Source organism: Allokutzneria multivorans (assembly GCF_039537405.1).
In the GTDB taxonomy this organism is placed as follows: Bacteria; Actinomycetota; Actinomycetes; order Mycobacteriales; family Pseudonocardiaceae; genus Allokutzneria; species Allokutzneria multivorans.
In genome coordinates, this window is the sequence record NZ_BAABAL010000003.1 from 115344 (window position 1) to 173014 (window position 57671).

The 57671-nt window shown below is 69.6% G+C and carries 48 protein-coding genes (2 of these 48 cut by a window edge); 26 read left to right on the top strand and 22 right to left on the bottom strand.

The window, feature by feature from the left end:
- The 3 genes in view from ABD798_RS00780 to ABD798_RS00790 are tightly spaced (at most 8 nt apart) and all read right to left on the bottom strand, a layout consistent with a single transcriptional unit that may run on beyond the window.
- A protein-coding gene (locus ABD798_RS00780; RefSeq protein WP_344870455.1) for a prephenate dehydrogenase/arogenate dehydrogenase family protein crosses the window boundary here: on the bottom strand, positions 1–174 show its beginning. 648 nt of this gene lie to the left of the window's left edge; 174 of the gene's 822 nt are visible here — the first part of the coding sequence; it begins with the start codon at positions 172–174; the stop codon falls past the left edge of the window.
- An 8-nt stretch (positions 175–182) separates the two neighbouring features.
- Positions 183–2168, bottom strand: a complete 1986-nt coding sequence (gene pabB, locus ABD798_RS00785) for an aminodeoxychorismate synthase component I (protein ID WP_344870456.1) — start codon at positions 2166–2168, stop codon at positions 183–185.
- Entirely contained in the window at positions 2153–2482 is a 330-nt protein-coding gene (locus tag ABD798_RS00790) for a chorismate mutase family protein (protein ID WP_344870457.1), read from the bottom strand. Before ABD798_RS00790 ends, pabB begins: the two co-directional genes overlap by 16 nt.
- Positions 2483–2821: 339 nt before the next feature.
- On the opposite strand from ABD798_RS00790, the gene ABD798_RS00795 reads away from it, so the two are divergent.
- From ABD798_RS00795 to ABD798_RS00830, 8 genes are read left to right on the top strand one after another with little or no spacing between them, the layout of a single operon-like run.
- Positions 2822–11101 (top strand): type I polyketide synthase, encoded by an 8280-nt coding sequence (locus ABD798_RS00795; protein WP_344870458.1) that lies wholly within the window; start codon positions 2822–2824, stop codon positions 11099–11101.
- Positions 11098–13839: a type I polyketide synthase gene (locus ABD798_RS00800; RefSeq protein ID WP_344870459.1), complete on the top strand. Its 2742-nt coding sequence runs from the start codon at positions 11098–11100 to the stop codon at positions 13837–13839. The genes ABD798_RS00795 and ABD798_RS00800 overlap by 4 nt, the downstream gene beginning before the upstream one ends.
- On the top strand, positions 13836–14675 hold the full coding sequence (locus ABD798_RS00805) for a 3-hydroxyacyl-CoA dehydrogenase family protein (RefSeq protein ID WP_344870460.1): 840 nt from the start codon (positions 13836–13838) through the stop codon (positions 14673–14675). The genes ABD798_RS00800 and ABD798_RS00805 overlap by 4 nt, the downstream gene beginning before the upstream one ends.
- An 18-nt stretch (positions 14676–14693) precedes the next feature.
- On the top strand, positions 14694–14975 hold the full coding sequence (locus tag ABD798_RS00810; RefSeq protein ID WP_344870461.1) for an acyl carrier protein: 282 nt from the start codon (positions 14694–14696) through the stop codon (positions 14973–14975).
- Positions 14976–14980: 5 nt separating this feature from the next.
- Complete coding sequence (locus tag ABD798_RS00815; protein WP_344870462.1) at positions 14981–16099, top strand: acyl-CoA dehydrogenase family protein; 1119 nt, start codon at positions 14981–14983, stop codon at positions 16097–16099.
- On the top strand, positions 16096–17133 hold the full coding sequence (locus tag ABD798_RS00820) for an HAD-IIIC family phosphatase (protein WP_344870463.1): 1038 nt from the start codon (positions 16096–16098) through the stop codon (positions 17131–17133). Before ABD798_RS00815 ends, ABD798_RS00820 begins: the two co-directional genes overlap by 4 nt.
- A gap of 14 nt (positions 17134–17147) precedes the next feature.
- Positions 17148–17897 carry a thioesterase II family protein gene (locus ABD798_RS00825; RefSeq protein ID WP_344870464.1) on the top strand — a complete coding sequence of 250 codons (750 nt, stop codon included), beginning with the start codon at positions 17148–17150 and terminating at the stop codon, positions 17895–17897.
- 24 nt (positions 17898–17921) lie between these two features.
- Positions 17922–18488 (top strand): 4'-phosphopantetheinyl transferase family protein, encoded by a 567-nt coding sequence (locus ABD798_RS00830; RefSeq protein ID WP_344870465.1) that lies wholly within the window; start codon positions 17922–17924, stop codon positions 18486–18488.
- Here the strand turns inward: ABD798_RS00830 and ABD798_RS00835 are convergent.
- The 6 genes from ABD798_RS00835 to ABD798_RS00860 form a co-directional block, all read right to left on the bottom strand.
- Positions 18430–18708 (bottom strand): DUF6355 family natural product biosynthesis protein, encoded by a 279-nt coding sequence (locus tag ABD798_RS00835; RefSeq protein WP_344870466.1) that lies wholly within the window; start codon positions 18706–18708, stop codon positions 18430–18432. The genes ABD798_RS00830 and ABD798_RS00835 overlap by 59 nt on opposite strands.
- A gap of 193 nt (positions 18709–18901) precedes the next feature.
- Positions 18902–19186, bottom strand: a complete 285-nt coding sequence (locus ABD798_RS00840; protein WP_344870467.1) for a DUF6355 family natural product biosynthesis protein — start codon at positions 19184–19186, stop codon at positions 18902–18904.
- Positions 19187–19300: 114 nt separating this feature from the next.
- The gene (locus ABD798_RS00845) at positions 19301–22012 is read right to left on the bottom strand and encodes an ATP-binding protein (protein ID WP_344870468.1); all 2712 of its coding nucleotides are present in this window, start codon (positions 22010–22012) and stop codon (positions 19301–19303) included.
- 205 nt (positions 22013–22217) lie between these two features.
- Positions 22218–22634 carry a nitroreductase family deazaflavin-dependent oxidoreductase gene (locus tag ABD798_RS00850; RefSeq protein ID WP_344870469.1) on the bottom strand — a complete coding sequence of 139 codons (417 nt, stop codon included), beginning with the start codon at positions 22632–22634 and terminating at the stop codon, positions 22218–22220.
- Between the two features lie 6 nt (positions 22635–22640).
- Positions 22641–23834 (bottom strand): HNH endonuclease signature motif containing protein, encoded by a 1194-nt coding sequence (locus tag ABD798_RS00855; protein WP_344870470.1) that lies wholly within the window; start codon positions 23832–23834, stop codon positions 22641–22643.
- A 431-nt stretch (positions 23835–24265) separates the two neighbouring features.
- Complete coding sequence (locus tag ABD798_RS00860) at positions 24266–24682, bottom strand: SDR family NAD(P)-dependent oxidoreductase (RefSeq protein WP_344870471.1); 417 nt, start codon at positions 24680–24682, stop codon at positions 24266–24268.
- On the opposite strand from ABD798_RS00860, the gene ABD798_RS00865 reads away from it, so the two are divergent.
- A complete protein-coding gene (locus ABD798_RS00865) occupies positions 24674–24982 on the top strand; it encodes a response regulator transcription factor (RefSeq protein WP_344870472.1) in 309 nt (102 codons plus the stop codon). The two genes, ABD798_RS00860 and ABD798_RS00865, sit on opposite strands and share 9 nt — an antisense overlap.
- Before the next feature lie 9 nt (positions 24983–24991).
- Positions 24992–25747, top strand: a complete 756-nt coding sequence (locus ABD798_RS00870; RefSeq protein WP_344870473.1) for a response regulator transcription factor — start codon at positions 24992–24994, stop codon at positions 25745–25747.
- 86 nt (positions 25748–25833) lie between these two features.
- Here ABD798_RS00870 and ABD798_RS00875 read toward each other — a convergent pair whose 3' ends face one another.
- Together ABD798_RS00875 and ABD798_RS00880 are read right to left on the bottom strand one after the other, a co-directional pair.
- Positions 25834–27048 carry a beta-ketoacyl-[acyl-carrier-protein] synthase family protein gene (locus tag ABD798_RS00875; protein WP_344870474.1) on the bottom strand — a complete coding sequence of 405 codons (1215 nt, stop codon included), beginning with the start codon at positions 27046–27048 and terminating at the stop codon, positions 25834–25836.
- Positions 27049–27122: 74 nt separating this feature from the next.
- Positions 27123–27473, bottom strand: coding sequence for a winged helix-turn-helix transcriptional regulator (locus ABD798_RS00880; RefSeq protein ID WP_344870475.1), 351 nt, complete (start codon positions 27471–27473; stop codon positions 27123–27125).
- Positions 27474–27585: 112 nt separating this feature from the next.
- Here ABD798_RS00880 and ABD798_RS00885 point away from each other — a divergent pair, with 112 nt between their 5' ends.
- Complete coding sequence (locus tag ABD798_RS00885) at positions 27586–28185, top strand: malonic semialdehyde reductase (protein WP_344870476.1); 600 nt, start codon at positions 27586–27588, stop codon at positions 28183–28185.
- Positions 28186–28418: 233 nt separating this feature from the next.
- Positions 28419–28655: a hypothetical protein gene (locus ABD798_RS00890; protein ID WP_344870477.1), complete on the top strand. Its 237-nt coding sequence runs from the start codon at positions 28419–28421 to the stop codon at positions 28653–28655.
- Between the two features lie 125 nt (positions 28656–28780).
- Here the strand turns inward: ABD798_RS00890 and ABD798_RS00895 are convergent, their stop codons facing one another.
- Entirely contained in the window at positions 28781–32242 is a 3462-nt protein-coding gene (locus ABD798_RS00895; RefSeq protein WP_344870478.1) for a TM0106 family RecB-like putative nuclease, read from the bottom strand.
- Positions 32243–32645: 403 nt separating this feature from the next.
- Between ABD798_RS00895 and ABD798_RS00900 the strand changes: the two genes are divergently transcribed.
- The 4 genes from ABD798_RS00900 to ABD798_RS00915 all read left to right on the top strand — a co-directional run bounded on the left by ABD798_RS00900 (position 32646) and on the right by ABD798_RS00915 (position 38372).
- Entirely contained in the window at positions 32646–33044 is a 399-nt protein-coding gene (locus ABD798_RS00900; protein WP_344870479.1) for a hypothetical protein, read from the top strand.
- A complete protein-coding gene (locus ABD798_RS00905; protein WP_344870480.1) occupies positions 33044–33622 on the top strand; it encodes a DUF3558 domain-containing protein in 579 nt (192 codons plus the stop codon). Before ABD798_RS00900 ends, ABD798_RS00905 begins: the two co-directional genes overlap by 1 nt.
- A gap of 218 nt (positions 33623–33840) precedes the next feature.
- Positions 33841–35613: an HSP90 family protein gene (locus ABD798_RS00910; RefSeq protein WP_344870481.1), complete on the top strand. Its 1773-nt coding sequence runs from the start codon at positions 33841–33843 to the stop codon at positions 35611–35613.
- On the top strand, positions 35610–38372 hold the full coding sequence (locus tag ABD798_RS00915) for a tetratricopeptide repeat protein (RefSeq protein WP_344870482.1): 2763 nt from the start codon (positions 35610–35612) through the stop codon (positions 38370–38372). The genes ABD798_RS00910 and ABD798_RS00915 overlap by 4 nt, the downstream gene beginning before the upstream one ends.
- Before the next feature lie 366 nt (positions 38373–38738).
- Here ABD798_RS00915 and ABD798_RS00920 read toward each other — a convergent pair whose 3' ends face one another.
- Together ABD798_RS00920 and ABD798_RS00925 are read right to left on the bottom strand one after the other, a co-directional pair.
- A complete protein-coding gene (locus ABD798_RS00920) occupies positions 38739–41291 on the bottom strand; it encodes a polynucleotide kinase-phosphatase (protein WP_344870483.1) in 2553 nt (850 codons plus the stop codon).
- A complete protein-coding gene (locus tag ABD798_RS00925; RefSeq protein ID WP_344870484.1) occupies positions 41288–42700 on the bottom strand; it encodes a 3' terminal RNA ribose 2'-O-methyltransferase Hen1 in 1413 nt (470 codons plus the stop codon). Before ABD798_RS00925 ends, ABD798_RS00920 begins: the two co-directional genes overlap by 4 nt.
- Positions 42701–42854: 154 nt before the next feature.
- On the opposite strand from ABD798_RS00925, the gene ABD798_RS00930 reads away from it, so the two are divergent.
- Complete coding sequence (locus ABD798_RS00930) at positions 42855–43274, top strand: SsgA family sporulation/cell division regulator (protein ID WP_344870485.1); 420 nt, start codon at positions 42855–42857, stop codon at positions 43272–43274.
- Between the two features lie 206 nt (positions 43275–43480).
- On the opposite strand, the gene ABD798_RS00935 is transcribed toward ABD798_RS00930, so the two are convergent.
- Positions 43481–43927: an ATP-binding protein gene (locus ABD798_RS00935; protein ID WP_344870486.1), complete on the bottom strand. Its 447-nt coding sequence runs from the start codon at positions 43925–43927 to the stop codon at positions 43481–43483.
- Positions 43928–44213: 286 nt separating this feature from the next.
- Between ABD798_RS00935 and ABD798_RS00940 the strand changes: the two genes are divergently transcribed.
- From ABD798_RS00940 to ABD798_RS00950, 3 genes are read left to right on the top strand one after another with little or no spacing between them, the layout of a single operon-like run.
- Complete coding sequence (locus ABD798_RS00940; protein WP_344870487.1) at positions 44214–44891, top strand: YqeB family protein; 678 nt, start codon at positions 44214–44216, stop codon at positions 44889–44891.
- Complete coding sequence (locus ABD798_RS00945) at positions 44891–45490, top strand: TetR/AcrR family transcriptional regulator (RefSeq protein WP_344870488.1); 600 nt, start codon at positions 44891–44893, stop codon at positions 45488–45490. The genes ABD798_RS00940 and ABD798_RS00945 overlap by 1 nt, the downstream gene beginning before the upstream one ends.
- A 15-nt stretch (positions 45491–45505) precedes the next feature.
- Positions 45506–46522, top strand: coding sequence for a CobW family GTP-binding protein (locus tag ABD798_RS00950; protein WP_344870489.1), 1017 nt, complete (start codon positions 45506–45508; stop codon positions 46520–46522).
- Positions 46523–46544: 22 nt separating this feature from the next.
- Here the strand turns inward: ABD798_RS00950 and ABD798_RS00955 are convergent, their stop codons facing one another.
- The 4 genes from ABD798_RS00955 to ABD798_RS00970 form a co-directional block, all read right to left on the bottom strand.
- Positions 46545–46901, bottom strand: a complete 357-nt coding sequence (locus ABD798_RS00955) for a hypothetical protein (protein WP_143261848.1) — start codon at positions 46899–46901, stop codon at positions 46545–46547.
- A 313-nt stretch (positions 46902–47214) separates the two neighbouring features.
- A complete protein-coding gene (locus tag ABD798_RS00960; protein WP_344870490.1) occupies positions 47215–47799 on the bottom strand; it encodes a M23 family metallopeptidase in 585 nt (194 codons plus the stop codon).
- 116 nt (positions 47800–47915) lie between these two features.
- Positions 47916–49058 carry a hypothetical protein gene (locus ABD798_RS00965; RefSeq protein ID WP_344870491.1) on the bottom strand — a complete coding sequence of 381 codons (1143 nt, stop codon included), beginning with the start codon at positions 49056–49058 and terminating at the stop codon, positions 47916–47918.
- Positions 49055–49630, bottom strand: coding sequence for a TetR/AcrR family transcriptional regulator (locus ABD798_RS00970; RefSeq protein WP_344870492.1), 576 nt, complete (start codon positions 49628–49630; stop codon positions 49055–49057). The genes ABD798_RS00965 and ABD798_RS00970 overlap by 4 nt, the downstream gene beginning before the upstream one ends.
- A gap of 51 nt (positions 49631–49681) precedes the next feature.
- Here ABD798_RS00970 and ABD798_RS00975 point away from each other — a divergent pair, with 51 nt between their 5' ends.
- Positions 49682–50794 carry an MFS transporter gene (locus tag ABD798_RS00975; protein ID WP_344870493.1) on the top strand — a complete coding sequence of 371 codons (1113 nt, stop codon included), beginning with the start codon at positions 49682–49684 and terminating at the stop codon, positions 50792–50794.
- Here ABD798_RS00975 and ABD798_RS00980 read toward each other — a convergent pair.
- Positions 50751–51575 (bottom strand): serine hydrolase, encoded by an 825-nt coding sequence (locus tag ABD798_RS00980; RefSeq protein ID WP_344870494.1) that lies wholly within the window; start codon positions 51573–51575, stop codon positions 50751–50753. The genes ABD798_RS00975 and ABD798_RS00980 overlap by 44 nt on opposite strands.
- Before the next feature lie 89 nt (positions 51576–51664).
- Positions 51665–52051 carry a GntR family transcriptional regulator gene (locus ABD798_RS00985; protein ID WP_344870495.1) on the bottom strand — a complete coding sequence of 129 codons (387 nt, stop codon included), beginning with the start codon at positions 52049–52051 and terminating at the stop codon, positions 51665–51667.
- A gap of 79 nt (positions 52052–52130) precedes the next feature.
- Here ABD798_RS00985 and ABD798_RS00990 point away from each other — a divergent pair, with 79 nt between their 5' ends.
- The 3 genes from ABD798_RS00990 (at position 52131) to ABD798_RS01000 (ending at position 55313) form a co-directional block, all read left to right on the top strand.
- On the top strand, positions 52131–52910 hold the full coding sequence (locus ABD798_RS00990; protein ID WP_344870496.1) for a hypothetical protein: 780 nt from the start codon (positions 52131–52133) through the stop codon (positions 52908–52910).
- 425 nt (positions 52911–53335) lie between these two features.
- Entirely contained in the window at positions 53336–54448 is a 1113-nt protein-coding gene (locus ABD798_RS00995) for an HNH endonuclease signature motif containing protein (RefSeq protein WP_344870497.1), read from the top strand.
- Positions 54449–54467: 19 nt separating this feature from the next.
- Positions 54468–55313: a phosphotransferase gene (locus tag ABD798_RS01000; RefSeq protein WP_344870498.1), complete on the top strand. Its 846-nt coding sequence runs from the start codon at positions 54468–54470 to the stop codon at positions 55311–55313.
- Between the two features lie 4 nt (positions 55314–55317).
- Here the strand turns inward: ABD798_RS01000 and ABD798_RS01005 are convergent, their stop codons facing one another.
- Positions 55318–56511: a cytochrome P450 gene (locus ABD798_RS01005; protein WP_344870499.1), complete on the bottom strand. Its 1194-nt coding sequence runs from the start codon at positions 56509–56511 to the stop codon at positions 55318–55320.
- 114 nt (positions 56512–56625) lie between these two features.
- Between ABD798_RS01005 and ABD798_RS01010 the strand changes: the two genes are divergently transcribed.
- A complete protein-coding gene (locus ABD798_RS01010; RefSeq protein WP_344870500.1) occupies positions 56626–57219 on the top strand; it encodes a TetR/AcrR family transcriptional regulator in 594 nt (197 codons plus the stop codon).
- Positions 57219–57671: the 5' portion of a DUF1990 domain-containing protein gene (locus tag ABD798_RS01015; protein ID WP_344870501.1), read on the top strand. 57 nt of this gene lie beyond the right edge of the window; only the first 453 of its 510 coding nucleotides appear in the window; its start codon is at positions 57219–57221; its stop codon lies beyond the right edge, outside the window. The genes ABD798_RS01010 and ABD798_RS01015 overlap by 1 nt, the downstream gene beginning before the upstream one ends.

The window sequence follows — 57671 nt, forward strand, 5'->3', positions numbered from 1 at the left end:
CGCGAGGGCGACCGGCTCCGGCACTGCGAGCACGACCACGTCGGCCGAGCCGACCTCTGCGGGCGGCGCGGTGATGTCCGCGCCGGTGGCGATGTCCAGGACGTGGACCTCGAAGTCGCAGCCGCGCAGCAGCTCGACGAGGAGGCCGCCGACCGCGCCGGCGCCTCCGGCCACCACGCACCTCACGACGTCTCCCGCTGTGCCACGGCGGCGAGCATCGCGCGGGACTTCACCATCGTCTCCTCGAACTCCTCGGCGGGGTCGGACAACGCCACGACCGCGCCGCCCACCCCGAAACTGACGCCACCGCCGGTGATCACCAGCGTGCGGATCACGATGTTCAGATCGGCCGCGCCACCGAGGGAGAACCAGCCGAGCGCGCCGGAGTAGACGCCGCGCGGCCCCTCCTCCAACCGGTCGATGATCTCCATCGTGCGGACCTTCGGCGCGCCCGTCATGGACCCACCGGGGAAGGCGGCCCGCACGCAGTCCACTGTGGACACCCCGGCCCGCAGCTCACCGCGCACGGTCGACACCAGCTGGTGCACCGTGGCGTAGGTCTCGACGTGGAACAGCGCGGGCACGTGGACCGAGCCGGTCTCGCACACCACGTTGAGATCGTTGCGCACCAGGTCGACGATCATCAGGTTCTCGGCGCGGTCCTTCTCATGGGTGAGCAGGTCCTGGCGCAGCGCCTCGTCCTCGGCGGGAGTGGCGCCGCGCGGCCGGGTTCCCTTGATGGGCTTGGACTCCGCGACGCCGGATGCGGTGATCGACAAGAACCGTTCCGGGGACGCGCTCAACACGGCGACCCCGGGGAAGTCCAGCAGCGCGCCGTAGGGAACCGGGCTGACGCCGCGCAACCGGCTGTAGGCGCTCAGCGGCGTGACCTCGGCGGCGACCTCGATCGAGTTCGTCAGGCAGATCTCGTAGGACTCGCCGTCCCGGATCTCCGCGAGGCACGCGTCGACGCGCTTGAGGTAGGCCTCGCGGTCGTGCCGCATCTCGACGGGGACATCGGGCAGGTCGACGAGCACGTCGGCCGGACGGGGCTCGTGGGGCGGCAGTGCGAGCAACCGACGGCTGGTCTCCTCCAACCACGCGGTCGCCTGAGCGAGATCCCCACGACTGAGTGCCAACAGGTACGTGGTCCCCGTGAGGTGGTCGAGAACGACCGCGCGGTCGACGAACAGCATCTCGGCGTCCGGCGTCTCGGCCTGGTGCGCGGCCTGACCGCCGGTGTCGGCCTTCAGCTCGTAGCCCAGGTAGCCGACGTAGCCGAGGTTGAACTCGAAGGGCAGGCCCGGCGGGACGGGCAAGGCGCGCTTGCTCAACTGGTCGTCGAGGTAGTCGAAGAAGCGCTGTCGAACGACCTCCGTCGAGCCGTCGCGGCGGCGCACCTCGACCCAGCCGTCGGCGACGCGGTAGCTGACGTGCTCGGCGAGCGGGCCGTTCCCGTTGCCCAGCACGGAGAAGCGGGACAGCCCGTCGATGACCGCGCTGCTGTCCAGCCAGAAACCGCACTCTCCGCCGGCGAAGAGCTCGCGGTAGGCGGTCTCCGGATCGGGCAGCCCGTCGAGCCGCCGAACGTGCACCCGGAGGCCCAGCACGAGATCGCGGAAGTTGGCGAGCAGCTCGCGGCCGTACTGGCTGCCGATGGACTCCGGGTGGAACTGCACGCCCCAGATCGGTCGGCTGCGGTGCCGCGCCGCCATCAGCACGCCGTCCTCGGTCCACGCGAGGGCTTCGAGCTCCTCGGGCAGCTCGGTGACCGCGAGCGAGTGGTAGCGCACGGCGTCGAACGGGCTCGGCACGCCCTGGAAGAGATCGGTCCCGGTGTGGTGCACCGACGAGACGCGGCCGTGCACCGGCTCCGGGGCGTGCTCCACCCGGCCGCCGAAGAGGTGCGCGATGCCCTGGTGGCCCAGGCACACGCCGAGCACCGGCAGGCCGCAGTCGAGGGCGCGGGCGCTGATCCCGAAGTCCCGTGCACGGTCGGGCCGACCGGGGCCGGGGGAGATCACGACGGCGTCGAAGTCCTCCAGCGCGACCTCGGTCCAGTGCGCGTCGTTGCGCACGACCACCGGTGGCGTGCCCGTGACCTCGCCGATCAGCTGGTGGAGGTTGTAGGTGAAGGAGTCGTAGTTGTCGATCAGGAGGGTGCGCACGGGGGCCGCTCCTGGGCCGGGGTGTTGCCCATGACCAGGTCCTCGACCCGGCAGGTCTCGCCGATGAGCAGGTCGTAGAGCCTGCGCAGGAAGTCCTCGTCGACCCCGTGCGCCCTGCCGTACTCGGCCGCCCGTCGCTGGACGAGGCCGATGCGGTGCGGCTGCATCATCGGGACGTCGTGTTCGAGCTTGTGCCCGGCGATGCGCACGCAGCACTCGATGCGTTCCCGGACCACGTCGAGCAGGCGGCCGTCGATCTCGTCGAGTTCCGCGCGCAGGTCTTCCAGGCGATCGGTACCCGGTGACTCGTCCACAAACATGGCACTCCCATGAATTCATTTCAGAAAATGCGCGTTCGCTGGTGGGGAGTGTGGACGATACCGGTTTTCCGTGATCGATCAAGGCCTGTTCAGCCGTGCTGGAATCGTGGTGGATGGAGTCGGAAAAGGTGGTGCAGAATCTCGTTCTGGCGTATCCCGCGGTCGCGGGAATCCGAAAGAAGCTCTCGGAAAGGAGGCTGAATGGTCCACTGTGGACGGACGAGGTTCTAGGCGATTGTGCACTAACAAGTGCCGTGCCGATGTGGTGGTCTGGAGCAGGGGAACCCATGCGCGTGCGCCCCGGAACCGGGCTTCAAGGGAGTTGCGGCATACATGGCGACAGAAGAGCAGTACCTCGAATACCTGAAGCGGTTGACCACCGACCTCAGGGAGACCCGCCGTCGTCTGCACGACGCGCAGGAACGGGACTTCGAGCCGATCGCGATCGTCGGCATGAGCTGTCGCTTTCCGGGTGAGGTCCGCACTCCGGAGGACCTGTGGCGCCTGGTCGCCGACGGCACGGACGCGGTCTCGGGCTTCCCGGTCGACCGCGACTGGAGCCCGGAGGTGTACAACCCCGATCCCGAGGTGGCGCACACCTCCTACAGCCGCGAGGGCGGTTTCCTGCACGACGCCGCCGAGTTCGATCCGGAGTTCTTCGGGATGTCCCCGCGCGAAGCGCTGGCGGCCGACCCGCAGCAGCGGCTGTTGCTGGAGGTCTCCTGGGAGGCCATCGAGCGCGCGGGCATCGACCCGGCGTCGTTGAAGGGCAGCTCCACCGGAGTCTTCGCCGGTGTGATCTACAACGACTACGCGTCACGGTTGCAGGTGCCGCCGCCGGAGTTCGAGGGCTACCTGGGCACCGGCAGCCTGGGCAGCGTGGCCTCCGGGCGCGTCGCCTACACCTTCGGCCTCGAAGGCCCTGCGGTCTCCATCGACACCGCGTGCTCCTCGTCGCTGGTCGCGGTTCACTTGGCGGCCAACGCACTGCGGGCGGGGGAGTGCTCGCTGGCACTGGCTGGCGGAGTCACGCTGATGGCGACGCCGGGACCGTTCATCGAGTTCTCCCGCCAGCGCGGGCTTTCCCCCAGCGGCCGGTGCAAGGCGTTCTCCGACAGCGCCGACGGCACGGGCTGGGGCGAGGGCGTCGGCATGGTGCTGCTGGAGAAGCTCTCCGACGCGCAGCGCAACGGCCACCAGGTCCTCGCGGTGATCCGGGGCTCCGCCGTCAACCAGGACGGTGCCTCCAGCGGCCTCACCGCACCCAACGGCCCGGCGCAGCAGCGCGTCATCCGCGCGGCGCTGAGCAACGCCCGCCTCGCGCCCGGCGACATCGACGCCGTGGAGGCGCACGGAACCGGCACGCCGCTCGGTGATCCGATCGAGGCGCAGGCTCTCCTTGCCACGTACGGAAAGGGCCGTGCCGAGGACCGTCCACTATGGCTCGGCTCGCTGAAGTCGAACCTCGGCCACACCCAGGCCGCTGCGGGCGTCGCCGGCATCATCAAGATGGTCGAGGCCATCCGCAACGGCGTCCTGCCCAAGACACTCCACGTCACCGAACCTTCGTCCCAAGTGGACTGGAGTGCCGGTGCGGTGTCTCTGCTCACCGACTCACGCCCCTGGCCGGAGGTCGATCGCCCGCGCCGCGCTGCGATCTCGTCCTTCGGGGTATCGGGTACCAACGCGCACCTCATCCTTGAGCAGGCGCCTGCCGTCGAAGAGGTTGCGCCGCAGGTGATCGGCGAGCTGCCGGTGGTGCCGTGGGTGCTCTCCAGCCGCTCCGCCCGCGCGCTCGAGGCGCAGGCCCAGCAGCTGAAGTCCTTTGTAGACAGCAATGACCGACTGTCCGATGTGGACATTGCGTTCTCGTTGGCCACCGGGCGCGCCGCGCTGGAGCACCGGGCCGCCGTGGTGGCCGCCGGGCGGGACGAACTGCTCGCCGCGCTGACCGCGCTGGCCGAAGGCACCGCCACCACCGACGTGGTGCAGGACCAGATCCGAGACGGCAAGGCCGCGTTCCTGTTCGCCGGCCAGGGTTCGCAGCGCGTGGGCATGGGAAGCGGGCTGTACAAGGCTTTCCCGGCCTTCGCGAAGGCCTACGACGAGGTGTGCGCGCACCTCCCGGCGATCTCAGAAGCCGACTTGAACCAGACGGGCAACGCGCAGCCCGCGCTGTTCGCCCTCGAAGTCGCGCTGTACCGGCTCGTCGAGTCCTGGGGCATCAAGCCGGACTTCGTCGCGGGGCACTCCATCGGCGAGATCGCCGCCGCGCACGTCGCGGGTGTGTTCTCCCTCGAAGACGCGGCGCGGCTGGTCTCCGAGCGGGGCCGCCTCATGCAGGCTCTGCCCAGTGGTGGAGCCATGATCGCGATCCAGGCGACCGAGGCCGAGGTCCTTCCGCACCTCACCGACCGCGTGAGCATCGCCGCGATCAACGGCCCGACGTCCGTGGTGATCTCCGGCGACTCGGCCGAGGCCGAGGCCGTCGCGGCGCACTTCACCGACCGCAAGACCAAGAAGCTGACCGTCTCGCACGCGTTCCACTCCGTGCTCATGGACGGCATGCTGGCGGACTTCCGCAAGGTCGCCGAGTCGATCACCTACGCGAAGCCGACGCTCGACATGGTCGCGAGCGGTGACATCACCACCGCCGACTACTGGGTCAACCACGTCCGCGACGCCGTGCGCTTCGCCGACAACATCAAGTCCCTGGCGGCACTCGGTGTCAGCACCTACCTCGAAATCGGCCCCGACGGAGTGCTCTCCGCCATGGGTGAGGGCTGTATCGACGACCGCACAGCATCAAAGCTCGACCCTGCAAGCAGGTCTTCGTTCTTCTCCTTCCTGCGCAAGGACCGCGACGAAGCGCACACAGCGACCCTCGCGGCGGCTCGTGCGCACGCCCGAGGCATCAGTGTCGACTGGTCGGCGTTCTTCGCGGGCTCCGGCGCGCAGCGCGTCGACCTGCCGACGTATGCCTTTCAGCGCAAGCGCTACTGGCTCTCCGGAGAGGACGCAGAAGCCCCGGCGTCGAGCCCCGAAGAGAAGCGGTTCTGGGATGCCGTCGACAAGGGCGACCTCGAAACCCTCGCAGCGGAACTCGCGGTCGCTGACGCCAGCGGCCAAGCCACGCTGAGTGCGGTACTGCCGACCCTTGCGAACTGGCGCCGCGCGAAGCAACAACTGTCCGTTGTGGACACTTGGCGCTATCGCGTCACATGGAAGCCGGTCAGCGGCAGTGGCTCCTCCGTCGCCGGACGGTGGCTGCTCGTCGTGCCCGCCACGCGCCAGGACCACCCTTGGGTCGCCGGTGCCACCGAAGCCCTGACCGCCGCCGGAGCCACCGTCGAAGCCGTCACGGTCGACCAGGTCAGCGGCGAAGCGCGGGGCGTGCTTTCCCTGCTGGGGCTGGACGAATCGACCGCCATCGAGAACACGATCAGCCTGCTCAGGCAGGAGATCGACGCGCCGATCTGGGCCGTCACGCAGGGTGCGGTCGCCGCGAGCGAGAACGGCACCGTCACCGCTCCGGGGCAGTCGCAACTGTGGGGCTTCGGCCGAGTCGCCGCGATCGAGCAGCCGCTGCGCTGGGGCGGCCTCATCGACCTGCCGGCCGAGGTCGGCGAGCGGGCGAAGCAGCTCCTCGCGACGGCGCTGGGCGGAGTGTCCAACGAGGACCAACTCGCGGTGCGGCCCTCTGGCCTGCTGGCGCGGCGGTTCAGCGAAGCCGGTGCGGCGATCCCCAAGCGCGCGTGGCGCCCGGGTGGCACCGTCCTGATCACCGGCGGCACGGGCGGCATCGGCGGCAAGGTCGCGATTCACCTGGCGCGCAACGGCGCCAAGCATCTCGTGCTCACCTCTCGCAGCGGTGACACCGCGCCCGGAGCGTCGGAACTGGTCGCTGAGCTGAACGAGCTGGGCGCCCGCGTGACGGTGCGTGCGTGCGACGTGGCGGACCTGGACGCGCTGACCAAGCTCTTCGCGGAGCTGGACGAGCCGCCGACCTCGATCATCCACGCGGCCGGTGTGCTCAGGATGGAGCAGATCGACGAGGCCACCGCGGCCGGGTTCACCGACGTGCTCCGGTCCAAAGTGGACGGAACGCTGAACCTGCACCGCCTCACCGAGGGCACCGAGCTGGACGCCTTCGTGATGTTCTCCTCGATCGGCGGCGTGCTCGGCAACGGCGGCCAGGCCGCTTACGGGGCCGCGAACACCTTCCTGGACGCCTTCGCCGAGTACCGCAGGGCGCAGGGGCTGACCGCGACCGCGGTGTCCTGGGGTCGTTGGGGCGAGGTCGGCATGAGCGTCGGCGAGGAGATCGACGCCTTCCTCACCGAGCTGGGCGTGCCCGCGATGGCGCCGGACCTGGCCGTCGCCGCGTTGCAGCAGGCCCTGGACACCGACGACACCACCGTCACCGTCACGGACATCGACTGGCGGGCCTTCGCGCTGACCTTCACCGCGATGCGCCCGGCCCCGCTCATCGCGGACCTGCCCGCCGTGCTGGCCATCGCCGAGGAGGAGGCCGCTCGCGCTCGCGAGACAGCCGAAGCCGGAGTCTGGCGCGACCGCTTGGCCGGGCTCTCCGAGGCCGAGCGTGACCGCGTGCTGCTGGAGCTGGTGCGCACCTACTCCGCGCAGGTCCTCGGACACGGTGGGATCGACGACATCCTGCCCGACGAGCCGTTCACCAAGCTCGGCTTCGACTCGCTGACCGCTGTGGAGCTGCGCGGACGGCTCAACGCCGAGACCGGCCTGGTACTGCCGCCCACATTGGTCTTCGACCACCCGACGCCGACGGCGCTCGCCGCGCACCTGCTCGCATCGCTTTCTGGAGTGGAAAGCGACGTGGTCCCGGTCGTCACCGCACAGGTAGCCGGTGACGAGCAGATCGCGATCACCGGCATCGCGTGCCGGTTCGCGGGCGGCAGCAACACCCCCGAGCAGTACTGGGACATGCTGGCCGAGGGCGGGAACGTCATCCGCGAGGTGCCCGCCGACCGGTGGGAGGCCTCGAAGTTCTTCGACCCCGACCGCACCGCGCCGGGCAAGGCCTACACCCAGGCCGGTGGCTTCATCGACGACATCGCCGGGTGGGACGCGCCGTTCTTCGGCCTCTCCCCGCAGGAGGCGCGCCGCCTCGACCCGCAGTTCCGGCTGCTGATGGAGCTGGTCTGGGAGGCGATCGAGGACGCGGGGATCACCGCCGAGGAGCTGCGCGGCAGCCGTACCGGTGTCTTCGCGGGCCTGATCGACTCCCTTCAGTACTCCTTCCGCCAGCTGGAGGTGGACGGCGAGGCCTGCTCCAACGACCCGTACTTCAGCCTCGGGAACTCCCTCAGCGCTGCGGCCGGGCGCATCGCGTACCACCTGGACCTCCACGGGCCGTGCCTCACCGTCGACACCGCGTGCTCTTCGTCGCTGGTGGCCATGCACCTGGCCGTGCAGAGCCTCCAGCGCGGTGAGTGCGACATCGCGATCGTCGGCGCCACGTCCGGGATTCTGACGCCGGAGACCTTTGTGCAGGCGTGCAAGATGAGCATGCTCGCCGAGGACGGCCGCACCAAGACCTTCGACGCCTCCGCCGACGGTTACGTGGTCGGCGAGGGCGGCGGCGCGGTCATCCTGCGCAGGGCTTCGTCGGTGCGCGCCGGTGACCGCCCGCGCGCGCTGATCAAGGCCACCGCGACCAACCAGGACGGGCAGAGCAACGGGCTCACCGCCCCGAACCGCGCCGCTCAGCTCGCGGTGATCAAGGCCGCGCACGCGGCGGCCGGTGTCACTCCGGACGAGATCTCCTTCGTGGAGGCGCACGGTTCCGGCACTCCGCTCGGCGACTCCATCGAGTTCGGCGTGCTCCGCGAGATCTTCGAGCAGCGCGCGGTTGGCCACCCGCTCTACGTCGGCGCGGTGAAGTCCAACGTCGGGCACACGCTCGCGGCGGCGGGCATGGCGGGCTTGATCAAGACCGTGCTGGCGTTGCAGCACAACGAGATGCCCGGCAACCTCAACATGACGCAGCCGAACGACGTCGTCACCGTCGACGGCACTGTGCGCCCCGTCCAGGGCCTCACGCCGTTCGCCGGTGACGGCCCCGTGCTCGCGGGCGTCAGTTCCTTCGGGTGGTCGGGTACCAACGCGCACTTCGTCCTGGAGCAGGTTCCAGCCGATGAGGTCAAGATCGCCTCGACGGAAGCCCCGCAGCTGATCACCGTCTCCGCGAAGAGCCCGAGTGCCTTCACCGAGGCCGTCACCGCGCTCGCCGACCACCTCGAAGCCAATCCGGCACTCGACCTCGCGGACGTCGCCTACACCACGCAGGCCCGCCGCACGAGCCACCCGCTGCGCGGATTCGTCGTGGCGCACGACATCGCCGACGCGGTGGCCAAGCTCCGCGCGGGCGTCACGCCCGTCGACGCCCCCACCACGAGGACGCGAGCAGGCGGCAACGTCAGCCCCGACCTCGCGGAGCGCCTGAGCACGTGGGGCGTCGAGCTGATCGACGACGCGGACGTCACCGTCGACCAGAACGACGACTTCCTCGTGCTGCTGGGCAAGCTGTGGCAGAGCGGGGTGAAGGTGGACTTCACCGCCGGGCACTCGCCGGAGCGCACTCCGGTCGACCTGCCGAGCTACCGCTTCCAGCGGGTTCGCTACTGGCCGGAGTACGACACCAGGCCTGCTTCCGAACCAGAACCCAAGGTCCAGGGCAAGCCGGGGATGTTCTCGCACACGCCGATCTGGCGCAGGCAGGACGCCAAGTCCGCGCTCGCCGGTGCCGCCCCCACCACAGTGATCGTTTTCGCGGACCGCGCGCACATCGGCGACCACCTCGCGGACCTCGCCACAGAGTCCGGGCACGAGGTGCGGATCGTCGAGCCGGGGGAGGACTCGCGTGCGGCTCTCGATGGCATTGCCGACCGCGCTGGCGCCCCGTTGCGGATCATCCACGCCTTCGGGGTCCACAAGGGACTCCCGGAGCCGGAAACCGCCGTGGAGAACGGCTTCTACCACCTCATGGAACTCGTCCAGGCCGTGGGCTCGGCGTTGCCGAACCGCGTCGTGAGCCTGGTCGCGGCGGGCGTGGACACCTTCGACGTGCTCGGCGAGGACGCCGCCAATCCGTTGTCCGCCATGGTGTTCGGCGCGGTTGGTGCGATCGACCACGAGTACCCGCTGATCTACCCGCGCTACGTGGACGTCGAGTCCACCACCGAGCCCGCGACGATCGCCGCACGGCTGCTCCGCGAGTCCGATCTGCTCGCGCCGGAGATCGCCGCACAGGGAACCGAAGCGGGCACCGCGCACGCTCCGGTGGCGTGGCGGCGCGGACGCCGATGGCTGCGGGACTTCGAGGTCACTCCACTGTCCGAAGTGGACGATTCGGTGGCCTGGCGCGAGGGCGGCACCTATCTGATCACCGGTGGCACCGGCGGTCTCGGGTTGATGTTGGCCCGCAGGCTCGCGGGGCTCGGCGCCAAGCTGGCCCTGGTCGGCCGCAGGACCCTGCCGGAGCGCGCGCAGTGGAACTCCTGGATCGAGGCGCACGGCCCGGACGACAAGACCAGCAAGACCCTGCTCGACATGAAGGACCTCATCGCCCTGGGCGCGGAGGTGCTGCCGATCAGCGCCGATGTCTCCGATCCCGCGCAGGTCAAGGCGATGCTTCGTACGGCGCGTGAGCACTTCGGTGAACTCCACGGAGTCGTGCACGCGGCGGGCGTGGCGGGCAAGGGCCTGTTGCAGACCAAGAGCCGCGAGCAGGCCGCAGAGGTGTTGGCGCCCAAGGTGAACGGCACCCTGGCGCTGGCCGAGGAGCTGCGAGCCGATCCGGTCGAGCTGCTGGTGCTCTACTCCTCCGCCGTGACCGTGGTCGGCGCGGTCGGCGAGTACGACTATGCCGCCGCCAACGCGTTCCTGGACGCCTTCGCCGCCGCGGAATCGGTCACCGGTAGCACAGCCAAGCACGTCGTGTCTGTGGCTTGGGGCGCCTGGCTGTACGACAACTGGTCAAACGACGCGCTTTCCGGCTCACCCGAGTTCCAGCAGGCCGTTCGCGACTACCGTGCCAAGTACGGCATCCGCGGCACCGACGGCGTCGACGAGCTGAGCAGGATCGTGGCATCCGGCGCCCCCCAGGTGCTGGTGCTCACCCGGCCCCTGCCGGAGGCGGTCCGCACGTTCGCCGAGGTCAACTCGATGGACGCGGTCGCCGACGGTGTCGGTGTCGTGCCGGTCTCCGAGCGCTACCCGAGGCCGGACCTGCGCGTGGCCTACCTGGCCCCGCGCGACGACGTGGAACGCCGTGTTTCGCTGGTGTGGCAGGAATGTCTCGGCCTTGAGCAGGTCGGCGCGCACGACCCGTTCTTCGAGCTGGGCGGGACCTCGCTGATCGGCCTGGTGGTGATCGCCAGGCTGGCCAAGGAGTTCTCCGTGGAGCTGGCCGCGGCGAGCCTGTTCGAGAAGCCGACGGTCGCCCAGTTCGCGGAGCTGCTCCGCGACGAGGCGGCGCCGAGCGGGGACAGCCCGGCCAAGGTGCTCAAGGGCAGTGCGGCGCGCGGGGAACGCCGTCGCATGGCGCGCGGCAGGAGGAGCGGGAAGCGATGAGCGAAGAGAGCTTTGAAGAGGAGGTTCCTGCGTGCGACGATCTTCCCGCACGCGAGGACCGACTGGGTGCGGGTATCCCGCAGGACACTGGCTTTTCCGGCGACATCGCGGTCGTGGGGCTCGCCGGGCGGTTCCCGGGAGCCGACGACGCGGCGGGCTTCTGGGCGAACCTGGTGGCGGGTCGCTCCGGGATCGTCAAGCACAGCAAGGAAGAGCTGATCGCGGCCGGAGTTCCCGCCGAGCACGCCAACGCCCCGCAGTACGTCCCGGTCTCGGCCGGGGTGTCCGGAGTGGACGCCTTCGACGCGGGCTTCTTCGGGGTCGATCCCGAGGAAGCCGCGCTGATGGACCCGCAGCACCGGGTGTTCCTGGAGACGGTCTGGCACGCGTTGGAGGACGCTGCCATCAATCCGTCCACTGTGGACGGCACGGTCGCGGTCTACGCGGGCTGCGGGCCGTCGACCTACCTCATGCTCAACCTGATGACCCACGAGGACCTGTTCGTCAAGGTCGGCCCCGAGCACCTGATCCTGTTGAACGACAAAGACACCCTCGCCGGTCGCGTCTCGTACTCGCTCGATCTCACCGGCCCGGCCGTCACCGTGCAGGCGCACAGCGCCACCTCGCTCGTCGCGGTGTGCACGGCCTGCACGAGCTTGGCGGCGGGGGAGACCGACGTCGCGGTCGCGGGTGGCGTCTCGCTGCTCGTGCAGCCGCCCGGCTACTGGTACTCCGAGGCAAACCGGCTCAGCTCGGACGGCGTCGTGCGCCCCTTCGACGCCGAGGCCAACGGCAAGATCACCGGCGACGGCGCGGGTGCGGTCGTGTTGCGCCGCTTGGAGGACGCGCTGGAGGACGGCGACCGGATCTACGCGGTCATCCGGGGCTGGGCGGTCAACAACGACGGCTCCGACAAGGCCGGTTTCACCGCGCCGAGCGTGCAGGGCCAGGCCGCCGTGATGGCCGAAGCCCTCGGCGCGGCTGGTGTCGAGGCCGACGAGGTGGACTTCGTCGAGACCAACGCCTCCGGCACGGTCTTCGGTGACGCGGCCGAAGTGGCCGCCATCCAACAGGTTTTCGCCGAGTCCGCGCAGTTGAAGATCGGTTCGGCGAAGTCCGGCATCGGCCACCTCAACCAGGCAGCGGGCATCGCGTCGTTGATCAAGACCGTGCTCGCGCTGCACCACGAGGAGCTGCCGGGCACCCTGAACTTCACCACTCCCAACAAGCAGCTCGCGCGCACCGGCGACCGCGTCCAGGTGCCGAGCTCGACCGAGCCGTGGGAGCGCGGCGAACGGCCTCGCGTCGCGGGCGTGAACTCCTTCGGTTTCGGTGGCACCAACGCACACGTCGTGCTGGAGGAAGCCCCCGAGCCCGAGGCCGAGCCCAACCCCCGTGCGCACTCATTGCTCGTCTGGTCCGGCACTTCCGCCGAGGCCGCCGACGCGCTGACCGAGCGCATCGCCGCGAGCACCGAGCCCGTGGAGGACCTCGCCTACACGCTCCAGATCGGCCGCCGAGCCTTCGGCCACCGGCGCATGGCCGTGGTGGAGTCCATTGAGGACATTGGCGCCGACGGAAGAGTTCTCGCCGACAGCAACGTGATCGAAGGCCGCGAGGTCGGTTTCCTGATCGCGGGGGTCGGCGAGCAGTACAAGGGCATGGTCGGCGATCTCTACCGCGATGAGCCGGTGTTCCGCGAGGCGATCGACGAGTGCTCGGCGATCTTCCGCGACCACCTCGGCACCGAACCGATCGCGGACATGATCGCCGCGCGCGGAGCCGCCAGCAACGACCTCGCGCGCCTCCTCGGCCGAACCGACGACACCGAGACGGCAGCCACCGAGATCGTCCAGCCCGCTGTCTTCGCAGTGGAGTACGCGCTCGGGAAGCTGGTGCTGGACTGGGGAATCACGCCGAGCGTGCTCGCGGGGTACAGCGTCGGCGAATTCGTCGCGGCGGCGCTCTCCGAGTCCCTGACCCTGACCGAGGCCGCGAGCCTGGTCGCCGTGCGCGCGAAGTTGATCGCGAAGCTCCCGCAGGGCGCCATGGCCGCCGTCCCGCTCTCCGTCGCAGACCTCACCGCGAAGGTCGGCCCGCTCGACGACATCGACGTCGCCGCGGTGAACGGGCCCGCGATGATCGTGCTCTCCGGCTCGCCCGAGAAACTCGGGTCCATCACGGACTCGGTTCCTGCCCGCTACCTGCGCACCACGCACGCGTTCCACTCGCGCGCGCTGCGCCCGGTCGCCGCCGAGCTGACCGCGTGGGCGCGGCAGAACCTCGACCCGCAGGCGCCCAAGATCCCGTACCTGTCCAACGTGACGGGCGCGCCGATCACGGAGCGCCAGCTCAAGGACCCCGGCTACTGGGCCGAGCACATGTGCCGCACGGTCCAGTTCGCCGACATGGTCGGCCACCTCGCCGCCGAGCACCCGGACGCCGCGATGGTCGAGCTCGGCGCCGGACAGTCGCTCGGCGCGATGTTCCGGGGGCACCCCGACGTGCCGTCCAGCCGGTGGTCACTGCTGCTTCCGACGCTGCCGGGGGAGTCCGACCCGAGTGGGACTCAGTCCGTACTGACCGGGGCGCTCGGCAAGCTCTGGCTCACCGGGGCCGACATCGACTGGGCCGCCTACCACCGTGGCCGGGGCGCGCGGAAGACGACCGCGCCCGCGCACGCCTTCGAGCGGCAGCGCCACTGGATTGACCCACAGGAACGAGGAGAGAACCGATGAGTCTTGTTGGAGTGGTCGGCGCGGGCGTGATGGGCTCGGGCGTCGCGCAGACCTTCGCCCAGGCCGGGCACGAGATCGTGCTGATCGACAACGATCCCGTCGCCCTGGCCAAGGCCCTCAACGCCATCGAGCTCAACGCGCGGATGAGCCGGATGATGGGTGGCCCCGCCGTCGACCACGAGCAGGTGCTCTCGCTCATCACCACCGGTACCGACCTGGCGCTGCTGGCCGAGGCGCACATCGTGATCGAGAACGTCACGGAGAACTGGGAGATCAAGAAGGCGGTGTGGCAGGAGCTGGAGGCCACCTGCAAGGCGGAGACGATCTTCGTCGCCAACACCTCGGCGATCCCGATCACCAAGCTCGCCTCGCTGACCAAGCGGCCCACCCAGGTCGCTGGCGTGCACTTCATGAACCCGGTACCGATGAAGCCCGCGGCCGAGCTGATCAAGGGGTACCACACGGCACCCGAGACCATCGAGACCGTGCGCGAGCTGCTGAGCTCGGCGGGCAAGCGCGGCATCGACGTCAACGACGCCAGCGGCTTCGTGTCCAACCGCGTGCTCATGCTGACCGTGAACGAGGCCGCGTACCTGGTGTACGAGGGCGTCGCGAGCGCCGAGACCGTCGACGACGTGTTCCGCAGCTGCTTCGGCCACCCCATGGGCCCGCTGGAGACCGCCGACCTGATCGGCGTCGACACGATCCTCTACAGCGTCGAGGTCCTCTACGAGCACTTCGCCGACAGCAAGTACCGCCCGTGCCCGTTGCTCAAGCAGATGACGGACGCGGGGCTGCACGGCCGCAAGTCCGGCAAGGGCTTCTACACCTACTGATCCTCAAGGAGCGTTCCCATGTCCGACAACGCCCGCGCCGAGCTGCGCCAGTTCATCGTCGGCAAGTTCCCGAAGATCGAACTGGCCGACGACCAGGACATCTTCGCGCTCGGCTTCGTCAACTCGCTCTTCGCCATGGAGCTGGTGATGTTCATCGAGAAGGCGTTCTCGGTGCGCATCCCCAACGACGAGCTGAAGCTGGACAACTTCCGCAGCATCGACGCGATGACCGAACTGATCGCGCGCCAGCAGTCCGAAGATCCGCTTGCGGGGTCGAGCATCAGCGCTGTGACGGGCTGATCCTTATGAACGTCACGCCCGAGCTGACGAGGGAGTTCGTCGACGCCGAGGTCGCCCCTTGCGCCGAGGAGTTCGACCGCACCGAGCAGCTGCCCGGATCGCTGCTCAAGCAGGTCGGCTCGCTCGGCCTCTGGGCGCCGTTCCTGCCCTCGGAGGTCGGCGGTTCCGGCACGGACTACGTCACCGTCGGCCGCCTGCACACCGAGATCGGCCGCGGTTGCTCCGGCCTGCGCAGCATGCTCACCGTGCACGGCATGGTGTCCTGGTCGGTCAACCGCTGGGGCACCGACGAGCAGAAAGCGCAGTGGCTGCCGGAGTTGGCTTCCGGCAACACTTTCGGCGTCTTCTGCCTGTCCGAGCCCGACAGCAGCGGCAGCGACTCCAAGGCCGAGGGCACCACCGCCGAGCCGGACGGCGAGGGCTGGGTGCTCAACGGCCGCAAGAAGTGGATCACCGGCGGGCAGGTCGCCGACCTGATGATGGTCTTCGCGAGGACCGGACCCGGGATGAGCACGTTCCTGGTGCCGCGCAACGCTGCTGGCGTCGAGGTCACGCCCCTGCCGAGGATGATGGGCACCGCGGCGAGCATGATCGCGGAGATCACCTTCACCGACGTGAAGCTCGGCGCGGACGCCCTGCTCGGCCCGCGCGGCTGGGCGGCGGGCACGGTGATGACCGGGGCGCTGGACATCGGCCGCTACAGCGTCGCGTGCGGATCGCTCGGCATCGTGCAGGCCGCGTTGGAGGCCAGCGCGCGCTACACCGCCGAGCGCTCGGCCGGCGGGAAGCTGCTGCGCGACCAGCCGCAGCTGCGCGCCAAGATCAGCGACATGGTGACCGCCCGCGACGCGGCGCGGCTGCTGTGCGAGCGGGCGGGCGCGCTCAAGGACGCCGACGACCCCGAGACGATCATGGCCACCTGGATCGCCAAGTACCACGCGTCCACGGCCGCCACCAAGGCCGCCAGCGACGCCGTGCAGATCCACGGCGCCAACGGGTGCAGCCCGGACCACCCCGTCGCGAGGCTGTACCGCGACTCCAAGGTCATGGAAATCATCGAAGGCAGCACGGAACTCCAGCAGCTGACGATCGCCGACGTGGCATATCGAGAGGTAGCGCTGTGAAACCCAAGCTCGGGCGCATCAAGTGCGTGGTGTGGGACCTGGACAACACCGTCTGGGAGGGAATCCTGCTGGAGGACGGCGACGTCAAGCTCCGCGACGAGGTGGCCGAGGAGATCCGCCGCCTCGACGAGCTGGGCATCCTGCACTCGGTGGCCAGCCGTAACGACCACGACGCCGCCATGGCCAAGCTGCACGAGTTCGGGCTCGCGGAGTACTTCCTGTACCCGCAGATCAACTGGAACGCGAAGTCCGGCTCCATCGAACAGATCGCCAAGTCCATCAACATCGGCCTCGACGCGATCGCCTTCGTCGACGACCAGCCCTTCGAGCGCGAGGAGGTCGCCCACGTCCTGCCCGCGGTGCTGACCGTGGACGCGCTCGGCGATCTGCCGACGATCCTGGCGCAGGAGGACTTCCGGCCGAAGTTCGTCACCGACGAGTCCCGCATCCGCCGCGAGATGTACCAGGCTGCGGCGCAGCGCGACGTGATCGAGCAGGAGTACAGCGGCACCAGCGAGGAATTCCTTGCCACGCTGGACATGCGCTTCACCATCACGCGGGCGCAGGAGGCGGATCTCCAGCGCGCCGAGGAGCTGACCGTCCGCACCAACCAGCTCAACTCCACCGGGCGCACCTACTCCTACGAGGAGCTCGACGCGCTGCGCACCTCGCCCGACCACCTGCTGCTCGTCGCGTCGCTGACCGACCGCTACGGCAGCTACGGCAAGATCGGCCTCGCCCTGGTCGAGCGCGGTCAGCCCGCGTGGCACCTGCGGATGATGCTGATGTCCTGCCGGGTCATGTCGCGCGGTGTCGGCACGGTGCTGCTGAACCACATCATGGGCCTGGCCAAGGCCGACGGCGCCAAGCTGCGCGCGGAGTTCGTCGAAACGGGCCGCAACCGAATGATGTACGTCACCTACGCCTTCGCCGGGTTCAGCGAGGTCGAGCGGGACGGTTCACATCTGGTGTTTGAATCAGACCTGGCCCGGATCCAGCCCCCGCCTGCTTATCTTGTGGTGGACACGGACTGATCTAGGGAGCCGGCATGACACGACCGAACGCACTGAGGTGGCTGCCGCTCGGCGGCGGCGAGCCCGGGAAGCACCGCGTGTACTGCTTCCCGCACGCGGGCGCCAGCGCCGCCGTCTACGCCCCGTGGCGAGCCCTCGCGGGCGACCGACTGGCGATCTGCCCCGTGCAGCCGCCGGGCCGGGCGGAGCGCTTCCGCGAGAAGCCGTTCACCTCGGTGGACGCCCTGGTCGACGAGCTGGTCGCGGACATCGGTGACCAGTTCACCGGCACCTACGCGTTCTTCGGGCACTCCATGGGCGCGTTGCTGGCCTTCGAGGTGACCCGCAAGCTGCGCGCGCTCGGTGCTCAGCTGCCGAAGCACCTGTTCGTCTCCGGCCGCGCCGCCCCGCAGCTGCCCGACACCCGCAAGCAGCTGCGCGCCCTGCCGCAACCGCAGCTGATCGCGGAGCTGAAGCAGCTCGGCGGCATGCCGGACGCGGTGCTCAACGAGCCGGAGCTGCTGGAGCTGTTCGTCCCGCTGTTCCGCGCCGACCTCACCGTGAACGAGGCCTACACCCACCGCGCCGAGGACCCGCTGCCGATCCCGCTGACCACGTTCGGCGGCCACGGCGATCCTCGCGCCGACGACGACGAGCTGAAGGCCTGGGGTGAGCTGGCCGCTGACCGGTTCGCGCTGCACACCTACCCCGGCGGCCACTTCTACTTGGAGAAGAAGGCCGGCGAGCTGATCGACATCTTCGCCGCCGAACTCGCTGCCCAGTAGACGTGTGACAGTGGACGTCTGACAGTGGACATCTGGCTGGGGCCCGCCGACGCGGCGAAGGACATGCTGCGCGCCGTGCTCGGGCCTGGTGCGGAGATCGTCCGCGAGGAGTCCGGCCGTCCCCGTGTTGTGGGCGGACCGGACTTCAACCTCTCGCACTCCGGCGACCTCGCGGTCCTCGCCGTGTCGTGGGAGCGCCGCGTCGGCATCGACATCGAGCAGCACCGCGAACTCGACCACCTCGGCATGGCTGCGCGCGTGCTCCTCCCTCAAGAGCACGCGCGCATCGCCGCGTTGCCGCAGCGCGACCAGGCGGCGGAGTTCTTCCGCTACTGGACGGTCAAAGAGGCTTTCGTGAAGGTGACCGGCGTGGGGCTCAGCGGCCTTCCAGGGCCGGAGTACGCCGCCGGAGCGCTGACCGTGCGCGGTGAGCGCTGGTCGGTGGCGGAACTCGTTCTGCCCCAAGGGTATTCCGGAGCCGTGGTGTCACCCGGCCCGCCGCTCGCGGTGCGACAGCGGGCTTGGTCCCCGCTCAGCAGGGACGCAGGTAGTGCGCGCCCTTCCAGTCCGGCCACGCGCCGAGCTTGGTGATACCGGGCGGGACGCACTTCTCATAATCCTTGATCCCGCCGATGTTCAAGCGGTCCACGTGGATCAAGACATTGCCCGTGCCGCAGTGGTTGTACTCCACATTGCCCATGAAGGTCACGTAGCCGCCGCACTCGGCGGCCTGGGCCGTGCTCGCCGTTCCCGTCACGAGTCCGACCGCGAGTGCGGCCGCCCCGGTGAACGCCCCGATCTTCTTCAGCACGCAGTCCCCTTCTGGTGTCTGATTCGCCGCATTTGCGACTGAGGGGAACATGGCGGCCGAACGGGTGACGCCGCAAGGGACTTCAGTTGATCATGAAACTGTGTCGGGACCCGCTCGCCTCGGCAGGGGCCGGTCGCGCAGGCGGCGCCGGGGTGATGGGCGGCCCGTTCGCCCATCACCCCGATGCGACCGATCAGCAGGTCTTGCCGTGGTACCACGCGTCGATGAACTCCGGCTTGGGGCCGATGCGGTGGTCGCCGAAGCCGACGCACTTCGCGTAGTCCTTGTACGGCCCGATGTTGATCCGGTCCACCCAGATCATGACGCGGGTGTTCGGGTCGCAGTGGTTGTAGTGCAGGTAGCCGAGGGTGGAGTACCCGCCGCACGGCGTGGGTGCCGGCGCGGCGATGGCGCTCGGTGCCGTCACGCCCGCGGCGACGGCCAGTGCAGATCCCAGAATTGCGATGCCCTTGAGCACGGCTTTTCTCCCCATGAAAAATAATTGCATCCGGTCGAGATGACCGCTTGAGGGTGAAAATTAAACTGACCCCGCAAAAGGGCGACAAGTGACCATTTTTGGGGACAATTCCGTTTATGAAGGAATTCGAATCCTGCTCCACTCCGGGGTGGGGGCGATCGTCGTGATCGGCGCGGGCGGGCCACCGAGTCCGGCCGCCACGTGCCGGTGGTGCAGTTCGCGCAGATCCTCGCCGTGCTCGGCCGCGACGCCGTCAAGCCAGGCCGCGGCGTTCCGGTGCTTCTCCGCGCGCGCGACGCGGGGGAGCTGCGCGTAGGCGGTGTCGCGCACAAGCGCTTGGCAGAACACGTATCCCTGCTCGCCGCCGATTCCGCGGGTGCGAACTCTGCGCAGGACTTCGCGGCGCTCCAATTGTTCAAGGCACTGCACGATTCCGTCGACCTCGTCGTGCCCGCCCACGGCTGCCAGCGCCGAAGCGGTCACCGTTTCGCCGAACACGGCCGCGTCCTGCACGACGGCCTTTTCCGCGACCGACAACGTGTCCAGCCGCGCGGCCACGACACTGCGCACCTGGTTCGGCGGCAGCAAGTCCTCTCGCGAGCGACCGACGCGGATCATGCGCGCGTACTCGATCGCGAACAACGGGTTTCCGCCGACGCGCCCCACCAGCGCCCGCCGGTGCTGCGCGGACCAACCGCCGTGCGCGGTCCCGTCGTCCAGCATCGAGTCCAGCAGTTCGCCAACAGCGTGCTCCGACAACGGGTCCAGCGTCATCGTGGTGACGTTGCGCGCGCCGCCGTGCCAGCCCTGCCGCCGTTCCAACAGTTCCGGTCGTGCGGTCGCCACGACCAGCAGCGGCACCGGTCCGACGCCGTCGGAGAGCCCCGCGACGAACTCCAGCAGCTCGTCGTCGGCACGGTGCAGGTCCTCGACCACGGTCACCAGCGGCTCCTCCGCCGCCAGCTCCTCCAGCAGCCTGCGCAGCGCCGCGAAGGTCTCCGCCGAGTCCACCAGGTGCCACGGCCGCGTGGGGAAACCGGTCAGCGGCAGCAGGCCCGCCACCGTCCGCTTCGCGGGCTCACCCGGCCCGAAAAGCTTGTGCGTCAGGCGGTTCAGCTTCGTCTCGGCCGCAGCCGCCGAGTCACCGTGCTCGATGCCGACGCACGCCCTGGCCAGCTCGGTCAACGTCCGCGAGGTGATGTCCTCGCCGAAGTACGGCACGCGCGCGCTGATCACCTTGGCGTCCTCGGAGAACTGCGCGAGCAGTCGCGTCTTGCCGATCCCCGCTTCGCCGAGCACCGTCAGCAGCTGCGGCCGTTGCCTGCGCCGCACCTGGGCGAAGGTGGCGCGCAACAGCTCCAGGTCCCGCTCGCGGTCCAGGAACGGCACGCTCGTGTGCCGCCCGACGCCCACCACCGGCTTCTCCCGCACGGCTTCGGCCTTCCACACCGCGGGGACCTCGGAGGTCGTGGAGTAGACGATCAACGGGGCGCTCGCCTGCCGCGTCGTGTCGCATACCCACACCGGCCCGCAGCGCACCACCGTCGTCATCAGCACGCAGCTGTCCACGACCGCTCCCGCCACCATTGGAGCGGCTTCGCCCGGCCGGAACTTCGCCAGCACTTCGCCGGTCGCGATCGCGATGCGCAGGTCCGCCCCGCTCGGCGCCGCCGGGTCCTGCCCCACGAGCCGGTCCCTGATCGTCAGCGCCGTCCGCACCGCGCGGGTCGCGTCGTCCTCGCGCGTCCTCGGCACCCCGAACACCGCGAGCAGCACCGACCCGACCGCGCCGATCACCGTTCCGCCCGCGCGCTCGACCTCTGCCCGCACCGTCACGCTGATGTCCAGGAAGGTCTGGTCCACGTCTTCCGGGTCCTTGCCCGTCGGCTGCCGGGGCGCCACCGCCATGACGCTGACGAGCTTGCGCTCCGCGCACGGCTCCACGACCAGGCCGGTCGCGCTGGGCTCCGGCTCCTGACGGAGGTTGACCACCGCGGCCAGTGCCCTCGGAGGTGCTTGCTTCTCCGGGATCACCAGCGGCGTCACCGATGCGGCCCCTTGCGGCAACTGCAACGCGGCGTCGTGGTCGAGGATCGCCCGCTCCAGCTCTTGGAGTTCGCGCCCCGGCTCCAGGCCGAGCCCGTCGACAAGCGCCGTCCGCGTCCGCCGGTAGACCTGCAACGCGTCGACGTGCCGCCCGCACCGGTAGAGCGCCGTCATCAGCTGACGGCACAGCCGTTCCCGGTGCGGCTCCGCCTCGAACAGCGGCTCCAGCTCGCCGAGCACGTCCGGGTGCCGCCCGCGCGCCAGCTCGACGTCGAAGTAGTCCTCCATCACCGAGACCCGCATGTCGCGCAGCTTCGCCAGTTCCGGCCAGGTGACCCCGGTCTCCACCAGGTCCGCCAGCACCGGCCCGCGCCACAGCGCCAAGGCTTCCCGCAACGCTTGCGCCGCTTGGTCTCCCCGGCCCTCCGTGAGCGCCACGCGCCCCGCCTGCGCCAACGATTCGAAGCGCGACAGGTCGATGCGCTCCGGCTCCACCCGCAGCACGTATCCAGGCGCGTGCGTCAGCAACAGCGGCGTGTGCGTCCCGTCGGAGTTCGACGCCAGCACGGTCCGCAACCCCGACACCGCGTTCTGCACCATCTTCCGCGCCGTCGAGGGCACGTCGTCCGGCCACAGCGCCCGGAGCAGCCTGCTCGTCGCCACCACTTCGTTGGCGTGCAACAGGAGGTAGCCGAGGACCGCGCGTTGCTTGGTCCCCTTGAGGGGCGCCACCACTCCGCGGTCCACCACTTCGAGAGAACCCAGCACACTGAATTGCATACGACTACCCCAGTTCACGGCCCCAGGTGTTCCAGCCCATCCCAGAGTTGCCGGACGGGCTCGGACCCGCAATGGAACTAGGGGAATCTTGGATTTTGTACCTGAATCTCGCGCGATTACGTTCGGCACTTGACAGCCGACGGGAACCCGAGTAACCGTGCCCTTGACCTGCGGCTACCGTCCAGTGGGCGAAGGATTACATCCTCTACGAACGTACAGAGAGCGCCACAACGGGAATCGTCCGCGAGGTCCGCCGCTGAAAGTCCCCGAACGCCGAGTTGACCGCGACCTGCTTCGCGAAGAGTTCGTCGCGCTCGGCCCCTGAGGTGAACTCCACCGCCGCCTCGAACCGCTGCGCCCCCACTTCCACCACGGCCCGCCCGTTGGCCACCAGGTTGTGGTACCAGGCCGGATGCCGCGCGTCGCCCCCGTTGGAAGCGAACACCACGAACCGCTCCCCGTCCGCCAGGTAGAGCACCGGCGACGTCCGCTCCTGCCCGCTGCGCGCCCCCACCGTCGTCAGCAGCAGCAACGGCGCGTCGGCGTAGTTCCCGCTCATCACCCCACCGTTGCTGCGGAACTCGTCGATGACCTTCTCGTTGTAGCTGCGGCTGTCCGTCATAGCCATTCACAACGCTGCCGCGAGCCGGATGTTCCTGCGTGGCTCGCGTGCCGGGTCGATCCAGGCGGGCGGCAGGAACACCGGCAACCCCGCCTCGAAGACGATCTCCCACTCTTGCTGGTGGATGACGTGATGATGATGCGAGCACAGCAGGACCATGTTGCCCAGGCTCGTCTCGCCCCCGTTGATCCAGTGCACGACATGATGGGCTTCCGTCCATGCCGGGGGCCGGTCGCAGCCCGGGAAGGCACACCCCTTGTCCCGCACCGCCAGTGCCTTCCGGAGTGCCTTCGGCGCGGTCCGCTTCTCTCGCCCGTAGTCCAGAGGTATCCCGTTGCCGTCGAGGACGATCGGGATGGCGGTGGAGTCGCAGGCGATCTTGCGCACCAACTGTGCCGACAGCGGTCCACTCCAGGAGGTCCAGCCGACCGAGAGCCCGGCGAGGAGGGCTTGGTAGGAGATCGTGATGATCACCTGCGGTCGTTCCCCGCCCTGCATCGGCAGCGCCTGGCTAGCCATGGCGACCCGCACCAGCTCGACCAGGGCATCGGCGTTGCGCTGCTCGGGTGTCCGGTCGTCGTCCTTGCGGGGCGTCGCGAGGGACTGCATCGCGGTCATGAACGCCTCACCCGCCTCGGGGTCCAGCACGCCTCGGATGACTGTGTTCCCGTTGGCGTCCTGATGCGCCTTCAAGCCGCGTTTGGCGATGCTGTCCTGCTCTTCCGCGAAGACGCCGTCGGGGTCCAGCAACGCCCGCACATACTTCCCGGCCTTCTCCAACTCCTTGTGGTTCAACGTCCGGGCATGCTTAGCCAACTCCCGCTCAGCATCGTCACGGTGTTCAACGGGCAGGGCACGCAGGGTATCGGCGATGACGAACACGTGCTCGGCTTGAATATCGCCCTCCCGCAACGCCCTCGCCGTCTCGGGCAGGGACGGCAGCTCCTTCACCAACCGCGCCCGACGCCGGGCCTCATACGGCGACAGGACCAGAGTGTCCCGTAACAACACCGCCAAGCTCCGGCACCCGTGCACCACATGCAGACTCCGGGTCTCGGCCTCAGCGGCGAGGTCGGCCATGACAGCGACCACCATCCGCTGCACCGTCTCCAGTTCCCGCACCATCGGCAGGATCTCTTCCTCCGGCAACTGATACGGCTGAAACCCTGTGAGATGATCTATAAAATCAGTGATCTCCATATGTTCCCCTCCTCCTTCAATAGTAGAAAGAGGAGACGGAAATGGCGAAGTACCAGCGGGTGATTCCCCTGTCCACCAACGGTTCCAGCCCGTGATACCCCCAGCAGCCAACCGAGCGCATTCGAGTAACGTCCACAATGGACTAACTCCCAGCGACACCCAGCCCAGGCGCCCCAAACAAAACGCGACACGCGGCTGGAACGGTCGGCTTTACCTGGGGTGCGCGTGCCATACGCTCGCGCGAGGGCCGGGTGTTTCATCCCGTGCCCCTGTAAGGCCCAGGGGCACGCGCAAGGGGCCCCAGGTCAAGCCGACCCCACGCTGGAACCGGCGCGATCCGGAAGCCAAGCTGGAACCCCACCCGTACCCGACCAAGAAACCCCACTGCCCCCATTCCGGCGAGCCCGCGTAAGCGCTCCGGTCCGTCCCGCTCACCCCACGATGTTGCCGCCGCCGCGCCGCAGCAGGTGCGGGATCTGGTACTTCATCGCGAGGAACAGGACGTCGTCCCACTCGGCGGAAGTGAACTCGTGCAAGGGTTTCTGGTTGGTGATGCCCGCGTTGTTGAAGCACACGTCGAGCCCGCCGTAGGCCGAGGCGACCTCGTCGACCAAGCGTTGCACGTCCGACTCAACGCGAACGTCGGCGCGCACGTACATGGCTTCGCCGCCCGCAGCACGGATCTCGCGCCTGCCGCAGAAGCCGACCCTGCCGCCCTCTGCGGCGAAGCGCACGGCTGCCGCGCCCCCGATGCCGCTGGTGGCCCCGGTGAGCACGACGACCTTGCCGGTGAAGCGCCGCGTGGCCGACGGCGTGATGGTGGGCGTCGGCTCTGTGCGTTGAACCAAAGCGACTCCGGCGGCGAACCCGTCGAGCTGTTCGACGGGCTCCGCGCCGTCCCCTGGGCCGAGCGGACCCGCGCCGAACTACGCGCGTGCGGCGCGCCCACCGGGGCGACCGGGACCGAGCTGACCCCGCAGGAGTGGGAGGTCGCGCGGCTCGCGGCAGCCGGGCTGAGCAACCGCGAGATCGGCGAGCGGCTGTTCCTCAGCCCCCGCACGGTCGGCCGCCACCTGCACAAGGTCTTCCCGAAGCTGGGCGTTGCCCGGCGTTCGCAATTGCGCGCGGCGATCACCCGCTCGGAGTAAGCTCCGCGCATGCACGCGGAGCCCTTGGACGCCGCCGACTACCGCGCGATGTTCCGGATCCTGGAGGCCGTTGAGCGGCTGGACACGGCCGAACGCTTCCCGGCGACCATCGTGGAGCACCTGGCGCGCGGCTTCGGCTGGCGCTCGATGATCTTCCAGCTCTCCCCGGCCGACTTCAGCGACTTCCGCGCGGGCCGGGTCAACATGCACAGGGTCCCCTTCGACCACAACATCCGGCCCAGCCTGGTCGACGAGGTGATCGAGCGCTGGGGCGACCACCACCCGCTCGGCCCCGCCATCGGTGTCGGCCTGATGCGCCGCGACACCATCGCCGCGTCCGAGGTGCCCGCCGACACCGACGAGGCGGTGCGCCACTACGTGGACAGCTACGTCGGCCCGCGCAAGGTCGGCGACGTGCTGTACACGGCAACGGACGCCGGGGCGCGCGGCGGGCTCGGGCTGTGCGTCTACACCGACAACGCCCCGCGCGAGCGCGCCGTGCTGGCGAAGCTCTCCAAGATGCTGGTGCCGTTCCTGCGCCAGCACCCGGCACCAGCGGACACGCGGCACACCCCGTTGACCGAGCGCGAAACCCTGGTCGCCCGGCTGGCCGCCGAGGGGCACCCGAACCAGGAGATCGCGCTCCAGCTGGGCATCTCACTCGGCACCGTGAAGAAGCACCTCTCGCGGGCGCTCGCCAAGACGCACAGCACCAGCAGGACGCAGCTCGCGCTCCGCCTGGCTGGGCGGGTGGAAGCCCAGTAGCCCGGCCAGCGTCGTGACCGCCTCGCCGTAGGGCCCGCGCGACCAACCGCATCCGGTGGCCGCGCGGCACTGGCCCAAGGGGAGTTTCAGACCGAGGTGAACACCAGCGCGGTGTTGTGCCCGCCGAAGCCGAAGGAGTTGCTCAGCGCGGCCGGGACCTCCATCTGCCGCGCCTGCGCCCTGGTCACCTCGACCGGCAGGTCGTCGTCGGGGTCCACCAGGGTCGGAGTCGGCGGAACCACGTTGTGGTGCACCGAAAGCACGGTCGCGACGGCTTCGAGCGCCCCGGCCGCGCCGAGCAGGTGCCCGGTCATCGACTTGGTCGCGCAGACCAGCGCGGCGTCGCCGAACACCTCGTGGATCGCGCGCGCCTCGTTGCCGTCGCCGGTCGGGGTCGAGGTGGCGTGCGCGTTCACGTGCACGATGTCCTTTTCGGACAGTCCGGCCTCGGCGAGCGCGTGGCGCATGGCCCTGACCTGGCCCTCCTCGGCGGGGGCGACCATGTCGTAGGCGTCGGAGGTGACGCGCGCCCCGGCCAGCCGCGCGTAGGGCGTGCGGCCGCGCGCGGCGGCGAACTCGGCGCGCTCGATGACCAGGATCGCCGAGCCCTCGCCGAGCACGAAGCCGTCGCGGGACTTGTCGAAGGGCCGCGAGGCGGTCTCCGGCTCGTCGTTGCGCGTGGACAGCGCCTGCGCCTGGCCGAAGCCCGCCATGGTCAGCTGGTTCACGCACGCCTCGGTGCCGCCCGCGATCACCACGTCGGCGCGGCCGAGCCGGATCAGGTCCAGCGCGTGGGCCACCGCCTCCGCCCCGGACGCGCAGGCGCTGACCGGCGTGATCGCCCCGGCCCGCGCGCCGAACTCCAGGCTGACCACGGCCGCGCTGCTGTTCGGCATGATCATCTGGATCATGCGGGGGGAGACCCGGCGCGGCCCCTTGGTGCGCAGCGCTTCCTCGTTCTCCAGCAGGCTGTTGATGCCGCCGATGCCGGTGGCCACCACGACCGCGAGGCGGTCCGGCGCGACGTCCCCCTCGGACAGACCCGAGTCCGCCCACGCCTCGCGCGCCGCGACGAGCGCCGCCTGGGTGGAGCGGTCCATCCTGCGCGCGACGACGCGGTCGATCTTCTCGGTCGGGTCCTGCGCCATCCGCGCCGCGATGCGCGCCTTGAGCGGCTCAGCCCACTCGTCGGTCAGCGCGGCGGCACCGGAGCGCCCGGCCAGCAACCCCGCCCAGGTGGAGGCGACGTCCCCGCCGAGCGGTGTGGTCGCGCCAAGGCCGGTGATCACTGCGTCGGTCATCGATCGCCCTTCTGGTGAGCCGAGCTCGTTCGGCTCCAGGGTATTTGAGCCCTGGCAGTGCCCGTGCGAGAGGCCTAGCAGCGCTCGCGGCAGGCCTTCTCCGGCAGGTTCGCCGCCGCCCAGTCGGCCAGGCTCTGCAGTACCGGCTGGAGGTTCTCGCCGCTGGTGGTCAGCCGGTAGCTCACCGACAGCGGCGGTCCCGGGCTGACCTCCCTGGTCAGCAAGCCCGCCGCGGTCAGCTCGGTGAGCCGGTCGGAGAGCATCGAGTCGCTGATCCCGGTGATCGCGCGCTTGAGCTCGGCGAACCCGGCCGGGCCGGAGGCCAGCGTGCCGATGATCACGCCGTTCCAGCGCTTGCCCAGGAAGTCGAAGGCGCGGGAGAGGTCCCCGTCACAGCTGGGGGCGTCCTTGCGGGTTCTGGGCACGACCTCAGCTTATCTGAACTACTGAACGGGTAGCCGCTTCGAATCTAGTAGTGCTACGTTTTCCAGAGTGACTCCGGATAACCGATCCGGTCGAGCCCGAGGAGACCCTGAGATGAGCGAGCACCTGGAGCTGGACAAGGCCGCGCAGGAGCTGCTGTTCACCGAGGCGCGCACCGCCAACTCGTTCAGCCCGGAGCCGGTGCCCGACGAGACACTGCGCGCCATCTGGGAGTTGGCGAAGTGGGCGCCGACGGCCGTCAACAGCAACCCGCTGCGCGTGCTCTACCTGCGCACCGAGCAGGCCAAGGCGCGCCTGGCCCCGCACATGGCCGAGGGCAACCGGGCCAAGACCTCGACGGCACCCGTGGTCGCGGTGCTCGCCGCCGACACCGAGTTCCACGAGCACCTGCCGCGCCTGTTCCCGGTCATCGAGGGGATGCGCGAGCACTTCGCGGGCGACGAGGTCTCGCGCACCCACACCGCCGACTTCAACTCCGCGCTGCAGGCCGGCTACTTCCTGCTCGCCGTGCGCGCTGCCGGCCTGGCCGCCGGGCCGATGGCGGGCTTCGACCGCGCGGGCGTCGACGGCGAGTTCTTCGCCGACGGCCGCCACCGGTCCATCCTCGTGGTGAACATCGGCAAGCCCGGCGAGAACCCGTGGTTCGACCGCCTGCCCCGGCTCGACTACGACGAGGTCGTCACCCTGGCCTGATGTCCGGCTTCCCCGGCGGGGGCGGCGAGCCTCCCGCGCGCCCCCGCCCGGTTACTTTCGAGTAATCCTCGTATTGATGTCTTAAAAGTGACCTTCTTTACATTTGGTTGAGACCGAAAATCGAAGCTGCGCCAAGTGTTATCAAGCGAAGGTTAAGGTTGCTTGACGCTGCCCTTGATTCCTGCCACCTTTTTCGAGGGGCAATGGGGGAATCGGAAAGAGGAGCGGGAACAGTGGGCAACCAGGAGACGAACGTGAGCGCGGCGCGGATATCCAGGCAAGGGGCGAGCTGCCGCTCCCAGTGCGAGAACGCGAGCTGCTTCCTCGCGTGCGTCGCCGCCAAGACCCGTCAGCACGGCAACTTCTGGTTCACCTCCGGCGTGATCACTTCTCCCAGGTCTCGCCGCCCGCTCGCGCCCGAGCCCGCCTCCCGCCGCCCCCGTGCCGCCGCGTGGCCGCCGTCGCCCTGACGGCTCCCAGCTCGTGCCCGAGCCCCTCCGCGATCGATGCGCGGACGGGGCTCTTTCTTTTGTGCGGCGTCCGAATGCGAGTGCAACGTTTGCATTGTGCGAATGTGCGGCACAATGTCCTCGCATCACTCTTTCGGGGAATTGGTGTCCGGCCAGGGGATGGTATTGGTCAGCAGGCCGAGCATTCCCGAGATCAACCTCATCTGGTCCACCGTGCGGATGTCCGCCTCGGCCAGCCGTGGTGAGCACACGAGCACCGCCACGGCCTGAGCTCGGGAAAGCGCCACGTTCAACCGATTGCGCGAGAGCAGGAAATCCAATCCGCGCGGCAGGTCCACCGCCGTCGAGGAGGTCATCGTCGCGATCACCACCGGCGCCTCCTGGCCCTGGAAGCGGTCCACCGTCCCCGCCCGGACGTCACCGTGCCCCGCCGCCTCCAGTTCCCGCCGCACCACGCGGACCTGGAGGTTGTACGGCGCCACCACCATCACATCCGCCGAGGTCAGCGGGCGCGGCTCGCCGTCGGTCCAGGTGCGGCCGACCACCGTGGACACGATCTCCACCACGGCTCGCGCTTCTTCCACCGAACAGGTGATGTTGTCGCGGTGCTCCACCGTGCGCAGGCGCAGCCCGGCCCGCACCCCGGCCAGCTCACGGCTCGCCGCCGACGGGTGCGCGTGCAGCCTGCCGGCGTAGGACAGCTCCGACACCGGGCGGCAGACCTCGGGGTGCATGCGGCGGGACTGGTCCAGGAAGTAGCCCAGCCCCGGCGGGATCACGTCGGCCTCACCGATCAGGTGCCCGAGCGCGGACGCATCCGCCCCCGCCGGGTGCGTGCCCTGGACCACCTGGGGCAACTGCTGCGGGTCGCCGAGCAGCACCAGGTTGCGGGCGCACGTGGACACCGCGAGCGCGTCGGCCAGCGCGAACTGCCCGGCCTCGTCGATGATCAGCACGTCGAAGGGGTCCGCGCGCAGCGCCGCGTTCGCGAACGTCCACGCCGTCCCGCCGACCAGGTGCCCGTTCGGGTGATCGGCCCGCCAGCTCGCCAGCGCGGTGTTGCTCTTCGGCTGCTCCCACGGGTTCGCCGGATCGGCCGCCTTCTTGGGGCGCTTGGCCGAGGGGACCGCCGCGCCCGTCCGCCGCACCGCGCTGAGCACGTTCTCCACCGCCTTGTGGCTGGTGGAGGTGACCGCGACCTTCTTGCCGTTGCCGACGAGGTGCGCGATGAGCCGCCCGGCCAGGTACGTCTTGCCCGCGCCCGGCGGCCCCTGCACCGCGAGCACCGAGTTCTCCAGCAGGTCGACCGCGCTGATCACCGTCTCCACCAGGTCCGGCCCCGGCGCGGGCAGCGGCCGTCCGCCGCGCAGCCTCGGCGTGCGGCCGAGCAGGTCGACGCCCGGGTGCGCGGGCAGCAGCGGCAGCAGCCGCACGACCTGTTCGGCGAGCTCGGCGACGGCCTCGTCCTTGGGACTGGGGCGAACCGGGCTGCCCGGGAGCACCGCGACCGGCACCGCGCGCTGGTCCAGCTCGTCCGGGCGCGCGCTCTCCTGGAGCACGATCGCGTCCGTCCCGGCCTCCTGCACCTCCGCGTCGCGGGTCCAGCCCTGGTAGAGCAGGCGGACCTTGTCACCGACGGAGAACGGGTGCGGGCGCTCGGGGTCGCAGGAGGCGCGCACCACGCGCTTGGCCGTCTTGACGCGCCCCGACGGCATCGTCCAGTTCTCGACCGACACCGAGACCGGCACCGCGCACTTGCTGTCGGATTCCAGGTCGGGCAGGGCGGAGGTGACCTGGCGGAAGAAGTCCCACCACGCCGGATTGGTCTCCCTGCGGTGGTATCCGACGGCGGCGGCGAGCAGTTCCCGCGAGCGCTCGTCGTCGCTGGCGTGCGCGGGGCTGTCCGGGAGATCGGCCACCAGCGGCTCGACGATGGCCGCGAGCCGCGCCGCGCGCTCGGCCCTGCGGGCTGCCGCCTGCTCGTCGTTCGCCGACTCGATCGCAGCGTCCAAAAAGGACAGTTCGACGGGCGGAGCGGGCTCGATCCCCGCCTCTTCCCGCGCGCGCAAAAGGAACTCGTACAACCGGTGCGTGGACACGCAGTCGTACTCGTTGTAGTCGCTGATCGCCGCGAGCACGCTCGCCGCGCGCTCGGGCTCGTGCTCCAGCAGCGACAGGTAGTCCTCGTAGGCCTCGATGCTCGACGCCGCCGTCTGCACGTCACCCGCGCGTGAGGTCGGCATGTAGAGAGGTTCGAGGTACTTGATCGAGTACGACCGCTGCGAGACCCGCAACGCCTTGCGCACCACCGCGTACAGGTCGACGAGCGCACCGGCGCGCAGCAGCTCGTCGACCTCGTCCTCACGCGTGGAATGCAGTGCTGCCAAGCGTTTCAGCGCCGAAGTTTCGTACGGCGCGTAGTGGTAGACGTGCGCGCCCGGGTGCTCGGCCAGGCTCTCGCGGGCGAAGTCGACGAAGTCCTCGAACGCCTTCTTCTCCTGCGCGCGCGTGTGGGCCCAGAACGGCGTGAAGGTCTCTTGTGAACCGGTGACCGCGCCGAACAGGTATTCCAGGCCCGTTCCACCGAGCGCGTACGGATCGCCCTCCATGTCGAAGAACACATCGCCCGGGCTCGGCGCGGGCAGCTCCGCCAACGCTTCCGGGGAGACGATCTCGTAGCTCACCTCGCCGACCGGGTCGTCCTCCGTGCGCGTCGCGTCCTGGCGGATCTGCAACGTCGCCTGCGCGCGGAGCCCGGTGAACGTCCCGATGGACAAAGTGGACGGTCGATCCTCCGGTGTCGCGACCGCCAGCGCGTCGATCGTGTCGATGCCCGCCGCGACGAGCTTGCGCCGCTGATCCGTGCGCATCCCCGCGACGAGCGACAGATCGCGGGCTTCCGTGCGCCCGCTCTCGCAGTGCTTGGCGAAGCGGCAGGAAGCGCACGCCGGGCGCTCGTCCGCCCACAGCCGCTCCGGCAGTTCCACCGGCGCGGCCAGGCGCTCGCGCAGCCGCGAGCGCAGGTGCGTCAGCAACGGCAGGAAATCCGCCACCCGCAACGTGTGCTGCGTTCCGTCGCCCAGCATCAGGTGCATGTCCGGCCCCGCCGGGTGCCCCGCCCGCGCCAGCGCGTCCGCGTAGGCCGTCAGCTGGAGCACCGCCGCCGGGCGGGCGTGCCTGGCGAGCTTCGCGTCATAGGGCTCGTACTCGCCCGTGCTGGTCAGTACCAGGAAGTCCGCGCGGCCGTGGAAGCCCTCGTCGTAGAACACCGGCTGGTAGACCACGAGCGCGCCCGCTTTGAGCGCGTCTCGCGTTTGCTCCGCCGCCCTGTGCAACGCCCCCGGCGTCGGCGCCGGCTGCTCGATCTCGATCACCCCGGCACCGTGGCGCGCGCGGAAGCGTTGCAGCACCGCCTGTTCGTGCGCGAGCCCGTGCTTGGCCACCAGCTGCGCCCCGCTCGGATCCGGCCTCGGCGCCCCCCGGAGGCCGGTCGCGAGCGCGTGGGTGAGCAGGCTCCGGTGGTCGCACTCCATCAGATCGACCAGGTCGGTCGGGGAGAGGACGAGTCCGTCGGCTGTGCTGAGCATCGCCAGCAGTCTGCCCCCCGCCCCGCGACACCCGCTCGGCGGGCACCGGTGATGTTGGTGCGAGGGGCCGAATCCCACCCGCGCACGTTCCCCCGTTCGCTGCTGTCCCACCCGTGCCGATCGCCGGTAGCGTGGTCATCTTCTCCAGCGGAAACCGTTCCGCACACGGGTTTTCCGGTACTGGCCGACATTGCGCGGCCGGTGCGGTCGAGCACTGTTCGTGGGCCGTTCGGCACCGGCAAGGAAGATCACCCGACCGCTGCGGCGACGCGGCGGGATCTCGCCGACCGACCGGCCCGGCCAGGGGCCCTGACCCGGCCGCGTTCCGCGCTCGCGGCCGGGTCAGGGTGCCGCCTCTCTGCTTGAGTGGTGCACGAGGTGCACACCGCGGGGAGGCGCAGGCGTGTCGGGAACGAGTTCGGAACAGGGCGGATCCGCCTACGAAGCAGCGGAGATTCCGCAGGTCACCCTCGGTGGTCCCGGCACGGGCGGCGGCTACACCGTCGACCCCGACGGCGCCCCGAGACTGATCCGCGCACTGAGAGAAGCCCGCGAGAAGCTCGCGAGCATCAGTCGACTCCACGAAGGTCTTAGGGATGTGCCTAAGCCCGAAGATCCCTACAGCACTGCGGCAGTCGAAGTGATCATGCGACGACTGGGTGATGAGCCCGGTGGCTACGCTTGGGCGAACAAGGCGGCGATCACGCAGTTGGACGCGATGATCGCGAAGCTGGAGGCGACGCTGAAGATCTACCAGGACGCCGAGGCGCGGAACCGTCGCAAGTTCGGCCGGGGGGTGTGATGCGGCGCTGGGCGTTGTGCTGCCTGCTGGTGTTGGCTGCATGCGGTCAGGTCACCGTCGGGCAGCCGACTGAGTTCGTCAGAGGTGCCGACAGCACGGTCCCGCCGCCGATCACGCAGCTGGAGCTGTCCTTCAAGAGGTTTCTCGCCAATCCGTGCGATCTGCTCTCGCGTGAACAGCTGGTGACGATCGGCATCGTCGCTGATCCGGGCAAGGTCGAGGCTTCGCCGCTCGGCCCTGACTGCGTGTGGCAGGCCGACAGGTCGATGGACACCGGGATCGCGGTGTCGTTGCTGGACAAGGGCGCTGGACTGGGTCCGGCCTACCAGAACCGGGGCTGGGGCTACTTCGCCGAGACCACGATCGGCGGTTATCCGGCGATCCATACCGACAACGTCAAACCGGTCGGACGGGCGACGCCGGTCGGGATGTGCTTCACCACGGTCGGTATCGCCCCGTTGGTCGCCTTCAAGGTGCAAGCGGTCACGCACCAGCCGAATCCCGACTACGAGCAGCCGTGCAAGGCGTCGGACCGGGTCGCGACCTGGGTGCTGGAGAAGCTGAAGGCGGGCTCCTGAGCGGCGACGCCGGGGTTCGGCAGTCTTCAAGACCACCACACCCCGCTTTCGATCATCGTCAACCGCCCCCTACCCGGACGGCTCCGATGGCGTGTCGTCGTGGGAGGCCGCTGGGGCGGGGGGGGTGTGCGGGACGTGAAGACCGGCGAACCGCCCCGGGCCTGGAGAAGCTGAAAGCGGGCGCCTGCGCGGGGGTGCACGGCCTAGGGTAGGCGACTGTGAACCGCACCTTTCAAGTCGACCTGCGCGGCGTCGTTGACCTGCTCAGCCACCACCTGTACTCCAGCCCTCGCGTCTACCTGCGGGAACTGATGCAGAACGCGGTCGACGCGGTCACCGCCAGGCGCGCGGTGGACGGGGAGGCGCCGGAGGAGATCGCGGTGGTGATCGAGGATCGGACGCTGACGATCACCGACACCGGGGTCGGCCTGACCGAGGAGCAGGTGCACGAGCTGCTGGCGACGATCGGCCGCAGCTCCAAGCGCGACCAGCTGGGCTTCGCCAGGCACGAGTTCCTCGGCCAGTTCGGCATCGGCCTGCTGTCGGCGTTCCTGGTGGCCGACGAGGTGCGCGTGATCACCCGCTCGGTCGAGGGCGGTGCGGCGGTGGAGTGGGTCGGGCGCTCGGACGGCACCTACCGGATCGGCCCGGCCGAGCGCGAGGCGCCGGGGACGACGGTGGAGCTGACGGCGCGGCAGGGCTCGGAGCAGTGGTTCGCCGAGGACACGGTCACCGAGCTGTGCGCGCTCTTCGGATCGATGCTGCCGTTCACGGTCACCGTCCAGGGCAAGGCGGTCAGCGGCACGGGAACCCCTTGGCGCAAGGACGATCGAGCCCCCGGGCAGCGCATGGCAGACCTGGTGGGCCACGCGCAGGACGTGCTCGGCTTCACGCCCTTCGACGTGATCGACCTGAACGTGCCGGAGGCCGGGCTGACCGGCGTGGCCTACGTGCTGCCGTTCCCGGCCAACCCCGCCGAGCACGCGGGGCACCGCGTGTACCTCAAGCGGATGCTGCTGACGGAGAGCTCCGACAGCCTCCTGCCGGGGTGGGCCTTCTTCGCGCGCTGCGTCGTCGACGCGGGCGAGCTGCGACCGACGGCGAGCCGTGAAGCGCTGTACGCCGACGGGCTGCTGGACTCGACGCGGGAGGCGCTCGGCGAGCACCTGCGCGGCTGGCTGGTCGGCCTGGCGCGCACCGATCCCGCGCGGCTGGGCCGGTTCCTGGAGATCCACCACCTCGGCGTGAAGGCGTTGGCGCTGCACGACGACGAGATGCTGCGGCTGGTCGAGCAGTGGATGCCGATGGAGACCAACGTGGGCAGGATGACGCTCGCGGACTTCCGCGCCCGCCACGGGGACGTGCGCTACACGCTCACCACCGACGACTTCCGGCAGATGGCCGCGGTCGCCGCCGCGCAGGGCCTCGCGGTGGTCAACGGCGGCTACACCTACGACTCCGAGATCATCGCCAGGCTGCCGCTGCTGGACCCGGAGCAGTCGGTGCGGCGCCTGGAGCCCACGGACCTGATGACCCGCTTCGACTCGGTGCCCTCCACCACCGAGCTGGAGCTGCGGCCGTTCCTGACCACCGCGCAGCGCGCCATGGACCAGCTCGGCTGCGAGGTCGTGCTGCGCTCCTTCGAGCCCGCGTCGCTGCCGGTGCTGTACCTGGTGGACCGCGCCGCCGCGTTCCAGGCCGAGCTGCGGTCCACGAAGGACAGAGTGGACGAGCTGTGGGCGGGCGTGCTCGCGGCCTTCGACAAGCCCACCGACGACCGCCCGCAGCTGGTGCTCAACCACCGCAACGCCCTGGTGCGCCGCGTGTGCGCGCTGCGCGAGCCGGAGAAGGTCGCACTCGCCGTGGAATCCCTGTACGGCCAGGCGTTGCTGCTCGGGTACCACCCGATCCGCCCCGCCGACGCCGCCCTGCTGAACCGCTCTTTCCTCGGCCTGCTCGACCAGGCCGTTCCCCTGGAGGACCAGCCGTGAGCATGACGCATCAGCAGCTCGACGAGATGATGACGGCCGCGTGGCGGCTGCCCTTCGGCCCCTCGGCGACGGCCGCGGCCGAGGAGATCGTCCGGCACGCCGACGCCAACATGTGGAAGGACCTCCAGTACGCGGGCCGCATCCTGGCCACGCGGTGCTACCAGTTCGGCGCGGAGCCGTCCAAGGCGTTCGTCACCTTTTCCTGGTGCCTCAGCGCGTACGACCGCGGTGAGGCGGACCCGCGCTTCGACCACCAGTTGTTCTGGTACTTCAAGTGGATCGCGGGATCGATGACGAAGTTCCCGGAGGTCCCGCTCGAGCGGGCGCACGCCGTGCTCGACGACATGGAGCGCCGCTACAAGGCCGCCGGGCACGGGCTCAGTCCGGTGCACCAGCGTCGCGAGCAGCTCGCGCGCCACGTCGGCGACCTGGGCACCGCGCGCGAGCAGTACCGGATGTGGAACGCGGCTCCGCGTGACGGGATGGCCGACTGCGTGCGCTGCGAACCCAGTTCCAAGGTCGTCCACCTCGTCCGGCTCGGCATGGACGAGGAAGCCGTCGCGGTCGCCCAGCCCGCGCTGGTCAGCGACTCCGACTGCTCCGAGCAGCCGCAGGGCATCCTGACCAACCTGCTGCTGCCGTACCTGCGCACCGGGCGGCTGGAGGAGGCGGTCGACGCGCATCGCAGGGCCTACCGCGCCCTGCAGCACGACCGCGGTGAGCTGCACGCGATCGGCACGCACATCCATTTCTGCGCGTTGACCGGCAACCACTCCCGTGGCCTCGAACTGCTGGAGCGGCACATCGGCTGGCTGGAGGAGCCGCCGACGCCGTCGTCGGAGATGTGGTTCTGCTGCTCGGCGGCGAACCTGCTCACCCAGCTCGTCGAAGCGGGCTACGAGGACATCACAGTGCAGCGCGAGGGCGGCGAGGTCGAGGTCCGCGCCCTGCTGGCCGAGCTGGCGGAGCGCGCGCGGGCGATCGCCGCGCGCTTCGACGCGCGCAACGGCACCAGCGAGCAGAGCGAGCGCCTGGAACTGTTCATCGGTAGCGCGTCCGTCGTGGAGTACCTGCCGCTGTCCGGGGTGGCCCGCCGCGCCGAGCTGCTGGAGGAGACCGAACCCGAACCGCTGCGGACGACCGAGCTTGAGTCCATTGTGGACCCGACGGCGCTCGCCGACCTGGCGGAGCTGGAGTTCCTGCGGGACAACGACGAAGCCTCGCTGCTGGCGTGGGAGCGCTTCGACGAGCTGTGCCCGGAGCCCACGACCGTGCTGCTCGCCCGCCGCGTCACCGGCCTCGGCGCGCACGCCGCGCGGGAGGAGCCGGAGGAGGCCGAGCGGCACTGGCTGCGCGCGCTGGAGCTGTTCACCGAGGCGGGGGAGGGGGCGCTCGCGCTGTCGGTGCGCAGCCGCATCGGCATGATCCGCTGCCTGCTCGGCCGCGACGACGAGGGCCTGCCGCTGGCCGCCGAGGCCGTGGACGGCTTGGCGGACAAGGGAGAGACCGACCAGCTCGTCCGCGCGTTGTCCCGGCTGGCGACCTGCCACCAGCTGCGCCAGGAGTTCGACGAGGCATGGGATCTGCTGGTGCGCGCGGAGAAGCTCGCCGAGGCCGCCGGTGATCCCGAACTGCTCGCGGACATCGTCCTGGCCATGGCGCCGCTGCTCGTGCAGCGCGGTGCGATGCCCGACGGGCTCGCCGCCGCCGAGCGCGCGATCTCCTTGTACAGCGGCGTTCCCGGGACCGACCGCATCCGGCAGGCGCAGTTCATGGCAGCCAACCTGCGCGCGGGCTCCGGCGAGTTCGACGCCGCCGACGCGCTGCTGGCCGAGGCCGCGCACAGCACGTCGCCGTTGCTGCGCGCGGCGGTCCTGCACACGCGGGGCCGCGTCGCGCTGGACCAGAACCGCTTCGACAACGCGGTCGACCACCTCACCGACGCCGTGGCGGTGTTCAGCAATGCGGGGGAGCCCGTGCACGCCGCGAACGTGCGTGTCGACCTCGCGGCGGCCGCGCTGAACAACGAGCAGTTCTCCGACGCCGCCGACGCGGCCGAGGAGGCGCTGCCCGTGCTGGAGCGCTCCGGCGACGTCGATGAGATCTTCCGCGCGCGTTTCCTGCTCGCCAAGGCCTACGAGAACCTGGGGCAGCCCGGCCAAGCCGTCGATCTGCTCGACCAGGTCGCCGCGCACTTCGTGTCCACCGGCAACATGGTCGCCGCCGCGCAGATGTTCACCAACGGAGGCGTCATCCTCGACCGGCTCGACCGCGACGGTGAGGCCGGGGCCCACTACTCGGCCGCCGCGGACGCCTGCGACGCCGCGGGGGACATGCGGCTGGAGGAGGTGGCCAACCGCAGGGAGGCCGCGCTCTCCTGGCACTGGGCGCAGAACATGGAGCGCAGCATGGCCGAACTGTCCACTGCGGACAGTCTCGCCGACGGGCTCCCCGAGGACGATCCGCACGCGCTGTGGCAGCGCACGCTGCTCAACTACGACGGCGCGCGGATCTTCGCCAACGTCGGCGACTTCGGTGTCGCGCTCAACCGGACCCTGGTCGCCATCAAGGGTTTCCGCGCCCTCGAAGCGACCGCCGAGGCCGTCATCGCCGAGGTCATGCGCGGCAGGCTGCTCGCCAACCTGGAGCGCCGCGAGGAGGCGATCACCGTGCTGACCGCCGCCCTCGCCGACGTGCCGGAGGAGGCCGCCGGTCAGCGCGAGCAGATCGAGGCGCTGCTGGCCGAACTGCGCGGCTGAGCCAGATGACCTCGCGGAGCGCGCTCGCGACCTCGGCGGGCGGCAGCGGGGTCGCGATCTCAAGCCTGTAGTCGATGGCCACTCGCGCCTCGCACAGCTAGGCCCTGTCCTGTCAGTCATCAGGTTTGCTGGTCTTCAAGACCACCCAACCCCCACCCCACCGTCTCCAACCACAGCAAACCCCCCCGCAACACCGCAGGGTTTGGGGCGGTTAACGATGATCAACAGCGGGGTTTGCTGGTCTTGAAGACGCCCCAACCCCCGGCGGCACCGTGACCGGAACACACAACGCAACCACTTACAGGACGAGCCCTAGTTGCGGAAGGGCCCCGCCGGAATCTCGGCGGGGCCCTTCGCGGACTTCACCTACAGGCGCGGGTCCACGGGTTCGGATTCCAGGGCCAGCGTGGCGAACACGGGTTCGTGCACGCGCCACAGCGGCTCTCCGCGCACGGCTCTGTCAAGGGACTCCAGGCCGAGCGCGTACTCGCGCAGCGCCATGGATCGCTTGTGCCCCAAGCGTCTTTCGCGCAGCCGCGAGAGGTTGACCTCCTCGGTGTAGTCCGGGCCGTAGATGATCCGCAGGTACTCGCGCCCTCGGACCTTCACGCCCGGCTGCGCGAGGCCGCGCTGGGCACGGCTGAGGTTGGCGTGCGGCTTCACGACCATGCCCTCGCCGCCCGCTGCGGTCAGGGACTCCCACCACGCGGTCCCGGCCGCGATCGACTCCGGGTCGGTGGTGTCGACGAGCAGGCGAGCGGTGCGGCGCACCAGCTCAGGATCGGCCTCCACCAACCGATCGGCGATCGCGAGGTGCCAGGAGTGGTCGCGGTCGTGGTAGGTCGCCCCCTCGGTCGCGAGCACCTGGAACGGCGCGAGCGAGATGCCGTCGAGGCCCGAGGTCGGCCAGCAGTACCGTCGGTAGGACTCGGTGAAGGCGACGGCGTTCGACGACCGCGATGTGGTCCGCGCCAGCAGCGCGGTCACGTCGACCCCGCGAGCCACCGCACTCTCCAAAGTGGATACTGCGACGGGCAGCGCGGTGCGAGCGGCAGCTCCGACGGCGGCGTACTGGTTGCGCAGCAGGTCCTCTGCCTTGGCGGACCAGGGAAGCAGCTCGCAGTCCAGCATCAGCCAGTCGGTGCCCAGCTCCGCCCACAACCCCGCCGTCGCCACGGCCGAGCGCAGCCGGGCCAGCAACCGCTCGGTCATGTCGCCGTCGAAGAACGGGCGGCCGGTGCGCGTGTAGATCGCGCCCGTGGCCCCGTTGCGTGCCCCGAACCGAGACGCCGCAACGGTTTCGTCGCGGCACACGATGGCGACCGCGCGCGAGCCCATGTGCTTTTCTTCGCAGATGACCTGCGCGATGCCGTCGGCCCGGTAGCCGTCGAAGGCCTCGGTCGGGTGCTCCAGTAGGCCGGGCAGCGCGGTCGTGGCGCTCGGCGCCATGGTCGGCGGCAAGTAGAGCAGCCATCTCGGCTCCATGGCGAAGCGGCTCATCACCTCAAGGGCTCCGGCCGCGCTCTCCTCGCTGATGCTGATCCGGCCGTGGTGCGCCGTCTCCACCACGCGCTTGCCGAGCACGTCCGTGACGTCGAGCGCGTCAGGGTCTCGACGCGCCGGAGCAGCGTCCACTGCGGACGCTGGAAAGGGCTTTGTCGGTTCGTACCAGACCTTTTCGGCTGGGACGGAGACGACCTCCTTCTCCGGGTAGCGCAGCGCGGTGAGCTTGCCGCCGAACACGCAGCCCGTGTCGAGGCACAGCGTGTTGTTGATCCACTCGACCTCCGGCGTCGGCACGTGTCCATAGAGGACCATCGCCTTGCCCCGGTAGTCCACCGCCCACGGGTACCGCACCGGAAGGCCGAACTCGTCGGTCTCGCCCGTGGAATCCCCGTACAGCGCGAAACTTCGCACGCGCGCGGAAGCCCTGCCGTGGTAGGACTCCTTCAGCCCGGCGTGCGCGACGACGAGCTTTCCGCCGTCCAGCACCAGGTGCGAGACCAAGCCGTAGCAGAACTCCTGGACCTCCTTGCGGAACTCCTCGCTCTCCCCGGCCAGCTGCTCCAAGGTCTCCGCGAGCCCGTGCGTCACCTGCACGTTGCGGCCCTGCAAGGCGCGCACGAGCTTGTTCTCGTGGTTGCCCGGCACGGCGAAGGCGTGCCCCGCGCCGACCATGCCCATCACCAGGCGCAGCACGCCGGGCGAGTCGGGGCCGCGGTCGACGAGGTCACCGACGAACACCGCGCGCCGCGAAGGGTGCGCGGCGTCGACAGCGCGGCCCACCGAGTCCCGGGTGATCGTGTAGCCCAGCGACACCAACAGGCTCTCCAGCTCGGAGCGGCAGCCGTGGATGTCACCGATCACGTCGAACGGTCCGGTCTCGTGCTTGAAGTCGTTGAGCAGGCGCTCGCGGACGATCTTCGCCTCCGCGACCTCCTCCTCGCTGTGCAGCACGTGGACCTTGCGGAAGCCCTCCTTCTGCAAGAAGCGCAGCGACCGCCGCAACTGCGCGCGCTGACGCCGCACCACGTGCTCGCCGAAGTCGCGGTCCGGCCGCGAGGCGTTGCGCTCGTGGCACACCTTCTCCGGCAGGTCGAGCACGATCGCCACCGGCAGCACGTCGTGCGCGCGAGCCAGCTCGACGAGCTTCTTGCGCGACTCGGGCTGCACGTTCGTCGCGTCGATCACCGTCAGCCGCCCGGCCGTGAGCCGCTTGCCCACGATGAAGTTCAGGACGTCGAAGGCGTCAGCGCTCGCGGCCTGGTCGTTCTCGTCGTCGGCGACCAAGCCCCGGCAGATGTCGCTGGAGATCACCTCGAAGCGACCGAAGTGCTCCCGCGCGAACGTCGACTTGCCCGAACCGGAGGCGCCGACGAGCACCACCAAACACAGCTCAGGAACCTCTAGTGTGCTCATTTCTCCACCCCCAGAAGGGAAAACACGGCCATCTGCGTCGGCGACCCCAATGCGGGGTCCTCAGGTCCTACGGGCAAGTACCTGACGCCGTAGCCGTGCGCCGTCGCCACACCGGACGCCCACGCTCGGAACTCCTCGCGAGTCCACTCGAAGCGGTGGTCGCGGTGCCGCATCGTGCCTGCGGGAAGGTCCTCGTACAGCACGTTGTACTCGACGTTCGGCGTCGTCACGATCACCGTGCTCGGGCGTGCGTGCCCGAATACCGTCGCGGCGAGCGCGCCGAGCCGAGGTGGGTCGACGTGCTCGACGACCTCCACCAGCACCACGGCGTCGTAGCCGCGCAGCCGCTCGTCGCGATAGGTCAGCGAGGACTGCGCCAGCGTCAGGCGCTCGCGCTGGCGGTCCGGCATGCGCTCCATGCGGAGCCTGCGCGCGGCGATCTGCAGCGCGCGGTGCGAGACGTCCACGCCGAGCACCTCGCTGAAGGACGCGTCCGCCAGCAGGTCCCGCAGCAGCGCGCCCTCACCGCAACCGAGGTCCACCACGCGCGACGCTCCGGCGGCCCGCAGCGCCGCGAGCACGGCACCGCGCCGCTGCTGCGCGAGGGAGACCTTGCGCTCCGGCACCTCCGCCTCGGACTCCGGAACCGCGTTGTCCAGCGACTCCGGCTCGGCGTCGTCGACCTCGGCGAGCCTGCCGGTCGCGGTGACCACCAGCTCCCGGCGGTGCGCCAGGTAGCGGCGCGTGATCAGCTCGCGCTCCGGGTGCGCCGCCAGCCAGCCCTCGCCCGCGCGGATCAGCTTGTCGACCTCGTCGGTGCTGACCCAGTAGTGCTTGGTGTTGTCCAGCACGGGAAGCAGCACGTAGAGATGGTTCAGCGCCTCCGCGAGCCGGATCTCCGCGGTCAGCGTCAGGTCGACGTAGCGGGAGTCGCCCCACGCCGGGATCTCCGGGTCCAACGGCACCGCCCGCGCGTCCACGGCCCAGCCCATCGGCTCGAACACGCGCCGCGCCACGTCCGCCCCGCCCTTGCAGGGCAGCACGGGAATCCTGATCTCCAGAGGAAGAGGTCGTCCTGGCAGCTCCGGCCTGGCTTTGCACTGGCCGGACATGGCCGTGCGGAAGACCTTGCCCATGGCCACGGCCAGCATCGAGGACGCCGCGTACGGCCGGTCGTTGACGTACTGGGTCAACGAGAAACCGTCGCTGGGGCGACGGCCGCGCACGAGCGCGACCGGATCCACCTCCAGCAGGAGCGCGGCGGTGCAACGCCGGTCGGTGGCCTCCGGGTAGAAGACGTGGGCGGAGCCGCCGGACACGGCGAACGTCTGGGCCTTCTCAGGGTGCTTGTGCAGCAGGAAGCCCAGGTCGCTCGCGTGCTCGGCGGTGGAGGAGATCGTCAACAACACCGCCGCAGTCTGTCACTCGGCCCGGTGAGGCCGGAGCCCATTTTCTCGGGACCGTTGCCACGATCGGGTGTGACGTGGGTCGAACCGCGTCAGAGTCGGGGAACCCCGTCGTCACGTCCGTGCCGCCAGCAAGGGCGAGGGAAGGACGAGGGCCATGAACAGCGAACACACCGAGATCCGCTCCGCCGCGATGTTCGACCTGCTGACCTCCACGCCGGTCGCCGTCGAGGTGGAGTTCAGCTACTCCACCCGCGACCCGTACGCGATCCAGGTGCTGTTCAACCCCTACGGCGACCAGAGCGTGCAGTGGATCCTCGCCCGCGACCTGCTGGCCGACGGACTGCTCGCCGAGGCCGGCGAGGGCGACGTGCGGATCTGGCCCGTCATGGACGAGCTGGACGTGGTGGTGCTGGAGTTCACCACGCCCGCCGGGCAGGCCCGCTTCGGCGCCGACCCCGAAGACCTCGTCGACTTCCTCAACGAGACCTACGAGCTTGTCGAGCCGGGCCAGGAATCGCGCTGGTTCGACTTCGACCAGGAAATGGCCATGCTCAGCGGCGACGCCAAGCAGTAGCCCCGGCCGGTGGCACCGGGGTTCGCCGGTCTTCAAGACCGCCCAACCCCCACGCCCACCGTCTCCAACGACAGCAAACCCCGCAGGACCGCGTGGTTTGCGGCGGTTAACGATGATCAACAGGTGGGTTTGCGGGTCTTGAAGACGCCCCAACCCCGGCGGCACCGTGACCGGAACACACGGCGCAACCACTCGCAGGACAGGCGCTAGTCGCGCTGTTCGCGGTTGTTGAGGCCGTAGAGGATGCGCTGCATGACCTCGTGACCGATCTCGGAGTCGTCTTCGGGCTGTTCGGCGGCGATGCGCTCCGCGGCACGGGAACGCCTGCGCTCGCGGCGCGGCAGCGGTACGGAGGAACCGGTCAGCCCGGCGGGCAGCGGCAGCTCGTGCGCGACGAGCCTGCCGTCGTCGACCTCGACGATGAGGCGGTCCCCGCTGACCAGCAGCCGCACGGTGACCAGGCCGGGCGCCTTGGGGTCGGCGTCGTCGACCTTCTCGGCGACGAGCTGGCAGGCGGCGCGGCTGGTCTCCTCCACCATCGGTCGCAGCGACCACTCGCTCAAGGTGAACCGGACGAAGAGGTCCGTGCAGTTCACTGCGCTGGGCAGCGCGATGAGTTGGAGGTCGTCGACCTGTGCGGTGTCAGAGTTCACCCGGGTCCTTCCGTCGTCACCGTGCCCGTTGCCGAGAGCCGTATCTTGCCAACCCCGTCCTTCGCCCTGAAGGCGGGTCTGGTTAGCCCATTCGGGCACTGCAACATGCACGCTCCCGGGCCTTGCATTCTGCGCCCGTGATTTCTTCAGTGCAGGGTGAAATCAAGCTTTTCGAAGAGCGACCTCCTTGCGTCGCTTGGTGATCCCTCCGGTCAGGGTGGTGATCAACAACGCGGGGGACGGGGTCGTGGGTCATAAACAGAGCGGCTGCTCTAGTATTGTCGGCGTGACCGGTTCGGGGGAGCGCGTCGTCGCTCACAAGCAGTGGGAACGGAACCTCCTGTGGTTCGGGGCGCCCGCGCTGGGGGCGGTGTTCGGCTGGCTGGTGAAGCCGCTCGCGGAGTGGGTCCTGACCCTGCGATGGGTGCCGATGCAAGGGCCCTTCAAGCTCGCGGAGCAGGCGCCATCGTGGGTGCTGGTCTGCGGCGGTGCGGTGCTCGGCCTGGGGTTCGCCTTCCTGGGAGCACTGGACATGACGGAGGTCTCGGTCTCCCGCGAGCGCGTGGTCTTCCGGCGCGGAGACAACACCACGGAGGTCGACGGCACCGAGGTCGACGCGGTTTTCCTTGACGGCAAACGACTTGTGCTCCTCGGCCCGGACGGGGCGGAGTTGGCGGCGGAGAAGACCGATCTGCCTGCGGCGGAGCTGCGCGAGGCGTTCGGGGCGAGCGGCTACCGCTGGCTGGACGAGGGTGACCCGCACGCGGCGGAGTACCGGCTCTGGGTCGAGGACACCCCGGATCTGCCCACGGGCGCGGATGCCTTGCTGAAGGCCAGGAAACGGGCGATCAGCGGCGGCGAGAGCGAGGACGTGCGGCTGCTGCGCTCCGAGCTGGGCAGGCTGGGCGTGGTGGTGCGCGACGACGGCAAACGCCAGTACTGGCGGATGACCGGCACCGGGTGATGGCTCGCACGGTCGATCCGGCCAAGCACGAGGCCAAGCGACTGCTGATCCTCGAAGCGGCTGCGGAGTGCTTCGCCCGCAAGGGTTTCGAGCGGACCACCACCGCGGAGATCTGCGGGCGCGCGGGGATCAGCTCGGGCAGCCTGTTCCACTACTTCCCCAGCAAGCGCGCGATCTTCGTCGGGATCTTCGAGCTGGACGGGCGGGAGCACGCCGAACTGCTGGAGCGCGCGAACGAGGTCGAGGACCCCGTCGCCGGGCTGCTGGCGGTGGTGGACGGGCTGGTGGGACCGCTGTCCGATCCGAGCGCGCCCGGGTTGGTCGCCGAGGTCTCCGCGCAGGCCGGGCGCGATCCTGAACTGGCGGAAGTGCTGGCGCGCAACGAGATCCAGTTGCAGGACGGGCTGAAGGGGTTGCTGGTGCGCGCCGCCGGGAAGGGGCTGATCGATACCGGGCTCGACCCGGGGCGCGCGGCCGGGTGGATCGCCGCGCTGGTGGATGCCGCGTTCTTCAGGGTGAGCATGGACCGGAACCTGGTGGTGGCCGAGGAGGTCGAGATGCTCCGCCTTATCCTGACCAGGTTCCTGAACGTCCGCTAGCAGAGGAGAGAAGCGTTGGGGCGCGAGCAGATCCCGGTCGTGATCGTCGCCGGGTTCCTGGGCTCGGGCAAGACGACGCTGCTCAACCACCTGCTCTCGGCCAGTGGTGGCACGCGGATCGGCGTGGTGGTCAACGACTTCGGCAGCATCAACATCGACGCGATGCAGGTGGCAGGGCAGGTCGACTCGATGATCTCGCTGGGCAACGGATGCCTGTGCTGCCTGGTGGACGCCTCCGGCATGGACGAGCTGCTGGAGCGCCTCGCCCGGCCCGGCGCGGGCATCGACGTGATCGTCATCGAGGCCAGCGGGCTCGCCGAACCGCGCGACATGATCCGCATGGTGCTGGCGAGCGACAACCCGAGGCTCTGCTACGGCGGGCTGGTCGAGGTGGTCGACGGCGCCGAGTTCGAGTCCAGCAGGCAGCGCCACCCCGAACTGGACAAGCACCTCAGGTACGCGGACCTGGTGGTGCTCAACAAGATCGACCGCGTCGACGCGGAACGGCAGGAGTCGTTGCGCGCCAAGGTGATCGAGCTGAGCGAGGGCAAGCCGGTGCTGCCGACCTCGCACGGCCGCGTCGATCCCGCGCTGCTGTTCGAGCAGCGGCCGAGGCGCGAGGAGGTCGTGCGGCAGCTGTCCTTCGACGACCTGGCGCACGACGACGACCATTCCGGTCATGTGCACGCGGCCTACGAGAGCGTGGAGTTCAGCTCGGCGCTACCGCTGAACCCCAGGCGCCTCATGGCCTTCCTGGACTCCAGGCCGGCCGGGCTGTACCGCGTGAAGGGGTTCGTCCACTTCGGACTGGCGGGGCACCGGCAGAAGCACGTGCTGCACACCGTCGGCGGGTTCCTGCGGTTCGAGCGCTCACGGTGGGAGGAGGGGCAGGCACACCACACCCACCTGGTGCTGATCGGATCGGGCATCGACGCGGACGCCGTGCGGGCCGCGCTGGCGGAGTGCGTGGAGACCGACCCCGCGCCCTCGGACAAGCAGGCGATGCTGCTGATCGCGCCGTACCTGCGGTAGGGGGATCAGGAAGCGCGGTGGTTCAGGAGGCGCGGTGGGCGCCGACCGGGATCGGTGCGGCGTCCTCCTCCTCGAGCCGGCGCGCGGCGGTGCGCAGGCGCAGCAGCGCGGGCTGCATCGCCGCCGGGTCGAAGGTCTCCGCCGACAGCGCGGCGCGGGCCTTGGCCAGCAGGGCGATCGTGTCGGTGACGGCACCGTGCGGTTCGCGGACGGCGAGCGCGGTCAGGGAGGGTTCGATCACGGCGAGCTCGGCCTCGAACTGGATGACGAGCTCGGAGATCGCGGCGATCGGCAGCTGGTGGCCGGAGAGGGCGCGCAGGCCTCGGACCATGTCGTCGACGACCTGGCGCAGCGCCGCGATCACGGGCATATGACTCACGTGCGCAGTGTAGGCGAATGCTCGACCATTCGTCGCAACCACATGCGCCTTTTGGATCATGAGTGCGTTTTCGGGTGAAGATCGACTAAAGGGACGTTCCGGCGGGGAGGCTCGTGCGCCCTCCGGCTAGGGCAAACGCCAAGATGTCTGACGGGCAAGGGAAAATCTTCCGCCGAAGATGATGTGCGGGCGGGATCGGCTCAACCGGACGGTCGTCGGTGCCGGGCGTAGTCCTTGGCGCGCAGGGAAAATGCCGGACCGCGGAGAAGGCGTGCAGGGGGTGCCGACTTCGACGCGGTCCGACTCGGAACCTCTAGCAGTTGCGGCTCACGACGTTGCGCCAGGTGCGACCGTTGGCCTGGCCGTACTCGACGCCGTTGAAGAACGGGCGGACGCGCTCGGTTCCCGGCCCGCCCCACGAGGCGAAGCCGTCACCGTTGCGGTCGAAAGCCTGCTCGTAGTGCAGGTGCGGGTGACCGTTCGAGGTCGGCCCGGTCTTGCCGACGCGACCGATGATCTGGCCGCGGGTGACCCGCGCGCCGACCGCGACGGCCCGCGACTGGAGGTGGATGCCGGTGGTGAACCAGCCGCCGCCGTGGTTGATCTGGATCATGTTGCCCGCGTTGGAGTGGTAGAAGGACTGGCGCACGACGCCGTCGGCCGACGCCCGGTACGGGGCGCCCTCGGTGCCGACCTGGTTGGGCTCCTTCACCATGTCCAGCGCGGGAGCGTGGGCCCAGGTGTCCAGGCGCCACTTGGAGTTGCAGTCGAACGGGAGCTGGAAGGCGGGCCTGGCGGCGATGGACGCCTCGTCCGGGGCGGGCGCCGCGTTGGCGAGCGCGGGCAGACCTGCCGAGAGCAGGATCGCGGTGAACACGCCGATGGTGGTGCGGTGCATTCGAACCCTCCTGGTGTGGTTGGGAAAGCGAATGCCCAATGACGGTAGGCGGGTGCACTTGCACATCGCCTACGTTCAACCCGAGGCCGAATCCCGCAGGTCGAGAAGCGCTGTCATCACCCGAAGGACCACGCTCCGTCGCCGAGCGGGAACGCGCCCGCGCGGCGGAAGCTCGTCTGTCTCCACGCCGCGATGACCCCGGTTCCTTCGACGCGGGTGTGCGGACCGAGCGTCCGAGGGCACACCGACAAGCTTCCCGCCACGGTCCTCGCCGCGAACTCCCATCCGGGGAAGGGAGGCGGCGGGTTCGGGTGATGTCCGCGCCGGCCGATCCGGACGCGCAGCTCGTCAACGGTCGGCGTGCGGCCGGTCACCGGGTCCGGAGGTCCGATGCGCGGAATCGCTTCGCCGTGCCCGCACGTCAGCACCGTGACACCAGATTCGGCGACACGCCAGCTCGTGTGCTCGCCGCCCCCGGCATCCGTCAGTTCCGTGTAGTGGTGAGCGGTACCGAAGCGACGACTGAGTTCTTCGCACAGGCGGCCGGCGTCCTCGACGAGGAAATCTCGGGAGAGCAGGAGAGTCCACCCGTCCAGCACGGGAGTCACGAAGACCTGGTCGTGGTGCCAGTCCCAGCCGGAGGTGAAGAGACCGAGACCCATGCTCAGGGTCACCGGTAGCGGATCGCACAGGCCCAACGCGTCCAGAACGGCGGCTTGGTCGCTCGTGGACACCGCGAACCACGTGACGTCGTGGAACGTCACCAGCGCGGGAACTTCGGGCTGCGCCAGCTTGGTCCGGATCAGCCGCTGGAGCAGCGCTCGGTCGGCCGGTTCGATCTCGTACCAGCCGATTTCGGCCAAGAAGTAGAGCGCGGCGTTGCGCGCCTTGACCGGCATGCGTGAGCGCCGCACGGCCCGCATCAGCTCGGCGAGGGAGTTGCGGTCCTTCCCCGGCACCCCCTCGACAGGTAGCCAACGCAGACCCCGGGCCGCTTCCTGCCTGATCCACTCGATCTCACTGCCCAGCAGGGCCACCCACGCCGGAACGTGGGGATGGCGGCTGGCGCCCCCGTGCAGCTCCAGTTCGGGCAGCACGCCGCCACCGAGCGGACCCGGTGCTGGCCGGTCTGCCCACTGCGAGCTCAATCGGCTCAGGCGTGTCCCCGGGCGCAACCCCACCTTGGCGGCCAACTCCTCGTCGATCGCCGCACCGGCTGGAAGGGCGGACAGTTCGTGCGCCGGTGAGAAGGATTTCATTGGTGCTGAGCCCTTTCCAGCACTGTCTGCGCGGCGGCCCTCGCCTGGCCGACGGGGTCGTCGAGGTGGCCGATGAGCAACCCGATCAGCGCGCCCTCGTAGAGCAGAAGCACGCGCTCGCCCGCCTCCGCCGATCCCGTCAGCTCGCTCAGCCGGGCGAGCAGTTCCGCCTTGTGCCGGTTGATCACCGCCCACGCGGGGTGCTCGCGGTCGGTCAGCTCGGCCGCCGCGTCGACGAAGGCGCAGCCGCGCTCGACCTCGCCGGAGTCCGCCCACGCCCGCAGCGCGTCGAAGACGGACAGTGCTTTGTCCATTGTGGACTCGGCGGCGTCGGTGCGTTCGGCCCAGTTCCGCGTCCAGCGCTCGTGCCGGTGTTCGAGGTAGGCGACCACGAGGCCGTCCTTGCCCGAGAAGTGGTGGTAGAGCGTCATCGTGGCCACGCCCGCCCTGCCGACGGCGCGGTCGACCGGTGTCGCGGCGATGCCGTCCCTGCGGAACAGCTCGTCGGCCGCGGCGATGAGGCGTTCGCGGGCGGTGCCGCGCGGCGGGGTGGGCTTGCGCTTCGTCGGCATGCGAGTGAGTATAACGTGCGTTCTAGTAGAACGGGCGTTATAGGAGGATGCGTGAGACCTGGCGAAGCACGGCTGGTCGCGGCCGGAGTGGCCGTCATCGCCGTCACCTACGGGCTCGGCCGCTACGCCTACGGGCTGTACCTGCCGGAGTTCCGGGCCGAGTTCGGGATGAGCGCGGCCACGGCCGGTGCTCTGGCGTCGGCGGGCTACGCCGCCTACTGCTTCGCTGTCGTGCTCAGCGCGCTGCTGACGGCGCGGTGGAGCGACCGGGGGACCGCGGTGCTGGCGGCGGCGACCGCGACGACCGGGACCGCGTTGATCGCCACCGCGAGTTCGGGAACGGCTTTCGTGCTCGGCGTGCTCGTCTCGGGCACGAGCACCGGGCTGGCCACGCCGCCGTTGGTGTCCATGGTGAACCGGGGCGTCGCTGAGGCTCGTCGTGGTGCGGCGCAAGCGATCGTCAACGCGGGCACGGGAGTCGGAGTGCTCGTGAGCGGACCGTCGGCGTTGCTCGCCAGTGGGAACTGGAGGGTGGCGTGGGTGTTCTTCTCCGCGCTGAGCCTCGCCTCGGCTGTCGCCGTCTTCGTCGCGGGCCGGGATTTGCCGGTGAGCCAAGGAAAAGTGGTGCGTGCTGGGCGGACACCCGTACGGTTGGTGATCGCCAGCGCGGTCGTCGGTGCTGCGAGCGCGGCGTTCCTGACCTTCGGGAGGGATCTCGTGGTCACCGTTGGCGGCTTCGACGGCGGGCGCTCGGCGCTGTTCTGGATCGTGCTTGGTGCGGCTGGGATCGTGGCCGCGATGACCGGTGACGTGGTGGCGAAGGTCGGACTTGAGCGAGCTTGGCGGCCGTTGACCGCCGCACTCGCCGCTGCCACGGTTTTCCTTGCTGTGACGCCAAGTGTGGCGTTCGTTGCGGCTGCTGTCTTTGGTGCGAGCTACGTTGCTTTGACCGCGGTCATGGTGTTGGCCGCTGGCAACGCTTCTGCCGTCGCGGCGTCGTTCCTGGCGCTGTCGACCGGTCAGGTCGTCGGCGCCGCGGTGGTGGGCTGGCTGATCGACGCGGCGGGGTGGCTGCCCGCCTTCGCGGTCGCCGCCGGTGTCGCGCTCGTCGCGCCGGCGGTCACGGCAGGCTCGTCGAGCCGACCAGTCCGTGCAGCTCGCTGACCGCCTTCGTGACCGCCTTCGTCGCGGTGGGCCACGAGGTGTTCTTCGGCCAGCTCGTCAGCACGACGACCACGTACTTGTGTTTGCCGCCAACCATTCCCGTCGTGTTGAGCACCACGCGGTCGTCCGTGCTGCCCCAGCCCTGCTTGATCGCCCACTCCCGGTCGGAGAGCCCGCTGGGGATGCCGAAGTACTGGTCGAACCCGTCCGCCGCAGTGCGCGGAGCCGAGGAGAGCGCGTCGGTCAGCGCGATGCGCCGCTCCTTGGGCAGCTTCGCCGAGATGTGCTGGTAGATCCGGGCCACGTCGGCGGCCGAGGTCAACGTCTCGCCCCAGCGGCCTGCCCTGGCGGGCGGGCGCGTGTGCTGGAGCCCGATGCGCTCGTTCATCCTGCGCACGATCGCCGCGCCGCCGTTGGCCGTCCAGAGCTCGCTGGCCACCTTGTCATCGCTGAGCGAGAGCATCCGCTCCAGCCCTGCGGGATCGGACTCCTTGCCTGCCAAGGCATCCAGGGCGATGAGCAGCTTCACCACCGAGGCGGAGGGGAACAGCGCGGAGGCGTTCGCCCCGGCCACGTCGGTGCACCCGGTCAGGTCCACCATCGCGATGCCCGCCGACGCGCCGCGCGCGGCCGACTGGATCGCCCGCGCGGCGTCCTTGACCTCGGCGGACTGGCGGGAGGGCGAGATCTCTCCCGTGCACGAGGAGGCCCACGCGTCCCGGCTGGGCCACAGTGCGACGCCGAGTGCGACGGCGAGGGCCGCGGTCACCACCGGTGCCACGACCAGGAGCGTGCGTCGTTTCATGCTCAGAGGACGCGCCGTCCGAGCGAGGGTTGCACCCTTTCACCAATTAAGTAGTGAAAGGGTGGTCAGGGGCCGGGGAAGTGCTCCGCGCGCACGTCCGTGTACAGCGCGTCCAGGTCCGCCTTGCCCAGGCCTGCGGCGCGCGCGTGCCCCATCCACTTCGCCAGCTCGTAGCGCAGCGGTGAGTTGCGGCCGGTCTGCCCCGAGCCCAGCGAGCGGCGCACGAAGGTGCCCATGCCGCGCTTGGCCTCGACCAGCCCGGCGCGCTCCAGCTCGCGATAGGCCTTCAACACTGTGTTGGGGTTGATCGCCGTCGCCTCGACGACCTCGCGCGCGGTCGGCAACTGGTCGCCGGGGGAGAGCATCCCGAGGCGAAGGGCCTGTTCGACCTGCTGGACCAGCTGGACGTACGTCGCGACGCCGGACCGCTGGTCGATCCGGAACTCGATCACGCGGTCAGCATAGCCGTGCCCCCTGTGACGACGCGCTCACCTGCAAAAACCGCTGGATCCGCTGACTTAGGATCCCGTCATGAGCACTGGGGGAAGCACGCGCAAGATCTGGATCGGCATCGCCGCGGGCGTCGTCGTGGCAGGCCTGGTCGCCGGAGGGGCGATCTGGCTCTTCGACGAGGACCTGCCGCTCGGCACCAAGGAGGGCGCGGAGGCAACGGCCTTCGGCCCCGACCGCTTCGGCAAACTCAAGATCGGCATGACCAAGGACGAGGCCATCGCCACCGGCGCGCTCGGCCCCGGCCCGGTGGCTGTGGTGACCGGCTGCGAGGACTACTCCTTCGTCGGCGGCCCGTTGCCCGAGCCCGCGCGCATGGCACTGGAAGCCGCGGCGGAGAAGAGCTACGACGCGGCCAAGAAGGAGAACGACGACATCCGCGTCAAACTCGACGAGCACCGCGCCAAGGGCGGGAAGTCGGCCGAGGACTACGCCGTGTCGGCGGATCTGTTCGCGAAGTCGGCGGAGGCGCTGAAGAAGATGTCCGTCGCCTCGGCGGAGTCTTCGGCGCGGTCGTCTTTTCGGATTCGGCGGTCGAACGAGTTCGGGGGTGTGTCGTTCGGGGGCGGGAAATTGAGGCTGATCTCGGCGCCACCGTTCGCGAAGACCGAGGAAGGTGTGGGGCGCGGGACGTCCGTGGCGGATTTGAAGAAGGCTTATGAGGGTCGGGGGATGGTGGAGGACCGGGGGCGGTACTCGGTGGCCGTGGAGGGGAAGCCGGAGTGGAAGCTGGCTTTTGATGTCGAGGACGGGAAGGTTGCTTCGTTCTTGATGTTGAGCTCTGGTATTCGGTGTAAGTGAGGGTTTGGCTGGTTTCTGGTGGGGGACGGCTGGGGTTTCTGGTCGGGTACGGCTGGGCTTTCGGCGGGGGACGGCTGGGTTTCCGGCTGGCACCGGCTGGGCTTCCTGGTGGGGTACGGCTGGGCTTCCAGTTGGCACCGGCTGGGCTTCCAGCGGGGGGACGGCTGGGCTTCCAGCCCGCGTCGGTTCCAGCGTGGGGGTCGGCTTGACCTGGGGCCCCTTGCGCGTGCCGTGGTAGGCCGGGCGGGCACGGGATGGATCCCGGCCCTCGCGGACAAGCGTATGGCACGCGCACCCCAGGTAAAGCCGACCCAGTTTTGTTGTGCGACTTACGTTCCAGCGTGGGGCTTTTTCGGCGTTGTCGACGCCTGGCAATTCATCCTTTAGAGCCATGATCGTCTATTTTATTCGTATAGAATAGGAGTATGGACCCTGATGCCGTCCTGAAGGCGGCCTTCGTGGGTATGGGTAAAGCCGTGGCTGAGTTTTCGGTGACCCTGCTCCACTATGTATCTGATCTTGAGCCTCGTGATCGGGAATTTTCTGAAGAGCTGTTGATGCGTGAACTGCGCGTGTCGAGGGTGAAAGCGGGTTGGTTGATTGACCGTGCCACCGACCTCACCTCCCGCCCGGGAGTGTTGAAGGCGATGGTCGAAGGCCGAGTTGATGAGGGCAAAGCGCTCATGATCATCGATCTGCTGCGGGTTCTCTCGGCCGCACACGCGGCGGTCGCTGAGGAGGCGTTGTTGGCGCATGCGGAGAAGAACTCCTACTCGACCACGCGGCAGTACGCGGTTCGGTTCATCCACCGACTTGATCCGAAGGCTGCTGAGCGTAGGTTCACGGAGAAGCGCAAGGCCCGCATGGTCGAGAAGATCAACCTCGACGACGGCATGGCTCTCATCCGGTTGATGATGACCGCCCATGACGCGGCGATGGTCTATGACCACGTCAACCGCATCGCCCGATCCCTCCCGAAGGATGACCGGACTCTGGATCAGAAGCGGTCCGATGTCGCCCGGGACTTGTTGTTGGGCCATGACACTCCGGCGCCGCAGGGTCAGACGATGGTGTATCTGACGATGCCGATCACCTCAGCCTTCGGTATGACCAACGACCCCGCGATCCTCGGCGGCTACGGCCCCATCCCGGCCCGCATCGGCCGGGACATCGCCGCAGGCGGCATCTGGAAGCGGATCTTGACCGACCCCATGACCGGCATGGCTGAAGAGATCAGCCACGTCTACCGGCCATCCCCGCAACAACGCGAACTCATCGCCGCCCGGTATCCCACGTGCATGGCGATCGGCTGCAACCAGCCAGCTCATCGCTGCGACCTGGATCATTGCTGCCCGTTCGACGGGACGAACACGACACTCAACAACCTGCGGCCGAAATGCAGGCGCCATCATCGGATGAAGACCCACTCCAACTGGAAGTGCACCAACCAACCCGACGGGACACACACCTGGACCACACCCAACGGGAAGACCGAGGACGTGCACCCGGTGCCCATCGCCGAACCGGCGCCGTTCTAGGGAGCACTAGGCTCCGAAGATGGGTGAAGCGCTGAGCTGGGCTGAAACCGTGGTGGGACAACGGGTCGTGAGTTCCCGTGGACTGCGCGAAGGCGGTGCGCCGTGGCTGCTGACGTACACGGACGGCACGGAAGCGGTGCTGCGCGGGGGAGAAGAAGGCTTCGTCACGGAGGTGGCGGCGCTGCGGGTGGCCGAGGAGAACGGTGTCCCGGCGCCGAGGCTGATCGCGGTCGGTGAAGGGCTGATGCTGCTCACGGTGGTGGCGGGGAGCAGCAAGATCCCGGAGCGGGCCACGGCGGAGCGGTTGGTGGCACTGGGCGCGGCGGCGGCCGGGGTGCACGGGGTGGAAATGGCTCCCAGCAAGGACTTGCCGGTGCGGAGGCGGCCGATCGAACTCGCCGATTTCGATCGGTGGCGGGAGCGGGACGGGGCCTCGGCGTTGCTGGTGGAGGCGGCGGCCGCTGTGGCCGAGGTGGCTGAGCCGACAGGGGTGAGCGTGTTCGTGCACGGGGACCTGTGGCAGGGCAACACGATGTGGCTCGACGGGGCGCTGACGTCCATTGTGGACTGGGACTGCGCTGGGGTGGGGCATCCCGGGGTGGACCTGGGATCGCTGCGGTGCGACGCGGAACTGATGTTCGGCGGAGGGGCGGCAGCGGCGGTGTTGACGGGATGGCGGCAACGGGCCGGGCGAGCCGCCGAGGACGTGGCCTACTGGGACGTGGTGGCCGCGCTGGCCACGCCCCCGGACCTGACCGACTGGGAATCGACGATCCAGGACCAGGGGCGAGCCGACCTCGACGGCGCGACGTTGACCGCGCGGCGCGACGCGTTCCTGCGAAGTGCGCTGGACTCGCTCAGCTAGAGCTTCACCAGGTGACGGGCAGCGACGCCAAGCCGTAGACCACGGAGAACGCGCGGAACTCGACCTCCTCGACGGGGACGGCCGGGCGGAGCTTGGGGAAGCGTCGCAGCAGCGCGGGGTAGGCCACGCGCATCTCCATCCGGGCCAGCGGCGCGCCCAGGCAGTGGTGCACGCCGTGGCCGAACGCCAGGTGCGGGGCGGTCTTGCGGCCGATGTCGAGCTGCTCCAGGTTCTCGCCCATCGCCGGGTCGCGGTTGCCCGCCGGGATCGAGAAGATCACCAGATCGCCCTTGCCGATGCGCTGGCCGCCGAGCTCCGTGGCCTCGATCGCCCAGCGCGGGGCGATGGTGTGGGTGATCGACATGTAGCGCAGCAGCTCCTCGACGGCCGCGTCGACGTGCTCGTCGGACGCGGCGAGCGCGCGCTGGTCGGGGTGCTGCAACAACTTCAGCGTGCCGAGGCCGAGCATGTTCGAGGTGGTCTCGTGCCCTGCCAGCAACAACAGGTCGGCGACCCCGACCAGCTCGGCGTCGGTGACCTTGTCGGCGTGCTCGCGGATCAGCATGCCGATCATGTCCTCGCCGGGGTCCGCGCGCTGGCTCTCGACGAGCTTCGCCATGTACGCCAACGACTCCTGGGTCGCGGAGAGCCGCTCCTCCATCGCGACCGACATGTCCAGGCGGAGGTTGCTCAGCCGCTGGAAGTCCTCGCGGTCCTCGTACGGCACGCCGAGCAGCTCGCAGATCACCAGCGACGGGATCGGCAGCGCGAACGCCTGCACCAGGTCGACCGGGGGCCCGGCCTGCTCCATCGCGTCGAGGTGCTCCTCGACGATCGCCTCGATCCTGGGCTGGAGCCTGCGGATGCGCCGCACGGTGAACTCCGGCGTGAGCAGCCTGCGCAGGCTCGTGTGCTCCGGCGGGTCGTAGTTGAGCAGCATCCCGGAAGCCTCCTGCCGCGCGAACGGCGGCAGATCGGCGGCGTGCCGGGGGTTGTTGGCGAAACGGGAGGCATCGCCCAGCGCCTCGCGGATCAGCTCGTAGCGGGTGACCAGCCAGGCGTCCGCGCCCCACATGGTGCGGATCTTGGTGACCGGGGCCCGCTCGCGCAGCGCGGCCAGCTCGGGGGTGGGGTCGAAGGCGTCGCGCCGGATGTGCACGGGGGCCTCGGTCATCACGGGCAGAGGGCTGTCGGTCATCGCGGTCCCGTTCCTGTGGTGGGTCAACCGCTAATCCGATATGGAACTCTCGGTTAGCTCCCCACCGAAGCTAGCACAACTGATAGCCCACTCTCATCTGATACCGTCACGTCCATGAACGCCCCAGGTCAGCGACCCCTGCGCGCGGACGCGCTGCGCAATGCGGAGCGCCTGGTGATCGCCGCGCGCCAGTCCTTCACCGAGGACGGGCCGGAGGTCTCGCTGGAGGAGATCGCGCGCAGGGCCGGGGTCGGCGTCGCCACGCTCTACCGCCGCTTCGCGAGCAAGGACGACCTGGTCGCGGCCGTGCTGGTGTGGCGCTATGACGAGCGCGTGGCGCCGGTGCTGGAGTCCGCGCTGGTGTCGGAGGACCCGTGGCAAGGCGTGGTGTCGTCCCTGGAGTCGGCGCTGAACCTCGCCTGCGAGGAGCACTGCACCTTCCTCGCGGCGAAGAACCTCGGCGCGGTCGGTGAGAGCCTGCACGAGCGTTTCTTCAGCGCGCTCAACGTGATCGTCGCCAGGGCGCAGGCCGCCGGGTGCGTTCGCGCGGACCTCACCCCGGAGGACCTGCCGCCGCTGACGTACATGGTGATGGGCGCGCTGCGCGTGGTGCGCTCGCCGGAGTGGGACTGGCGCCGCTACCTCGCGCTGGTGCTGGACGGCCTCCGCCCGGAGGGCGCGACGCCGCTGCCGGAGCTGCGCGGCTAGTGCGCTCCCAACAACGTGACGCCGAGCGAGTCGCCGCACTGCGGGCCGCGCCGTTGACCTACCCGTCCGAAGGGGCGCCGCCGCCGGGGTTTCGGACGTTCACGCACAGCGCGGTGCTGCCCGAAGGCGCCGATTTCGCTTCAGCGACAAGGGATTTGCTCAGCTGGCAGGTGCATCGGCGCGCGGGCTTGCACGTCGTCGCCTCCGAAGAGCCGCTGCGGCTGGACACCGTCGTGGTCCTGCGCATCGGCTTCGTGCGTGCTCCGTGCCGAGTCGTTCGCGTGATCGCTGAGCCACGGCAGAGCGGCTTCGCTTACGGCACGCTGCCAGGACATCCGGAGTGCGGCGAGGAGGAATTCGTTCTACAGCAACAGGATGACGGCAGCATCACGTTCACGATCAGCGCGTTCTCCCGACCGGCGAGCACCTTGGCCAAGCTCGCCGGTCCGCTG

Coding starts and splice junctions, on each gene's coding strand:
- ABD798_RS00845 (WP_344870468.1), bottom strand. CDS start 22,012: ATGCAATTCAGTGTGCTGGGTTCTCTCGAAGTGGTGGACCGCGGAGTG.
- ABD798_RS01010 (WP_344870500.1), top strand. CDS start 56,626: ATGAACGCCCCAGGTCAGCGACCCCTGCGCGCGGACGCGCTGCGCAAT.
- ABD798_RS00895 (WP_344870478.1), bottom strand. CDS start 32,242: ATGCTCAGCACAGCCGACGGACTCGTCCTCTCCCCGACCGACCTGGTC.
- ABD798_RS00805 (WP_344870460.1), top strand. CDS start 13,836: ATGAGTCTTGTTGGAGTGGTCGGCGCGGGCGTGATGGGCTCGGGCGTC.
- ABD798_RS00810 (WP_344870461.1), top strand. CDS start 14,694: ATGTCCGACAACGCCCGCGCCGAGCTGCGCCAGTTCATCGTCGGCAAG.
- ABD798_RS01000 (WP_344870498.1), top strand. CDS start 54,468: ATGGGTGAAGCGCTGAGCTGGGCTGAAACCGTGGTGGGACAACGGGTC.
- ABD798_RS00970 (WP_344870492.1), bottom strand. CDS start 49,630: ATGCCGACGAAGCGCAAGCCCACCCCGCCGCGCGGCACCGCCCGCGAA.
- ABD798_RS00815 (WP_344870462.1), top strand. CDS start 14,981: ATGAACGTCACGCCCGAGCTGACGAGGGAGTTCGTCGACGCCGAGGTC.
- ABD798_RS00885 (WP_344870476.1), top strand. CDS start 27,586: ATGAGCGAGCACCTGGAGCTGGACAAGGCCGCGCAGGAGCTGCTGTTC.
- ABD798_RS00795 (WP_344870458.1), top strand. CDS start 2,822: ATGGCGACAGAAGAGCAGTACCTCGAATACCTGAAGCGGTTGACCACC.
- ABD798_RS00875 (WP_344870474.1), bottom strand. CDS start 27,048: ATGACCGACGCAGTGATCACCGGCCTTGGCGCGACCACACCGCTCGGC.
- ABD798_RS00965 (WP_344870491.1), bottom strand. CDS start 49,058: ATGAAATCCTTCTCACCGGCGCACGAACTGTCCGCCCTTCCAGCCGGT.
- ABD798_RS00825 (WP_344870464.1), top strand. CDS start 17,148: ATGACACGACCGAACGCACTGAGGTGGCTGCCGCTCGGCGGCGGCGAG.
- ABD798_RS01005 (WP_344870499.1), bottom strand. CDS start 56,511: ATGACCGACAGCCCTCTGCCCGTGATGACCGAGGCCCCCGTGCACATC.
- ABD798_RS00905 (WP_344870480.1), top strand. CDS start 33,044: ATGCGGCGCTGGGCGTTGTGCTGCCTGCTGGTGTTGGCTGCATGCGGT.
- ABD798_RS00920 (WP_344870483.1), bottom strand. CDS start 41,291: ATGAGCACACTAGAGGTTCCTGAGCTGTGTTTGGTGGTGCTCGTCGGC.
- ABD798_RS00870 (WP_344870473.1), top strand. CDS start 24,992: ATGCACGCGGAGCCCTTGGACGCCGCCGACTACCGCGCGATGTTCCGG.
- ABD798_RS00800 (WP_344870459.1), top strand. CDS start 11,098: ATGAGCGAAGAGAGCTTTGAAGAGGAGGTTCCTGCGTGCGACGATCTT.
- ABD798_RS00945 (WP_344870488.1), top strand. CDS start 44,891: ATGGCTCGCACGGTCGATCCGGCCAAGCACGAGGCCAAGCGACTGCTG.
- ABD798_RS00855 (WP_344870470.1), bottom strand. CDS start 23,834: ATGGAGATCACTGATTTTATAGATCATCTCACAGGGTTTCAGCCGTAT.
- ABD798_RS00960 (WP_344870490.1), bottom strand. CDS start 47,799: ATGCACCGCACCACCATCGGCGTGTTCACCGCGATCCTGCTCTCGGCA.
- ABD798_RS00995 (WP_344870497.1), top strand. CDS start 53,336: ATGGACCCTGATGCCGTCCTGAAGGCGGCCTTCGTGGGTATGGGTAAA.
- ABD798_RS00850 (WP_344870469.1), bottom strand. CDS start 22,634: ATGACGGACAGCCGCAGCTACAACGAGAAGGTCATCGACGAGTTCCGC.
- ABD798_RS00990 (WP_344870496.1), top strand. CDS start 52,131: ATGAGCACTGGGGGAAGCACGCGCAAGATCTGGATCGGCATCGCCGCG.
- ABD798_RS00930 (WP_344870485.1), top strand. CDS start 42,855: ATGAACAGCGAACACACCGAGATCCGCTCCGCCGCGATGTTCGACCTG.